A 57,671-nucleotide genomic window follows, 5' to 3' on the forward strand; every position below is an offset into this window, starting at 1 on the left:
CATTTTGGCTGCTTGCTCAATCTCTTCCTGCGAAGCATTGGGTTTACCCAGCGCAATGTTACTCGCCACGCTATCCGAAAACAGGAAGGGCGTTTGGCTCACCACGGCTAAGCGGCTACGCCAGCTATCAATGCGTAATTGCGGGAGCGGCAGATTGTGATAGCGGATATCGCCTTGTTGAATATCGAAGTGGCGCTGAATCAAGCTAAGCAGCGTACTTTTACCGCTGCCGGTTGGACCACATAAGCCCAACATTTCGCCGGGTTTCAGTTGGAAATTGAGATGACTTAATACCGGCCCGGAGCTGGCAGGATAACGAAACTCACGGATCGCCGCCTGCAAAAGACCTGGCTCTGCAGGCAGTGTTTTTTCACCATCTTCTACCGCCGGCGCTTCCGACAACAGGACGCGAATTCGGCTCCAGGCTGCACTACCGCGCTCGACAATATTAAACATCCACGCCAGCGCCAACATGGGCCAAATCATCAGACCGAGATACATTACAAAACTGGTGAGCTGACCTAGCGTCATTTGATCGTGCCACACCAGCCAGCTGCCGCCGCCAATCGCCAGTAGATTGGAAAAGCCAATCGCGATGTAAATGGTGGGATCAAACCGTGCATCAACGCGGGCCACGCGCAGATTTTTTTCACCTGTGTCGCGGGCAATGTCAGAAAATTGCTGCGACTGATGCTGCTCAAGACCAAAAGATTTGATCATGCGGATGCTGGTCAGGCTTTCTTGAGTCTGATCGTTGAGGCTGGAAAAAGCTGCCTGCGCCAGTTTAAAGCGTTGATGTAATTGGTTGCCGTAACGATGGATCACCAGCGCCATAATCGGCATGGGTATCAGTGACAGCAAGGTCAATTGCCAGCTGATTTGCGTGCTCATCACCACTAACACGACGCAACCCATCACCAGTGAATCGACCAGTGTCAACACGCCTTCACCGGCGGCGAAAACCACGCGATCCACATCATTTGTTGCGCGCGCAATTAAGTCGCCAGTACGATGGCGTAAATAAAAGGCGGGATGCTGGCGACTTAGCTGACGATAAAAATCTTCACGTAGCTCTACCGCGAGTTGATAAGAGGCGCCAAACAGCAGCACGCGCCAGACATAGCGCAACAGGTAAACCACTATCGCGGTTGCTAGCATGATGCCAATCCACATCATGATTTGGCCAGTGCTCATACTATGGTGCGTAACGCCATCCACAATAACGCCCACTACATGCGGCGGTAACAACTGCAAAATAGCAATAATGATCAACAGGATGACGGCGCCTACATAGCGTCGCCACTCACGTATAAAATACCAACTTAACTGGCTGAATAATCGCACAACGCTGCTCTCAATCTTTTGCCCTCAAGGGGCGACAGGTAAAGCCGTGGTGTATTTAATTTCTTCCATGGCGAAGCTGGAGGTCACATCAATCAAACCCGGAACGCCGTTAACTAAGCGCTTATAAAAGCCATCGTAGCTTTTCATATCGGCAACCTGCACGCGCAGCAGGTAATCATATTCGCCCGCCATACGGTAAAAGGCCATCACCTCGGGCATACTTCGTACCACCGACACAAACGCCTGATACCAGTCGCTGCTGTGTTGCTGCGTCTTAACAAACATAAACGCCGTCAGCGATAAACCGAGTTTTTCACCGTCCAACAGGGCAACACGTGCGCGAATAATGCCATCTTCTTCCAGCTTTTTCAGGCGTTTCCAGCATGGCGTTGTGGTGAGATTAACCGCATCCGCCAGCGCCTGCAGCGATAACGTACAATCCTGCTGCAGCAGCGCCAGCATTTTAAAGTCTGTTTTATCTGGCATTTGGCTTTTCCGTAGAAATATTTTCTCTATTAACGTGATTTTAACGGCAATATAGCAATCTCTTTTTCCCGCCAGTGCCTTAAAATAGCCGCCATCTACGCTGTCGGATGCTTAACATGCACACTTGCTGGACTCGCCACGCCATTAAAGAAATCAACGCAGATTTTCAACGATCCGCAGAAACCCATTTGATCCGCTTTGATCTGGCCGATTTCCCTGGCATCTGGTTTTACCTGAAAGATGAAAGTACCCATCCGAGCGGCAGCTTAAAACATCGTCTGGCGCGTTCGCTGTTTTTATATGGCCTGGCCAACGGCTGGATAAAGCAAAATACCCCGATCATTGAAGCCTCTTCCGGCAGCACCGCAGTATCTGAAGCCTATTTTGCGCGGCTGCTGGGTTTGCCGTTCATCGCCGTGATGCCCGCCAGCACCGCTAAACGTAAAATAGAGCAAATTACTTTTTATGGCGGGCAATGCCATTTTGTTGAGGATCCTTGCCAGCTTTATACGGAATCGGAGCGGCTGGCGCGTGAAATGGACGGGCATTTTATGGATCAGTTCACCTATGCGGAGCGTGCAACTGACTGGCGCGGTAATAATAATATTGCCGAGAGCATTTTTCGTCAGATGACGCTTGAACCTTATCCTACCCCGCATACCTTGATTATGAGCGCAGGAACGGGCGGCACTTCTGCCACACTAGGGCGTTACATTCGCTATCAAGGCTTCGATACGCATTTATTAGTGGTCGATCCGCAACACTCTGTGTTTTTTGATTACTGGCACAGCCGCGATACGCGTTTGCATAGTACACGTGGCAGCATGATTGAAGGCATTGGCCGGCCACGTGTAGAGCCCTCTTTTATGCCAGATGTCATTGACGAGATTATGAAAGTACCGGATGGCGCGACCATTGCTGCGATGCTGAAGCTGGAAAAATTACTGGGACGCAAACCTGGCGCATCTACCGGCACCAATTTTTGGGGCATGATTCAGGTGGCAAAACGGATGCGTGAAAACAACGAAAAAGGCGCGTTAGTCACTCTGTTGTGTGATAGCGGCGAGCGTTACCTCGACAGCTATTATCAGCCGGAATGGGTAGCAAAAAATATCGGCGATATTCAACCCTGGCTGCGCGAGCTGGAATAAAAAACCGGACTTCCTGTCCGGTTCACTGCAATCCTCAGCATTCGGGGGAATACGCGAGGTCAGGTGTGGAAAGCCAGTGATTTAAATAGTGAGACACCGCCTGTGTCTCGCAATGACCAATAATGGGCAGATGCGGCAGCGCAGCTTTTAACTGGCTCATCGCATTGCCCATCACGAAACCTTTGCCCACTTGCGCCAACATCTCTCGATCGTTCATTGCATCGCCAAATGCCATGCAATCCGCCAAAGTTAATGAAAGATGCTGACAGAGCAGAGTTAATGCGCTGCCTTTGTTACAGTTAAGCGGTAAGACCTCCAAACAATCCCACGCCGAAAAACAGATATTTGTCTGCGCACCTAATGCCGCTTCAAGCTGAGTTTTAAGTTTGCACAAGCGCGTATGTTCATCAATAAAACAGATCTTTGTCACATCGTGTGCAGGGATAGATTTCAGATCGCGCAATTGATAATGAAAACCACTCATCTGATGGGCCGCAAGTAGCGCAGGAACCGCTTTGTCAGTGAACCAGCCTTGATCATTAAACACATGCATGGATGCCGTTGTATCCCAGTGCGTGTGAATGACCTCTTCCGCAACGGAAGGCGGTAAGTCGCTTGCGAACAGCAAATTGCCTTGTCTGTCGTGCACGCGCGTTCCGTTACCTGTGATCAGCCAGGCGGGAAGCGTGATTTTCTGCTGCAGGATTTGCATTTCAAGCAGGTGCCGACCGGTAGCAAACGCAAGCTGCACATCGCGAAGATGTAATGCCTGTAAACTCGCTAACGTCTCGCCGCCCAACTGATGGTTCGGCAGTAATAATGTGCCATCCATATCAAATGCTGCTAAACGTGCCATCACTTATCTCCCGCTGAAAAACTGTTGAGCTACTATCGCCTGTTAATTGCGGAAGTAATAGTGAATACTTTTAGAAAATTGTTCCGGGTTTACTATGCGCCAACTTAATCGTCTTAATCAGTTTCAGCGCTTGTGGCAGCAAAGTCAGGGCGCTCCACAACAAACGTGCGTGGCAGAAATGGCACGCTACTGCATTTGCAGTGAGCGCCATCTGCGCACGCTGCTGTCGCAATGGCAGCAAGCAGGTTGGCTACGCTGGCAAGGCGAACCGGGTCGTGGTAAGCAGGGGCGTTTGGAATTTATTCTTGCACCAGAGCAGCTGCGCCAGCAATTGTTGCATAGCCGTTTAGCATCAGGCGATGCGACAGAAGCCTTACAGGTTATGGAAGTTGCACCGGAGAAGTTAATGAGCCTGCTACAGCCTTTGATGGGCGCACAGTGGCAGAACAATGCGCCGGTACTGCGTATTCCTTATTATCGGCCATTAGAAAGTGTGCAGCCGTTACAGATCAGTGGCCGGGCCGAACAACATTTGGTACATCAACTTTTCTCCGGTTTGACGCGATTTCAGAATGATGATCCTATTGGTGATCTTGCGCACCACTGGCAACATCAGGAACAGGGACGAGTTTGGTTATTCTGGCTTCGTCCGCAGCTTTTCTGGCATAGCGACGAGCCGATTCAGGCCAGTCACCTCGTGGCGCAATTTGAAAAGATCATACAGAACGCGCGCGTACGTCAGTTGCTTGCCGATGTGGTGCATATCGATGCGCCCCATCCACTCGCGCTGCGTTTTCAGCTAAAGCAAAGCGATTACTGGTTGCCGCACAGATTGGCTCACCAACTCTGTTTGCTGCCGCATCCTGTTGATACTCACATTGGCAGCGGTCCCTGGAAGCTAAAGCATTTCACACCTGAACTGGTACGAATCGAAAGCCACGCGCGCTGGCATTTACAGCTTCCACTCCTGCAAGCGATAGAGTATTGGATTACGCCACAGCTATTTGATCGTACGTTGGGCACCAGTTGCCGCCATCCGGTGCAAATCGCTATTGGTGATACTGATGAATTGGACAGCTTACGTCCCGTCAGCCGGAGCATTAGCCTGGGTTTTTGTTATCTGGTTTGTCGCCCACGCAGTGGATTTACACCTGGTCAGGCACGTCGCTTATTTAATCTGGTGCAACAGAGCGACATCATTACTCAGTTACCTTTGGATGAGGGTCTCATTACACCAAGCAGAGAGTTATTGCCCGGCTGGCCGGTACCTCAGCTCAAAGAGGAACAACACCCGTTACCTGCTAACCTGACACTGCACTATCACTTGCCGGTTGAACTGCATGAGATGGCGCGGGCATTACAGCAGCTCCTGTTAGCAAATGGCTGCAAGCTTGAAATCATTTTTCACCAAGTGAAAAGCTGGCGAGATATTCATTCGCTCGCCGATGCTGATTTAGTCATGGGCGATCGTTTGATTGGTGATGCACCGGTTTTTACCTTGGCGACCTGGCTGCAGATAGACCCGCTGTGGCAGCCACTTTGGCATTCTGAGCAAGGCGCGGCAATGTATCAGCAGCTTTGTGAGTTGCAGCAAATTGATAGTCCAGACGATCGCTCCAGGGCTTTGCATCAACTCTATCAACAGCTCATGATCGGTGGTGTATTGCTTCCGCTCTTTAACTACCGTTACCAAATTTCCGCACCGCCGGGGGTGGAAGGGCTTCAGCTTAACACTTTAGGATGGTTCGATTTTAATCGCGCCTGGATACCGCCGCCGATTAGCACCTCACGCAGCTGTTCAGCGACAGACTGAGGCATTACCATAGACACCAATTTTTGATCAGGATAAACACCATGAAACGCGCCGTTGTCGTTTTCAGTGGTGGACAAGATTCCACCACCTGCTTAATTCAGGCACTCCAGCAGTATGATGAAGTGCATTGCGTCACCTTTGATTATGGTCAGCGTCATCGCGAAGAGATTGATGTCGCACGTGAACTTTCGCTCCAGCTAGGGGCGCGTGCGCATAAAGTGCTGGATGTCACGATGCTAAACGAACTCGCAGTAAGCAGTCTGACACGCGATAATATTCCCGTGCCTGCCTACGATCCCGACGCCAGCGGCTTACCCAGCACGTTTGTTCCTGGTCGCAATATTCTGTTTCTGACATTGGCATCCGTTTATGCGTATCAAGTCGAGGCAGAAGCAGTGATTACCGGTGTATGCGAAACCGATTTTTCTGGTTATCCCGATTGCCGTGACGAATTTGTTAAGGCGCTGAATCATGCCGTGAGCCTGGGCATGGCGCGCAATATTCGTTTTGAAACGCCTTTAATGTGGCTGAATAAAGCTGAAACCTGGGCGTTGGCAGATTACTGGCAACACCTGACGTTAGTGCGTGAGCAGACATTAACTTGCTATAACGGCATTAAAGGCGATGGCTGCGGAGAGTGTGCAGCCTGTCATTTGCGCGCCAATGGCTTGCAGCTTTATCTCAACGATCGTTCTGGCATCATGGCAGCGATGAAAAGTAAAACGGGTTTAAACTGATCACAGACGGCGAATGTTTCATTCGCCGCCCTGCCCTGCGATTACATCATTAATCCTTGCAAGCGTTGACGTAATTCTCCTTCAATTGGCACCGCTTTTTGGCTGTGCAAATCGATACAGACAAAGGTCAGCGCTGCGTCTGCCACTACAGTTTCTTCTCCCGCTAATAACACGCGCTGCGCAATAATGCCGCTTTTGCCGTTTAATTGCGTAATCTCACTGTCTATTTCGAGTACATCACCCAGCACCGCTGGGCGACGATAGTTGATGTTGATATTGACCACCACAAAAGCCAGCCTTTGTTCTACCAGCCAGTTAAAAGCGTCGGCTTCTTCTAGCCATTGCCAGCGCGCCTCCTCCAGAAATTCAAGATATCGTGCATTATTAACATGTTGATAAACATCCAGATGATAGCCACGCACTTTAATAGTGGTTCGCATTTAAAAACTCCTGCCGCAAATGAATAACTGGTTGGACCTGTTAAACTTAGCAAAACCCAACCTTTGCGGCAGGCTATCTGTCAGAGATGTGTGTCACTTCACAATTTCAAACGTGAGGCATTTCTTTCGACTAACGCATTACCAATCCCCGGCACCTCTTTTAACTGTTCAATCGCCGTGAAGGCGCCATATTGCTCGCGGTAACTCACAATTGATTGGGCTTTTTTCAAACCGACACCATTCATAACCTTCGATAGCTGTTCAGCAGAAGCCTCATTGATGCTGACTTGATCCTGTTGTGGCAAGAAAGTCTGCGCTGCCTGCGCTTCAGCTGACGCTTCTTCGGCATGCAGTGCGGTTTGATAAAGTGCGCCGCCAAGCGCCAGTGAAAGACAAAGTGCATATAAAGTGGATTTTGCCATGCTGTGTTTCTCCTTGTGGTTAACAGCAGGCACAGCATTTCACGCAGGCAGGATTGACTCAAAAGACAAAAAACAAAAATGGAAAAGGCCGCGAAAGCGGCCTTTGTTTGTTTCAGTGATTACCTGATTATTTGCGAGGCTTACTGCATTTGTGCAGCAGCGCCGTACTTAATTTTTGCTTCTTTACGCAGGTTTTGTAGCAGCGCTTCAAATGCCAGTTGAGCATTGTTCTGCGTTACACCTTTAACCATTTCATCAATCTGCGCCTGCGGCATGCTACCGGTGCTAACTTTATCCACCGCTACCAGAACCACATTGCCCTGCATATCTTCACTTACACCCCATGAAGGTTTGTTGTCTGCTGGCTGTGGCAAATTGAAGGCTGCCTGAGCAACCGGATCTTGCGCGTTACGGTCAACCGTCGTGGCCGCGCTCAGCGTCAAGCCCGCTGCAGTTAAAGCATCTTGCTTGCCGGCCTTCAAATCTGCCAGCAGCTTATCCGCTTGCGCTTTCGCTTGCTGCTGCGCTTTCTCGTGCTTCAATGTATCGCTAATCTGCGCCTTAACCTGTTCCAGCGGTTGCACGGCTTCCGCTTTGTGTTCACTGATACGCAGAACAAAAGCACGATCGCCATCGACGCTGATGATGTCTGAATTATTACCTGGCGCACCGTTCTGACCGACTAAACCACCGTTGAAAATAGCTTGTTTAACCGCATCAAAATCGAGTTCTTTGGGCAGGCTGTCATGACTAAACCAGTTTGTTTCAGTGGCTTTTAATCCCGACGCTTGTTCAGCACCCGCCAGCGATTCATTGTCGTTGCTGGCTGCTTCACTCACTTTCTGCTGAAGTTTGTAGAAAGCATCAACGCCTTTTTCCTGCTTCACTTTATCTGCCACTGCGCTCTGCACTTCGGCAAATGGCTTAACTTGCTCTGGCTGGATATCGTCGAGACGGACAATCAAGAAACCAACAGAAGATTTGATCACTGCTGACATCTGGCCTTTTTCCGTCAGGCCGGCGTTTTTCAGTTCATCAGGTGTTGTCGCGGGTTCTAACCAACCCATGTCGCCCCCTTTGCGTGCCGAAATCGGGTCGATGGATTTGGTTTTTGCCAGCTCAGCAAAGTCCCCACCTGCTTTCAGCTGCGTTAATAACGCCTCTGCATCCGCTTCGGTCTTGGTCTGAATCACGCTATAACGATTACGCTGTGGCTGAGAATATTCAGCTTTGTGTTGGTCGTACCAACTCTGAACCTCAGCTTCGCTGGGATTCTGCTGCATGCTTGCCGCATCAAGTTTGATGTAGCTAACACGGAATTGCTCTGGCGCCATAAAATTGCTTTTATGTTGCTGATAATATTGATTTATTTCATCATCAGTGACGGATTGCTTGGCAACAAGCGCATTGACATCAATCGTCGCCTGGCGAATATCACGCTTCTGTGAAACGAGGTCTACCAGCTTGCTGGTTTCACCTTTCAGCATGAAATCGGTATTGGCTACCGCATTGATCAATTGCTGATTTGATAACTGTTTACGCAGTGCTTCCGCATATTGATCGGCGGAATAGCCCATACTGGAGATCAAACCGTTGTATTTAGCGTTATCAAATTTGCCGTTGGTCTGGAAAGCCCTCTGATTGAAGATGGCTTGTTTGACTTGTTCATCGCTGATATCGATGTGCAGATCTTTGATATAAGCGTCGAGTAGCGCTTGATCAACCAGTTGCGAAAGCGCCTGCTGGCGAATTTGCTGCATATAACCGTCATTACTTGCCAGCTGAGAGAATTGTTCGCCCAACATTTGCTGCTGACGATTACGCTCATTATTGAACGCCTGCTCCAGCTGTGCCCGGCTGATCTCCTGACCATTAACCTTGGCTGCATAATCGCTGTTGCCGCCAATCAGATAGTTGCCAACGCCCGTCAGCACAAAGGAGAGAATGATCAACCCCAAAATAATCTTGAGCACGACATGGTTCGACGCCGCGCGTAAATTGTCCATCATGGTATGACAACACTCCGCTGTAGTGTGAATGTAAAGCTCGGGCGTAATACGCCGTGTTGCTGGCCCATTACGCAGCTGCAAGTTTAGCTGGCAGCATTAATCCTGCTGAGACACGTCTCACGACCTCTTTTCGCCGCTTCAGGATAAAAAAAGGCACATCAAATCGATGTGCCCGTATGTTACATGAGAACGCGTTAACCGTCCCCTAATCCACTGAAGAAAATGCTCCAATGAATGTATTCGTTGTTATTGATTGACTGCGTCTTTCAATGCTTTACCCGCACGGAAGCCGGGTACTTTGCCTGCCGGAATAGTGATTTCTTTACCGGTTTGTGGATTGCGGCCAGTACGTGCAGCACGGTCGCGCACGGAGAAAGTGCCGAAACCCACCAGCGCCACTTCATCGCCGCCTTTCAGCGCGTCAGAAACAGAGCCCATGAATGCATCTAAAACACGTCCCGCTGCTGCTTTAGAAATGTCAGCATCTGCAGCAATTTTGTCGATCAATTGTGACTTATTCACTCTTTTCATCCCCTCTTTTATTATTTCACTTCGTATCCGCGCTTCCCGCCGAACACGAACGCGCAGCAAGTTATATCAAGCCTGTTATGCCGAAACAACGGTAATTCTCTTAGAACGCTGCTTCCACAGCCACCTAAACTAGCGGCACAAAAAAAAGCTGGCAAGCGCCAATTGCCTTGCCAGCTCTGCTTTTTAACGGTTTTTGCCGTTAATCACTATTTTGCTGTCGCGACCTGCATTCCGTATGGTGCATTTTCCAGTGCCAGGTTCAGCACTTCTTCAATACGTTTAACCGGATGAATGTCCAGATCGGCAATAACGTTCTGTGGAATTTCTTCCAAATCACGCTTGTTGTCATCTGGGATCAGCACAGTTTTAATACCACCACGGTGCGCTGCCAGCAGTTTTTCTTTCAAACCACCAATCGGCAAGACTTGTCCACGCAAGGTGATTTCACCTGTCATCGCAACATCTGCGCGCACTGGGTTACCCGTCAGACAAGAAACCAATGCGGTGCACATAGCAATACCGGCACTTGGACCATCTTTAGGTGTGGCGCCTTCAGGTACGTGAACGTGAATATCACGTTTTTCGTAGAAGTCGCCATTGATGCCCAGTTTCTCAGCGCGAGCGCGTACCACAGTTAACGCAGCCTGAATCGATTCCTGCATCACTTCACCCAGTGAACCGGTATAAGTCAATTTACCTTTGCCCGGTACGCAGGCGGTTTCGATAGTCAGCAAATCGCCGCCAACTTCCGTCCATGCCAAACCGGTCACTTGACCTACACGGTTTTCGCTGTCGGCACGACCATAATCGAAACGCTGAACACCAAGGAAGTCCTTGAGGTTCTCACCGTTAATGGTGATGTGTTTCTTGGTCTTATCCATCAACAGCGATTTCACTGCTTTACGGCAAAGCTTCGACAACTCACGCTCAAGGCTACGTACGCCCGCTTCGCGGGTGTAATAACGAATGATGCCGACAATAGCACTGTCTTCGACTGTGATTTCGTGAGCTTTTAATGCGTTACGCTCGATTTGCTTCGGCAATAAATGCTGCAGCGCAATATTCAGTTTTTCGTCTTCGGTATAACCCGAAAGGCGAATCACTTCCATACGGTCTAACAGCGGTGCCGGAATATTCATCGAGTTCGATGTCGCGACAAACATCACGTCGGAAAGATCGTAATCGACTTCAAGGTAGTGATCGTTAAACGCAATGTTCTGTTCTGGATCAAGGACTTCCAGCAGAGCAGACGCCGGATCACCCCGCATATCAGATGACATCTTATCGATTTCATCTAACAGGAACAGCGGGTTTTTCACGCCGACTTTCGCCATTTTCTGGATCAGTTTACCCGGCATTGAGCCGATGTAAGTACGACGGTGACCGCGAATTTCAGCTTCGTCACGCACGCCGCCCAGCGCCATACGCACATATTTACGGCCTGTCGCTTTAGCAATTGATTGGCCCAGTGAAGTTTTACCAACACCCGGCGGTCCAACCAGGCACAAAATAGGCCCTTTGATTTTGCTAACGCGACTTTGCACCGCAAGGTACTCAAGGATGCGATCTTTCACACGCTCAAGGCCGTAATGGTCGATATCCAGCGTTTCCTGAGCTTTGCGCAGATCTTTTTTCACTTTGCTGCGCGCGTTCCATGGCACCTGAACCATCCAGTCGATGTAACCACGTACAACGGTTGCTTCAGCAGACATCGGTGACATCATTTTCAGCTTCTGCAGTTCTGCTTCAGCTTTTTCGCGTGCTTCATCTGGCATTTTTGCCAAATCAATTTTGCGTTTCAGCGCTTCGTATTCATCAGGCGTATCATCCATCTCACCTAACTCTTTCTGAATGGCCTTCATTTGCTCATTCAGATAGTACTCACGCTGACTTTTTTCCATCTGCTTTTTGACGCGGTTGCGAATGCGCTTCTCAACCTGCAGCAGATCGATTTCGGATTCCATCATCGCCATCAGATATTCCAGACGCTCGTTCACGTCTGACATCTCCAGCACTGATTGTTTATCCGCTAATTTCAGTGGCATATGCGCAGCGACGGTGTCGGCAAGACGTGCCGCATCGTCAATATTATTCAGTGAAGTCAGTACTTCTGGTGGGATCTTCTTATTCAGTTTGATATAGCCTTCAAACTGATTGATCGCCGTACGCACCAGCACTTCTTGCTCACGCTCTTCAATCTCTGGAGATTCCAGATATTCAGCCTGAGCAACAAAATGGTCACCGTTGTCTGCCAGCGTCGTGATGTGCGCACGCTGTAAACCTTCGACCAATACTTTAACCGTGCCATCCGGCAGTTTCAGCATTTGCAAAACAGAAGCGACGGTCCCTACCGAGAAGAGATCGTTAATGCCAGGTTCATCCGTTGAAGCCTCTTTCTGTGCGACCAGCATGATCTTCTTATCATGATCCATTGCGGCTTCAAGGCACCGAATCGATTTTTCCCGACCGACAAACAACGGAATTACCATGTGCGGATAAACCACCACGTCGCGCAGCGGCAACACGGGGATTTCAATGCGTTCAGAACGCTCAGGATTCATAGAGCTCTCTCTTAGTTTAATGTCCGCCAGGTGATGGGAACCGCATCATGCATGAATGAAGTATGCAATTACCCACAGGTATCTGAGTATATGGGGATGATCGTCCGACATTCAACGTCACAGAGGCGAGAAAAACAAAAGGGGAAAGAATTTTCCCCTTTTTTAAGATAATAACATGGCTAAATTGATTATTTATTCGCCAGAAGCCTGCGCTTCGTGCTTTCCGTAAATCAACATTGGGTCTGACTGCCCCTCAATAACTGATTCATCAATCACCACTTTTTCAACGTCATCCATTGAAGGTAAGTCGTACATGGTTTCCAGCAAAGCACCTTCAACGATGGAACGCAAACCACGCGCACCCGTTTTACGTGACATTGCTTTTTTCGCGATGGCAGTCAATGCCTCATCACGGAATTCCAGTTCAACGCCTTCCAGGTTGAACAACGCCTGATACTGTTTAGTCAGCGCATTTTTTGGTTCACGCAAGATCTGAATCAGGGCTTCTTCGCTCAGTTCACTCAACGTCGCCACAACAGGGAGACGACCAATAAACTCAGGAATCAGACCAAATTTGATCAAATCTTCCGGCTCACACTGAGCAAGCAGGTCACCTTCAGACGCTTTCTCTGATTTGCCTTTCACTGTCGCGCCAAATCCGATACCAGAACCGGTTTCAACACGCTGCGAAATGACTTTATCCAGGCCAGCAAACGCACCACCACAAATAAACAAGATTTTCGAAGTATCAACCTGCAAAAACTCTTGTTGTGGATGCTTACGTCCCCCTTGCGGTGGAACGGCTGCTACGGTGCCTTCAATCAGTTTCAGCAAGGCTTGCTGTACACCTTCACCGGACACGTCACGCGTGATTGATGGATTGTCTGACTTACGTGAAATCTTATCGATCTCATCAATGTAGACGATGCCACGCTGTGCTTTTTGCACATCATAATCACATTTCTGCAGCAGTTTCTGGATGATATTTTCAACATCCTCACCCACATAACCCGCTTCAGTTAACGTCGTTGCATCTGCCATGGTAAACGGTACATCCAACAGGCGCGCCAGCGTTTCCGCCAACAGCGTTTTACCGCTACCGGTTGGACCGATAAGCAAAATGTTACTTTTACCCAGTTCAATGCCGTTGCTGGTGTCGCCGTTGCGCAAGCGTTTGTAGTGGTTATATACCGCCACAGCCAGCACTTTTTTCGCCTTTTCCTGACCGATAACATAATCGTCGAGGTGATGGCGAATTTCATGCGGCGTAGGCAGGGCACTACGTTCGCGATGCGGGGCAACTTCTTTAATCTCTTCGCGAATGATGTCGTTACACAGATCAACACACTCATCGCAGATATACACTGACGGCCCGGCAATCAGCTTACGCACTTCATGCTGGCTTTTGCCGCAAAAAGAGCAGTACAGCAACTTTCCTGAACCGTCTTTGCGCTTATCTGTCATCAGTTAACCTCTTCTAGTTCTCAGGCCATACCGGCGTACGGCGCTGGCCGTGTCGTCACGGCCGAAATTCATTCAACCCATAATATAACCGATATCCTGATAACTATAGCGTAAGGATAAGGGCAAGTTGGGTCTTATTCGCGATGTGTCAGGATAGAATCGACTAATCCATACTCTACCGCTTCACTCGCAGAGAGGAAACGATCACGCTCAGTATCGCGTTCAATTTCTTCCAGCGTTTTACCTGTATGCTCTGCCATCAGCTCGTTCATGCGCTGTTTTACTTTAAGGATTTCACGCGCGTGAATTTCAATATCACTTGCCTGGCCCTGATAACCGCCTAATGGTTGGTGAATCATGACGCGTGAGTTAGGCAGGCAGAAACGTTTACCTTTGGTGCCTGCGGTCAGCAGGAAAGCGCCCATTGAACAAGCCTGGCCCATACAAATGGTGCTGACATCCGGTTTGATAAACTTCATGGTGTCATAAATAGACATGCCAGCGGTGATAACGCCGCCTGGAGAGTTGATATACAGGTAGATGTCTTTTTCTGGATTCTCTGCTTCCAAAAAGAGCATCTGCGCGACAATCAGGTTCGCCATATGGTCTTCAACCTGCCCGGTCAAAAAGATCACACGCTCTTTGAGCAGACGGGAATAGATGTCGTAGGAACGCTCGCCACGCGAGGTTTGCTCGACCACCATTGGCACCAGCGCATTATGCGGTGCAGTAAATTCACGATCGCCACTGTATGACATTACCGTCTCCTGATTAAATTTCATTGGCAACATTCTGTACCGATTCTACGTAAGACGAGCGGGGAAAACTATGCTCAGTCTCTTTCCGACACCTTCAGGACGGTTAATCAGCCAGCTTAACTGTTTTATTTGCATACTCCCTCTATCTGGGGATGCTGCCCAGTTGTTTCAAGCATAACAATCTTTTCCTTAATCGCTAACCCGGAAAAAGCGATGCGTGAATAATTTGCCGATTAATTAACCGAATAGCGCTAAAGCCTGTGCGCCTGAACGCTAAAAACAAAAAAGCCCGCGACTTTTCAGTTGCGGGCTTAGCACGTCAGGTTAAATCTGGAATCAGGCAGACTGAGTCTGGTTCATCAGATCCTGGAAGTTAGTGGCTTTTTCGGTCACTTTGGCTTTAGCCAGAACCGCTTCAACCGCTTGCTCTTCCAATGCAACGTTACGCATGTTGTTCATCAGCTCATTATTTTTGCTGTAGAACTCGATGACTTCTTTTGGATCTTCGTAGGCAGACGCCATTTCTTCGATCAACGTGCTTACGCGCGCTTCGTCAGCTTTCAGCTCGTGGGTGCGAATCACTTCACCCAGCAGCAGACCTACAACAACACGGCGCTTAGCCTGCTCTTCAAACAGCTCACGTGGTAATTCCAGCGCTTGCTGCTCGTTGCCACCAAAACGCTGTGCAGCCTGACGACGCAGAACGTCGATTTCGCTGTCAATCAACGCAGCAGGTACGTCGATTTCGTTGGCTTCAACTAAACCGTCGATTGCTTGGGTCTTGATGCGGTTACGGATTGCGCCTTTCAGCTCGCGATCCATGTTTTTACGGACTTCAGTACGCAAACCGGCAATTGAACCATCTTCAACGCCGAAACGCTTGATGAACTCTTCAGTAAATTCTGGCAGTTCGCGCGTTTCAACTTTCTTCAGCACGATCTCGAACTTCGCATCTTTGCCTTTCAGGTTTTCAGCGTGGTAATCGTCTGGGAATTTCACGTCGATAGTGAAAGTCTCGCCCGCTTTATGACCCACAACGCCTTCTTCAAAGCCTGGAATCATGCGACCCTGGCCCATTGCCAGCACGAAGTCAGACGCTTTGCCGCCTTCAAACTCTTCGCCATCAACAGAACCGGAGAAATCGATAGTTGCGCGATCTTCCGCTTCGGCAGCTGCTTCAGTTTCGATCCAGTTGGCTTGCTGCTTACGCAGGGTATCCAGCATGGCGTCAACGTCAGCATCAGTCACTTCAACCACTGGTTTTTCAACTTCGATGTTTTCCAGGCCTTTCAGCTCAACTTCTGGATAAACTTCGAAATCGACCGAATAGGTGAAATCCTGGCCTTCTTTATATTCGCCTGGCACGTAGTTAGGTGCGCCAGCCGGATTGATTTTTTCTTTGATGATGGCGTCAACGAAGTTGCGCGTCATCAGATCGCCCAGCACGTCTTGACGTACAGAAGCACCGTAACGCTGTGCCACGATGTTCATTGGCACTTTGCCTTTGCGGAAACCATCGATACGGACTTTTTTCGCCACATCAACCAGTTCTTTTTTTACGGCGCTTTCGATGCTGTCAGCTGCGACAGTGATCGTAATGCGACGGCCCAGGCCTTGAGTGGTTTCTACTGAAACTTGCATCTTGTTACCTCAAAAAATCACGTGCTCGGTCAACTTCAGACACCACACATTGTTAATGCGCCGTATCCAACAACCGGGACGGCTTCCGTGAAGAGAACCTGATCCCTGTTACCAGAAGCGTCCCGAAGACATTCCGGAAAAATAGACGCAGCATTATAGCGGCATCGCTGGAATGAGTCGAGGATGCTAACTCACCACTTTTTAACAGTTTTGTTGATTTTTTGCGCTGGGGATCGCGTTTATGTATAAATCGAAAAGAAAAACGGCCCGCAGGCCGTTTTATTTATAAAGGTTTAAGCGAGGGTTCCGGCACCGCGGCAGTTCGGTGAAGCGAGTACAGTATCCTGTAAGCCTTCCCACTCTTTTACTGTGTAAGTGTGTAACGCCAAGGCATGCACGCTGCCTGCCAGTTCTACAGTCAGTTCTCCGTAAATAGCACGGTGACGAGCCAGAAAACGTTGCCCAGTAAAACAATCACTTACTATCACCACTTTAAAATGGCTTTCAGAACCGGCAGGAACATTGTGTCGATAACTTTCGTCGTGCACTTCCAGATGAGCCGGCTCAAAGGCCAGGCGCAGCTTTTCTTCTATTTGTTCGCGGATCATTGTTTTACTCCTCAATGGCGAGCGCTGTGCCCCATCTGTTTAAATATTAGTAGGTTTTTTGACGCAAAATGTAGCGAAGCGCGGAAATATTCTGATAGCACTTTCCGAACACTGACATCTTAACCCGTCTCGATTGATGCTCAAATGGCTGCAACATCCAAAACGCTGAAAAAAGCCTTTACAATCAATTTCCCCTGATGTGGGGCTTTTTTCACTGCCGCGCAATGCTATGATGACGACAGTTTTTGCAAACCAACCCACTATGCTAACGAGAACAAGTATGTTGAAAAAACTGTTATTCCCGCTGTTGGCTGCGTTTATATTGGCCGGCTGTGCATCCAGCAATAATACATTAACTATCCAACCTAAAATCGAGCTGCCGCAGCAAGATCCAAGCCTGATGGGTGTCACTGTGAGCATTAACGGTGCCGATCAGCGTAGCGATCAGGCATTGGCGAAAGTGAATCGTGATGGACAACTCGTCACGTTGACGCCTTCGCGCGACCTACGTTTCCTGCTTCAGGAAGTGCTTGAGAAGCAAATGACCGCGCGCGGTTATATGGTGGGCCCTAACGGCGCCGTTGATCTGCAAATCGTTGTCAACAATCTCTATGCCGATGTAACGCAAGGTAACGTGCGCTACAGCATTACAACTAAAGCTGATATTTCTATCATCGCCACCGCGAAAAACGGCAACAAGCAAGTTAAAAACTATCGCCAGACTTACAGTGTGGAAGGTGCCTTCAGTGCGAACAATCAGAAGATCACCAACGCTGTAAACTCAACCATGAGCGATGTCATTGCTGATATGGCGCAAGATACCAGCGTGAATAACTTCATCAAGCAAAACGCGCGTTAATTAAACCTGTTTTTCCCCTGCCCGGCACCGCGTCGGGCATCTCCTCAAGGTCAGCATGAATCACTATCTCCGCATCTTTACCCAAAAAAATGCCGCCGTCTTACTGCTGCTCGGTTTTGCGTCCGGTCTGCCGTTAGCATTAACTGCAGGTACGTTACAGGCATGGATGACGGTAGAAAATGTTGACCTGAAAACGATCGGTTTCTTTTCTTTGGTAGGCCAGGCTTACGTCTTTAAATTCCTCTGGTCACCCATGATGGATCGCTATACGCCGCCATTCCTTGGCCGCCGTCGTGGCTGGCTGCTGGTAACGCAAGTCGCGTTAATTGCAGGCATTATCGCGATGGGGTTCATGGAGCCCAGTCGAGATTTAACGTTGATGGCTGCGCTCGCGGTGCTGGTTGCCTTTTGCTCAGCATCACAAGATATTGTTTTTGATGCCTGGAAAACGGATATTTTGCCTGCCGAAGAGCGAGGCAGTGGTGCAGCCATCACTGTTTTGGGTTATCGCCTGGCGATGCTGATTTCGGGTGGGCTGGCGTTGTGGCTCGCAGACCGTTATTTAGGCTGGCAGATGACCTATTGGCTGATGGCGTTGATGATGGTGCCGGGCATTATCGCAACGTTTCTGGCTAAAGAACCCGATACGCTTATCTCAACACCCCACTCCTTGCGTCAGGCCGTTATCGACCCGCTCAGAGATTTCTTTCAGCGAAATAATGCCTGGCTGCTGATCACGCTGATCATCCTGTATAAGCTCGGTGATGCCTTTGCCGCCTCACTGACCACAACGTTCCTGATCCGCGGTGTCGGCTTTAATGCTGGAGATGTTGGCTTAGTGAACAAAACGCTCGGCCTGATTGCGACCATTATTGGAGCATTGTATGGCGGCGTGCTCATGCAGCGCCTGAGCCTGTTCCGGGCGCTGATGCTCTTCGGATTGCTGCAAGCAGTATCCAACTTTGGCTATTGGCTATTAGCCATTACCGATCAGCGTTTGTGGAGCATGGCCAGCGCAGTATTTGTTGAGAATCTGTGCGGCGGCATGGGAACGGCAGCGTTTGTCGCACTGCTAATGACACTGTGTAATCGCTCTTTTTCCGCTACTCAATTTGCGCTGCTCTCTGCATTGTCTGCTGTCGGCCGGGTTTATGTCGGTCCCGCGGCTGGCTGGCTGGTCGAACTTTGGGGCTGGCCAACCTTTTACGCTTTTACCGTGCTAGCCGCTCTGCCAGGATTGCTGCTGTTGACCCTTTGCCGCCAAACTCTGGATGCAATGCAAAATAGCGGTGAGTTTTTACCGCGCACCTTATATCGCAAAGGTTATCGCTGGACGCGCCGTTTGTTTACAGCGGGATGCCTGGTTATCGCACTCTGGTTGTGTACGCTGGCATTAAAAGGAGCAGGTTTTGAACGCTTCCCAGACCTTTTACCTCACCTGTTTGAACTCGGGATCGTACTGGCACTACTGGGCGTAATGGGTGGCGTTATTTTGGATTACTGGTCAATGAAAAAAACGCCAAATCCCGAAACCACTTTTAAGTAAAGTACGCCTAATTTCTGCCGATATTGGCTTATTCCTCATCAAAACCTGCAGGCGTGCTATTTTATCAACGCGTGTTATTTTTTGAAGGAGGAATTCTGGATGAAAATAATATAGCTAAGGGATATTAAAAACCGGGACGCAATTATCTTGTATTAAAGTTATCTCTAAAATGATACAGAATTGTTAAACAGTTGAGTAATTAAAGTAAGGGTTATTCCTTTCCCTGTTTTTTTTACGGTTACTTCCATCGCTTTTTGTTATATTGGAGCCAACTGCTTGTCTGCGTTAATAATTTGTCACCCCAAGCAACATCTGTGACACCCCTAGCAAAAGGTGTCAACACGCATCTGACACATCCTTAAGCTGGTTTACACTGCATAAACCTTCCCGTAAAATGCGCGCACACTTAAACGACAATAGAGCCCTTTGTCATTGAGGTCGTTAAATGAGACTCAGTAAATACAATAAAAGTTTGGGGATTTTGTCATTAATTGCAGGCACTTTATTAATGAGTGGCTGTGATAGTGCATTGTTAAATCCCAAAGGACAGGTTGCACTGGAGCAACGTTCGCTGATACTGACTGCCTTTGGCCTGATGTTGATCGTCGTTATCCCCGCAGTCTTGATGGCAGTGGTGTTTGCCTGGAAATATCGGGCTTCCAACACTAACGCGAAGTACAGCCCTAACTGGTCACACTCTAATAAAGTGGAAGCCGTGGTTTGGACCATTCCGATCCTGATCATTGTTTTCCTGAGCGTGTTGACCTGGAAATCAACCCACGCACTCGAACCAAGCAAACCGCTGAAATCGGATGTGAAACCGGTTGAGATCGATGTGGTTGCGCTGGACTGGAAATGGTTGTTCATTTACCCGGAACAGGGTATTGCGACGGTAAACCAGATTGCCTTCCCGGCAAACACGCCAGTGAACTTTAAAATCACCTCTAATTCCGTCATGAATTCTTTCTTTATTCCGACACTCGGAAGCCAGATTTACGCGATGGCTGGCATGCAGACTAAATTGCATCTGATTGCCAACGAACCGGGAATTTTCGACGGTATCTCTGCGAACTTTAGTGGTCGTGGTTTCTCTGGCATGAAGTTCAAAGCCATTGCAACCAAAGACGATGCGGAATTCCAGCAGTGGGTGGCCAAAGTTAAAGCGGCCCCTAACACGCTGACTACTATGGATGATTTCGAGAAAGTAGCTGTGCCAAGCGAAAATCACCCGGTGGAATATTTCTCTACAGCAAATCCTGAACTGTTCTTGCAGGTTATCGACAAGTTCAAGATGAGCCACGGAAAAATGGACATGCCTAAGCACGAAGGTATGGACATGAGTCATGCCGCTTCCGCGGGAGCCGAGGAATAATACGATGTTCGGAAAATTAACACTGGATGCAGTGCCGTACCATGAACCGATTATCATGGTTACGGTCGCCGGTATCATTTTAGGTGGTCTCGCAGTCGTTGCAGCCCTAACCTATTTTGGTAAATGGCAATATCTGTGGTCTGAATGGCTGACGTCTATCGACCACAAACGACTGGGTATCATGTACATCATCATGGCATTTGTCATGCTGCTGCGTGGTTTTGCTGATGCAATCATGATGCGTACCCAACAGGTGATGGCTTCGGCCGGTGAAGCAGGCATTCTACCGCCGCATCACTACGACCAGATCTTTACCGCGCACGGCGTGATTATGATCTTCTTCGTGGCGATGCCTTTCGTAGTTGGCCTGATGAACATCGCCGTTCCGTTGCAGATTGGTGCACGTGACGTTGCGTTCCCGTTCCTGAACAACCTGAGCTTCTGGTTTACTGCGATCGGTGTGATCCTGGTTAACCTGTCGCTGGGTGTGGGCGAGTTCGCGCAGACCGGTTGGTTGGCTTATCCGCCACTATCCGGCGCGGAGTACAGTCCCGGCGTCGGGGTCGATTACTGGATATGGAGTCTCCAACTCTCTGGTATCGGTACGACCTTAACCGGTATTAACTTCTTCGTAACCATTCTGAAGATGCGCGCACCAGGCATGAGCCTGTTCAAAATGCCGGTATTTACCTGGACCGCACTTTGCACCAACGTCCTGATCATCGCTGCGTTCCCGGTTCTGACCGTTACGCTGGCGCTGTTGACACTTGATCGTTACCTCGGTTTCCATTTCTTCACCAATGAAATGGGCGGGAATATGATGATGTACGTCAACCTGATCTGGGTTTGGGGTCATCCGGAAGTGTACATCCTGGTTCTGCCCGTCTTCGGTGTGTTCGCTGAAATCACGGCGACCTTCTCGAAGAAGCGTCTATTTGGTTACACCTCTCTGGTTTGGGCGACCATCGCCATTACCGTATTGTCGTTCATCGTTTGGCTGCACCACTTCTTCACCATGGGTGCGGGCGCTAACGTAAACGCCTTCTTCGGTATCATGACGATGATTATCGCAATCCCGACCGGGGTTAAAATCTTTAACTGGCTGTTCACCATGTATCAGGGTCGCATCGAGATGCACTCTGCCATGCTGTGGACTGTTGGCTTCCTGGTCACCTTCTCTGTAGGTGGTATGACCGGCGTTCTGCTGGCCGTTCCGGGTGCTGACTTTATTCTGCATAACAGCCTGTTCCTGATTGCACACTTCCATAACGTTATCATCGGTGGTGTGGTGTTCGGTTGTATGGCTGGCGTGACCTACTGGTTCCCGAAAGCTTTCGGCTTTACCCTGAACGAAACCTGGGGCAAACGCGCTTTCTGGTTCTGGATCATCGGCTTCTTTGTTGCCTTTATGCCGCTGTACGCACTGGGCTTCATGGGTATGACTCGTCGTATCAGCCAGGATATCGATCCACAGTTCCATTCACTGCTGGTTGTTGCAGCGTGCGGTGCTGGCCTGATTGCAATGGGTATTATTTGCCAACTGACCATGTTCTACGTCTCTGTACGTGACCGTGAGCAGAACCGCGATCTGACGGGTGACCCATGGGGCGGCCGTACGCTGGAGTGGTCAACCTCTTCTCCACCGCCGTTCTACAACTTTGCTGTTATCCCGCATGTGCATGAACGTGACGCTTTCTGGGAAATGAAAGAGAAAGGCGAAGCGTACAAGCAGCCGGAGAAATATGAAGAAATTCATATGCCGAAAAACAGCGGTGCTGCGATTGTTATCGCCGCCTTCGGTACCATCTTTGGTTTCGCGCTGATCTGGCATATCTGGTGGCTGGTGGGGCTCTCTTTCCTCGGCATGATCGTTTCCTGGATCGTGAAGAGCTTCGACGAAGACGTGGATTACTACGTTCCGGTTGCCGAAGTCGAGAAGATTGAGAAGCAGCACTTTGACGAAATCAGCAAAGCAGGTCTGAAATAATGTCAACTGAAACTCTGACTAAACACCACCACGACGCCCATGCGGAGCATGGGCATCACGATGCAGGAGCCAATAAAGTCTTTGGTTTCTGGATCTACCTGATGAGTGACTGCATTATCTTCGCAACCTTGTTTGCGACCTATGCAGTTATGGTCAATAGCACTGCCGGTGGCCCGGCAGGTAAAGATATCTTTGAACTGCCGTTTGTTCTGGTAGAAACCGCACTGCTGTTGTTGAGCTCCATTACCTACGGCATGGCTGTTATCTCCATGAACAAGGAAAACAAAGGCGCCGTTATCGGTTGGCTGGCGTTGACCTTCCTGTTCGGTCTTGGCTTCATCGGTATGGAAATCTATGAATTCCATCATCTGATTGTTGAAGGTTACGGCCCGGATCGCAGTGGTTTCCTGTCTGGCTTCTTTACGCTGGTGGGGACGCACGGTCTGCACGTGACTTCAGGTTTGATCTGGATGTTGTTGTTGATGTTCCAGATCTCCAAGCGCGGTCTGAGCGCCACTAACCGCACGCGTATCATGTGTCTGAGCCTGTTCTGGCACTTCCTGGACGTGGTTTGGATTTGCGTCTTTACCGTTGTTTATCTGATGGGAGCCATGTAATGAGTCATTCTGTTAACGAACATGGTGCATCACACGGTAGCGTGAAGTCATACATGATCGGTTTCATCCTTTCTATCATCCTGACCGGTATTCCGTTCTGGATGGTAATGGATGGCAGTGCATCTCACGGTACCATTCTCGGTGTAGTTCTGGTGTGTGCGATAATTCAGGTGCTGGTTCACCTGGTTTACTTCCTGCACTTAGACAGCAAATCTGAGGGTGGCTGGAACATGGTGGCCATTGTCTTCTCGGCGATCATTATCCTGATTGTCGTTGTAGGCTCGCTGTGGATTATGTGGAACCTCAACTACAACATGATGGCCCACTAAAGAGTCGCTCGTAATGATTAAGCAATACCTGCAAGTAACAAAACCAGGAATTATTTTCGGGAATTTAATTTCTGTCATTGGCGGATTTCTGCTGGCATCTAAAGGCAGCATTGATTACGCCCTGTTTCTCACCTCGCTGGTTGGCGTGTCATTGGTAGTGGCTTCAGGTTGTGTTTTTAACAACGTGATTGACCGCGACATTGACATCAAGATGGAGAGAACCAGGAATCGAGTGCTGGTTAAAGGCCTCATTTCCGCGAAAGTAAGCCTGTGTTATGCCACTGCGCTGGGTATTGCTGGCTTTGCGTTGCTCTATTTCGGTGCTAACCCGCTGGCCATGTGGCTGGCGGTAATGGGCTTCGTCGTATACGTCGGCATTTACAGCCTCTATATGAAGCGCAATTCGGTCTATGGCACGCTGATTGGTAGTCTTTCTGGCGCAGCGCCGCCGGTGATTGGCTACTGTGCAGTGACCAATGAGTTTGATGCTGGCGCGCTGATCCTTCTGGCAATCTTTAGCCTGTGGCAGATGCCGCACTCGTACGCGATTGCGATCTTCCGCTTCAAAGATTACCAGGCAGCGAACATTCCGGTTTTACCGGTAGTAAAAGGCATCTCCGTGGCAAAAAATCATATTACGCTCTACATTCTGGCGTTCATGATTGCTACCTTGATGCTGACGCTGGGCGGTTATGCTGGCTACAAATATCTGGTGGTTGCTGCGGCAGTAAGCGTGTGGTGGTTGGGCATGGCGTTATCAGGTTACAAAACCTCAAACGATCGCGTTTGGGCACGTAAACTGTTCGTCTTCTCTATCGTTGCCATCACCGCGCTGAGCGTGATGATGTCGGTTGATTCAATGGGACCGGCGTCAAAAGACCTGCTGACTTACGTGTGGTAATCAGCACCGCAACAGTATGACAAGGGCGCGATTTCGCGCCCTTTCTTTTTGTTACCCTTACTTAAAAACTATTGTTTTACCCGCCCTGCCCCGCTCCTTAGAATGATTGCAGCACATTAACAGAGGTTGGAATGAACGATAATAAAATGACTCCAGTGGAGCTGCGCGCCACATGGGGCCTTGGCACTGTCTTTTCCCTGCGTATGCTGGGAATGTTTATGGTCCTGCCGGTACTAACAACGTATGGCATGGCATTACAGGGCGCGAGTGAAACGCTAATTGGCTTGGCGATTGGTATCTATGGTCTGGCTCAGGCTATTTTTCAAATTCCCTTCGGTTTGCTTTCTGATCGTATTGGACGTAAGCCGTTAATCGTTGGCGGTCTGTTGCTGTTTGTTTTAGGCAGCGTTATCGCAGCTTGCAGTGATTCCATTTGGGGCATCATTTTAGGTCGCGCTTTACAAGGTTCCGGTGCGATTGCTGCTGCGGTAATGGCCCTGTTGTCCGACCTAACGCGGGAGCAGAATCGCACGAAGGCTATGGCGTTTATCGGCATTAGCTTCGGCGTTACCTTTGCCATTGCGATGGTGCTAGGTCCCATCATTACTCACGCTTTGGGGCTGCACGCCCTGTTCTGGATGATTGCTATCCTTGCGTCACTTGGCATTGCTATTACGTTACTCGTGGTGCCTTCTACTACCCATCATGTGTTGAATCGCGAATCGGGCATGGTGAAAGGCAGCTTCAGCAAAGTCATGGCTAACTCGCGTCTGCTGAAACTGAATTTTGGCATTTTTTGCCTGCATGTTTTGTTGATGTCGAGTTTTGTCGCGTTACCCGGGCAATTTGAGCAAGCAGGTTTCCCGGCGGCAGAGCATTGGAAAGTCTATCTGGTCACCATGCTCATCGCCTTTGCAGGTGTTATTCCGTTCATCATTTATGCGGAAGTTAAACGTCGCATGAAGCGCGTTTTTGTGGGTTGCGTCGGTATGATTGTGGTGGCTGAAATCGTGCTATGGGGCGCAGAAGGCCACTTCTGGACCCTGGTCATTGGTGTGCAGCTTTTCTTCTTTGCCTTTAACCTGATGGAAGCGATTTTGCCTTCTTTGGTAAGCAAAGAATCGCCCGCAGGTTACAAAGGCACCGCCATGGGACTTTACTCCACCAGCCAGTTCCTCGGTGTCGCCATTGGCGGCAGCATGGGCGGTTGGGTGTTTGGGCATTTTGATGCGCAGACGGTGTTTTTAGTGACCGCCATGCTGGCTACCGTTTGGCTGTTTGTTAGCATGACGATGCAGGAGCCGCCTTATGTCAGCAGCTTGCGAATCGTCTTGAGCGATGCCGTGTTAGCCGCACCGAATCTGGAAAAGCGCCTCAAAGCACAGCCTGGCGTTTCCTCCGTATTTATCGTGCCTGAAGAGAAGAGCGCCTACATCAAGATTGACAGCAAAGTCACCAGTCGAGTTGAGCTTGAAGCGCTCATCGCCAGCAATTAATGCAAAACCCGGCTTTCGCCGGGTTTGTCTTTGACCGCGACAATACACGCTTAAGTTGTGTATACAATCAAAGAGATACGGATATTGACTCGTGGCTCCATTACGATAATTACCTTACCGTTTGCAGCATGTTAAAAAAGTCACGCTGCGCACGCAATCAGATGATTAATCGCGGAAGTTTTTAAACTGGAACGGCTGCCCCAGATTACCACCACGGACTACTGCCATTGCCCCCTGTAAATCATCACGTGACTTACCGGTGACACGCAGCGCTTCACCTTGAATCTGCGTTTGCACCTTCAGCTTGCTGTCTTTGATCAGCTTCACCAATTTTTTCGCTACGTCAGATTCAATGCCTTTTTTCATTTTGGCATCCAGACTCCAGCTTTTTCCGCTGTGCTCAATCTCTTCAGGAACCTCTAACGCTGCTCCCTCAATGCCGCGCTTAAGCATTTTCTCGCGCAAAATGTCTACCAACTGCTTGACCTGAAAATCAGATTCACTGAGCACTTTGATGGTTTCATTCTTTTCGTTGAGCTCGTAGCTGGCGCTCACGTTGCGGAAATCGAAGCGGGTAGACAATTCACGGTTGGCATTATCTACCGCATTGCGAACTTCCTGCATGTCGACTTCTGAAACGATATCGAAAGATGGCATCTCTTCTTCTCCTGACACTAAAGTGGCATGCATAATACCCGTCTAAGGGCGCTAAATAAAATCACGCGACACACAAAGCTATACTTATGTGTGTCAGTAAATAATAAAACGATAAGCCCGCCAGCGGGAGGCAGTATGAAAATTACCGTGTTAGGGTGCGGCGCAATAGGTCAGATTTGGCTCTCCGCGCTTGCACGCCAGGGACACGACGTTCAAGGTTGGCTTCGTGTGCCGCAGCCTTATTGCTCGGCAAATGTCGTCGATCCTCAAGGCAACGTTTCCAACAAAACCTTTATCGCCAACGATCCGCTGTTTCTGGCTGAGAGCCAGTTATTGCTGGTCACGCTCAAGGCAACGCAGGTCTCACCGGCCGTAAAAAATCTTGAAAGCGTGCTGCCAGACGATTGCCCTATTCTATTGTTACATAACGGGATGGGCACGCTGGAAGAGCTAAAAGGAATGACGCAACCGCTGTTGCGCGGCATCACTACTCACGCTGCGATGCGTGATGGCACGGTGATTAAACACGTCGCCAACGGCATAACGCATATCGGCCCAGGCAATCGCAAAAGTGCGCTTTACAGCAACATTGCCGATACCCTGCATCACGCATTACCGGATGTGGCCTGGCATGACAACATCCGCGCCGCCTGTTGGCGCAAGCTGGCGGTTAACTGCATCATTAATCCGCTTACCGTGGAATATGATTGCCAAAACGGTGCGCTGCGTGCGCACGCTGCACAGATCGAAATCTTAAGCGAAGAGATCAGTTGGGTGATGGAGCGCGAAGGTCAAAGCATCCCCAGTGATAATTTAAAAGAGATTGTTTTCGATGTGATTGAAAGCACCGCAGCCAACACGTCCTCCATGTTACAGGATGTGCGTGCCCAGCGGCTGACAGAGATCGATTACATCACCGGATTCCTGCTGCGCCGTGCTCGCGCGCATGGTCTGGCGCTGCCGGAAAATACCCGTTTGTTTGAACTGATTAAACGCAAGGAGTTACATTATGACCGCCAACGCATCGGTGCTGGTTTGCCTGGCACATGGCAGTGAAGAGACCGAAGCGGTCACCACCATCGATTTACTGGTGCGCGGCGGCTTGAAAGTCATCACTGCCAGCGTAGAAAGTGATGGCGCGCTTGAGATTGTTTGTTCGCGTGGCGTGCGCCTGTTAGCAGATGCGCCTTTAGTGGAAGTGGCAGACAACGACTATGCGGCAATTGTGTTGCCCGGCGGTCTCAAAGGTGCTGAAACCTTCCGCGACAGCCCGTTGTTAGTGGAAACCGTGCGCCAGTTTCATCTTTCCGAGCGTATTGTTGCAGCGATTTGTGCAGCAGCTGGCACAGTTTTAGTTCCACATGATCTCTTTCCAGTGGGCAATATGACCGGTTTTCCTGGCCTTAAATCCACCATCCCAGAAGAAAAGTGGATGGAGCGCCGCGTAGTATGGGATCCACGCGTTAACCTACTGACGAGCCAAGGGCCAGGCACGGCAATGGATTTTGCGTTGAAGCTGATTGATTTGTTGGTAGGAAAAGAGAAAGCGCGTGAAGTCGCTTCGCAGCTGGTATTAGCGGCTGGAATCTACAACTATCAGGAATTTGAGTGATTAAAAAGGCGGCATCGCTGCCGCCTTGTTCGCTTAAGGTCGATAAACCTTTACGTTTTTAAAACCTTGCTCATGCAGATAAAGCGCCTGCAATCGACTCATCACACCGCGATCGCAATACAACAGCCAGGTTTTATTCTGATCAAGATTGCCAAACTGCGTGCTGAGCTTGTAGAACGGCATCGACTTCACTTCCGTTGCCGAAAGCTGTAGCGGTTTGTCTTCCTGTTCATCAATGGCGCGGATATCCAACACGATATCGTTAGTGCCTAATGACGCCACAGTTTCAACTTCCACCACCTCTTCTTCCGTTTGCTCCGCAATCTCGCGGATATCAACGTTAGTGGCTTCTTCAATCACCTGGTTCAGAATGTCGAAATTGAAATTGCGCTCTTCTGCTTCAATTTTCGATTTCACTGCTTTAACCGTTGGACTTTTGGAAATCACGCCGCAATATTCTGGCATGGTGCTGGCGAAATCTTCCGTACCGATTTCACGCGCAATTTTGATGATGTGCTCTTTGTCGTGCGAAATCAGCGGACGCAAAATCAAAGTATCTGAAGCGTTGTCAATCAAACGCAGGTTAGTCAGCGTCTGGCTGGAAACTTGTCCCAGCGCTTCTCCGGTCACCAACGCCTGAACGCCGTAGCGTTCAGCAATCTGCGAGGCGGCGCGAACCATCATGCGCTTCAGCACCACGCCCATTTGGCCGTCATCCACTTTTTCCAGAATTTCGCCGACAACGGGTTCAAAGTTGATTGCGACGAAACGCACGCGGTGCGAGCGACCGAAGCGGCTCCACAAGTAATAAGCCACCTGACGAACGCCAATTTCATGCGCTGCGCCGCCAAGGTTAAAGAAGCAATAATGTACGCGACTGCCGCGACGCATCAGCATGTAGCTGGAGACGCCAGAGTCGAAGCCGCCAGAGATCAGTGACAGCACATCTTCTTGCGTGCCGACCGGGAAACCACCCAAACCTTCGTAACGCGCAGTGACCAATGTCAGGCGATTCTCTTCAACTTCAAGATTTACCGTCACTTCAGGCTTGTTGAGCTGTACTTTTGCAGTCTCAATGTGCTGGTTCAGACCGCCACCAACATAACGCTCGACGTCTTGCGAACTGAAACTGTGCTTGCCGCGACGCTTCACGCGCACGCAGAAAGTTTTGTTTTCCAGGCTATCGCGATACTGCACCAGCGTCTGTTCGAAAATATTGTGGATGTCGGTATATTCACGGTCTTCGACTGCCAACACGTGATGAATACCTGGGATGCGCGTTAACTCATCGGCAATCGATGTCCGCAGCGACTCATCTTTTGAGCGCACTTCAATGTGATCCCAGTGACGTACCACCGCGATCTCTTCACTGACGGTTTTCAGAACGTTGCGAATATTACTGGCTAAAATCTTAATAAAGCGCAAGCGCACCGACTGACTTTTGATGGTGATTTCAGGAAATAACTTGATGATAAACTTCATGATGGCGACACAGCTTCGTTGGGCAAATAAGTGCTAAAACAGGCAGCACTTAGCTGGTAAAATCACAAAAATTGCGGGCTACGAGGCGCATCCGCATCCGAGGCGCGAGAGTATATCACCTTTGTCCGATGACTGCTTCTGCAACCGCCGCCACATTGATTATTTTGCTAATCATTTCGTCTCAGCTACCATGTCGGATTGCGAGATGATTCTTAACCGCGAGTCGACACCTAATTATGCCGAAAAAAGCCGAAAAGCCAGCCAGCTTCGAAACGTCATTGCAGCAGCTGGAACAGATTGTCAGCCGCCTGGAAAGTGGTGAGCTGCCGTTGGAAGAGGCGCTGAATGAGTTTGAGCGTGGCGTGCAGTTGGCGCGTACCGGGCAGCAAACGCTGCAGCAAGCAGAACAGCGTGTGCGCATCTTACTGAGCGATGATAAAGACGCCGATCTCACCTCTTTCACGCCGGAAAATGACTAATGGATTTTGCCAACATGCTCAGCGCTTATCACCAACAGGTGAATGCTGCGCTGACGCGCTTATTAGATCCACTCCCTTTTCAGAGTTCTCCTCTGGTGAATGCCATGCAATATGGGGCATTATTAGGCGGTAAACGTCTGCGCCCTTTTTTGGTCTACGCCACCGGCGAAATGCTTAATGCCGATCCAGTAAGCTTGGATATTCCCGCTGCGGCAGTTGAATGTATTCACGCGTACTCCCTGATTCATGACGATCTTCCTGCGATGGACGATGATGCGTTACGCCGTGGCCAACCCACCTGCCACATAAAATATGGTGAAGACACCGCCATCCTTGCAGGTGATGCATTACAAACACTGGCGTTCTCTATCCTGGCGGACCAGCCGATGCCTGGCGTGAGCGCAGAATATCGCCTCGCCATGATATCTGAACTGGCTAAAGCCAGCGGTGTAGCCGGAATGTGTGGTGGACAGGCGCTGGACTTGGCGGCGGAAGGAAAATCCGTTGATTTACCCCAGCTAGAGCAGATTCATCGCCATAAAACGGGCGCGCTGATCCGTGCTGCTGTTCGTCTGGGCGCGCTGGCTGCCGGGGAAAAAGGTCGTCTGGCGCTGCCGGTACTCGATCGCTACGCGGATGCGATTGGCCTCGCATTTCAGGTACAAGACGATATTCTCGATGTGATTGGGGATACCGCCGTGATTGGTAAACGTCAGGGCGCCGATCAAGATTTAGGTAAAAGCACCTATCCTTCATTGATGGGGCTGGATAATGCCCGCATAAAAGCCTGGGATTTGTATCAGGAAGCGCTTAGTGCGCTGGAAATTCTCGCCGCCCAATCCTATGACACCACAGCTTTGCAAGCGTTGGCGAGCTTCATAATTGAACGCGACAAATAACTTCCATAATGAGTCTCTGATGAGTTTTGATATTGCTAAATACCCGACACTGGCGCTAGCGGACACGGTTCAAGAGCTACGCGCTCTGCCGAAAGAGAAATTGCCTGCGCTGTGTGATGAACTGCGTCAGTATCTGTTAGACAGCGTCAGCCGCTCCAGTGGCCACTTCGCTTCAGGTTTGGGCGTCGTCGAGCTGACGGTGGCGCTGCATTACGTCTATAACACGCCGTTTGATCATCTGGTGTGGGATGTAGGACATCAAGCCTATCCACACAAAATTCTGACCGGTCGCCGCGATCGTATTGGCACTATTCGTCAGAAAAATGGCGTGCACCCTTTCCCATGGCGCGGCGAGAGCGAATATGACGTGCTGAGCGTGGGCCACTCGTCTACCTCAATCAGCGCCGGTCTTGGCATGGCTGCTGCAGCCGAGCGAGAAGGCAAAGGTCGCCGCACCGCCTGCATTATCGGTGATGGCGCGATCACCGCAGGCATGGCTTTCGAAGCCATGAACCACGCAGGTGATATCAAGCCGGACATGCTGGTGATCCTTAACGACAACGAAATGTCGATCTCTGAAAACGTTGGTGCATTAAATAATCGCCTGGCGCAAATTCTTTCGGGTAAAACCTATGCGCGCCTGCGCGAAGGTGGAAAGCGCGTTTTAACCGGCCTGCCGCCCATCAAAGAGTTGGTAAGACGTACCGAAGAGCATCTGAAAGGCATGGTGGTACCGGGCACGCTGTTTGAAGAGTTGGGCTTTAACTATATTGGCCCGGTTGATGGCCACGATGTGCTAACCCTGGTGAATACGCTATCCAACATGCGCAGCCTGAAAGGGCCGCAGTTTCTGCACATCATGACCAAGAAAGGCAAAGGCTATGCGCCTGCCGAAGAAGATCCGATTACCTGGCATGCGGTACCTAAATTTGATCTGGCAAACGGTGCACTGCCGAAGAGTGCTGAGGGCTTACCGAGCTACTCAAAAATCTTTGGTAACTGGCTGTGTGAAATGGCAGCTGACGATCCTAAACTGATGGCGATCACGCCCGCTATGCGTGAAGGTTCGGGCATGGTGGGCTTCTCACGTGAATACCCAAATCAATACTTTGACGTAGCAATTGCTGAGCAGCATGCCGTGACGTTCGCAGCAGGTATGGCCATCGGCGGCTATAAGCCGATCGTCGCCATTTACTCCACTTTTTTGCAGCGCGCCTATGATCAGGTGATTCACGATGTGGCTATCCAGAAATTACCGGTGCTGTTTGCTATCGATCGCGGCGGCATTGTCGGTGCCGACGGACAAACGCATCAGGGCGCCTTTGACCTCGCCTATCTGCGCTGCGTCCCTGATATGGTGATCATGACGCCAAGCGATGAGAATGAGTGCCGCCAGATGCTCTATACCGGTTATCACTATCAGGATGGCCCGAGCGCGGTGCGCTACCCACGCGGGACGGGTGTAGGCACCGAATTAACACCGCTGAAAAGTTTGCCGCTCGGCAAAGGTGTTATCAAGCGTGAAGGCGAACAACTCGCCATCCTAAACTTTGGTACCTTGCTGCCTGAAGCTGCTGCTACCGCTGAGGCGCTCAACGCAACGTTGGTGGATATGCGCTTCGTGAAGCCGCTGGATGAAGCCTTAATTACAGAGCTGGCAGGTAAATACGAGGCATTGATTACGCTGGAAGAAGGCGCAATCAAAGGCGGCGCGGGCAGCGGCGTCAATGAGTACGTCATGGCTAAACGTCTGCGTGTACCGGTGTTGAATCTTGGCCTGCCTGATGAATTTATCCCGCAGGGTACGCAGGACGAAGTCCGTCACGATTACCAACTGGATGCAGAAGGTATCCAGCAGCAAATTGAGGCTTGGCTCGCACAGTAATCCCCTCACCTTTCGCTCCCCAACCGGGGGGCGAAACGCCTGCTATGCTTTATGATTCCCTCGAATCATCAGCGACTTTGCGCAGGAGCCATCATGAAAACCATCCAACTGGGTACCACCGATCTGCAGGTTTCGCGTCTTTGTCTGGGTTGCATGACCTTTGGTGAGCCGGATCGCGGCAAACACGCCTGGACGTTGCCAGAAGAGAGTAGCCGCCCGTTAATTCAGCAAGCGTTAGAGGCAGGAATTAATTTTTTCGATACTGCCAACAGCTATTCTGACGGCAGCAGTGAAGAGATCGTCGGCCGCGCTTTAAAAGCGTTTGCCCGCCGCGAAGAGATCGTGGTCGCGACGAAAGTCTATTTTCCAATGAGTAATTTATCCCAAGGCTTGTCGCGCAAAAATATTCTGCAATCCATTGATGACAGCTTGAATCGTCTCGGCATGGAATATGTGGACCTACTGCAAATTCACCGCTGGGATTATGAAACGCCGCTGGAAGAGACGCTTGAGGCGTTAAATGATGTGGTGAAAGCCGGTAAAGCGCGTTACATCGGCGCATCTTCAATGCATGCCAATCAGTTTGCACTAGCGCTTGAGACGCAGGAACGCCATAGCTGGGCGCGTTTCGTTAGCATGCAGGATCAATATAATTTGATTCAGCGTGAAGAAGAAAATGAAATGCATCCATTATGTCTGGATAAAAACATTGCGGTGTTGCCGTGGAGTCCGCTGGCTCGCGGCAAGCTGACGCGTCCGTGGGGTGAAACCACAGCGCGATCGGTTTCTGATGAAGTGAGTAAAACGCTGTACAGCGCAACGGAAGAGAACGATGCTGAAATCGCGAAGCGGGTTGAAACCATTGCAGCGGATAAAGGCGTGAGTCGTGCGCAAGTTGCGCTGGCGTGGCTGTTGCATAAACCCGCCGTAACGGCACCGATTATTGGTGCATCACGTGCGCAGCAGTTGGAAGATTTGGTAAAAGCAGTGGATGTTGAGCTCGATTCAACCGACATTGCTGAGCTTGAAAGTGTTTATCAGCCGCATCCGGCGGTGGGATTTGAGTAACAGCGACCTCAATCTCGATGATTAAGCGGTGTCCAGCACATCGGAGAATTCCCTCTCCTTTCGGAGAGGGAATGCGTCATTAAACAGCCAGCCAGTAATGGCCGACGCCAAACAATATCGCGGCTGAAATGACCCCAGCGATAATGTCATCGACCATAATGCCCATGCCGCCGTGTACATTGCGATCAAACCAGCGAATCGGCCAGGGTTTCCAAATATCGAAAATGCGGAACACGATAAAACCCGCTAAAACCCATTCCCAGCTGTTTACCGGAATGGCCATCAACGTAATCCACATGCCGATAAACTCATCCCAGACAATGCTGCCATGGTCGTGAACGCCCATATCTTTGGCTGTGCGGTGACAGAGATAAACACCGACACTGATTCCTAATAACACCACCAGTGAATAGATATCCTGTGGCAGATAGGTCATCAGAAACCAGAAAGGAATCGCAGCGACCGATCCCACCGTTCCTGGCATATAAGGGCTTAATCCACTGCCAAAACCCGTGGCTAACAGGTGCCACGGATTGCTCATCCGCAAACGGCTTTTTGCTACGTCTTTATCGAGCGTCAAAATGGTCAAATCCTTTATGACTGAATTTCGCTGGCTTGCCGTTATCCAGCAGCGTTAAACCTTCTGATTCTGGCGCAATCTGACCGATGCAGGTAAAAGGTACGCCAAGATGGCCGAGCGCCACATCCAGCGCCCCGCGATGCACTTCCGGCACGGTAAAGCAAAGTTCATAATCTTCGCCTCCGCTTAATGCCCAGCGTAAAACTTCTTCCGGCTCAAAATGATCGCGCAGCGCAGGCGACAAAGGCAATGCGTCCAGATTGATGCGTGCACCGCAGCCGCTGGCTTTTAAAACGTGGCCGAGATCGGAGATCAAACCATCAGAGAGATCGATAGCCGATGATGCCAAAGAACGCAGCGCCTGTCCTTGCAGGATGCGCGGCATTGGGCGCAAGTGACGCTTGATGAGCGCTTCATGAACCGCCGGATCGTTGATACGTTTACGATGCTGTAACAACGCCAGTCCCGCCGCACTGTCGCCCAAGGTGCCGGTAACGAAAATCCAGTCGCCAGGTTTAGCGCCGGAACGTTTCAAGGCGCGGCCTTGCGGCACCAGACCATGAATACCCAGCGTCAGGCTAAGTGGTCCGCGCGTGGTGTCGCCGCCCACAAGCTGCATATCGTAATATTCCAGCAGCTCAAACAGGCTTTCACTGAATGCCGCCAGCCAGGTTTCGTCGACTTCAGGCAAGGTCATTGCCAGCGTCAGCCAGGCGGGATCCGCACCCATTGCGGCGAGATCGCTGAGGTTAACGGCCAGCGCTTTGTAGCCTAAATCGGCGGGATGGATATCACGAAGGAAGTGTATGCCAGCCACCAACGTATCGGTGCTGATCGCCAGCGTCTGTTTTTCTGGCACGCTCAGAAGCGCACAATCATCACCAATGCCGGTTTCGACATCACGGCGGCTGCGCGTTCTGCGATTGAAGTAGCGTGCGATGAGTTCAAATTCACCACAAGACATAGTTGCGTTCCGCTTAACCAATAATGAAAAAAGGCCGGCAAGCCGGCCTTTTTATTTACTTACGATTGGGTCGAATCTGTGGACCCGCTTTATCCAGCACGCCGTTGACAAACTTGTGGCTGTCTTCTGCGCCAAACACTTTCGCCAGCTCAATACCTTCATTGATGGCTACTTTATAAGGCACATCAGCACGCTTGCTCAATTCATACAGCGAGATGCGCAGCACAGCTCTTTCTACCTGGCCCAGCTCTTCCAGCTGACGCGACAGGTAAGGTTTCATCAGACCATCCAGATACGCGCTGTTGGTCGCCACACCGGACAGCAGTTCGCGGAAATAAGAAATATCGACGTCTTTGACGTCTTGTTCCGCCAGAAACTGGTATTCCACATCGGCAATGTCGTTGTTAGACAACTGCCAGGAGTAAAGCGCCTGGACAGCGCACTCACGGGCGCGACGACGAGCAGCAGGTTTCACAAAATTCCCCTTACAAAAATCAGGCTTTGATGGCTTTCAATACGTTAATCATTTCGAGCGCGGTCAAGGCTGCTTCTGCACCCTTATTACCGGCTTTGGTACCAGCACGCTCAATGGCCTGCTCGATATTTTCGGTGGTCAGCACGCCGAACGCGACAGGAATCTCGCTGTTCATTGCAACGCTGGCGATACCGGAGCTGGCTTCACCTGCAACATATTCGAAATGTGCAGTGCCACCACGAATGACAGTGCCCAAGGCGATCACGGCATCATATTTGCCTGTTTTCGTCAACGCACGTGCTGCCAGTGGCAGTTCATAAGCGCCGGGAACCCAAACAACGGTGATGTTCTCATCTTTGACCTGACCGATACGCTTCAGAGCGTCGATCGCGCCATCCAGCAGGCTGTCATTAATGAAGTTGTTAAAACGCGCGATAACGATGGCAACATTGGCCTCAGGCGTAGCAACAGCAGCTTCGATAACTTTCATACTTATCCTTTCAGGGGGTTTGTTTGGCCCCGCGCAGGGGGGCGGATTCTATCATACTCTTCGGCGGCTTGCTCTCGCTTTTCCGCCTGCATTATTGCGGTGTCAAGGTCAGACGCAAATCCGTGCCGACCTGACGGACATCGCTGAATGAAAAGCTTGGTGCATCAGCAAGTTGCTGTAAACCGGGCAGCTGACACAAGCCGCGTCCCTCATCACCTAAAAGCTTAGGCGCGACATACACAATCAACTCATCAACCAAGCCAATTTGCAGCAGCGCACCGGCCAGGGACGCGCCGGCTTCAACCCAAACGCTGTTAATCTGTCGCTTGCCAAGCAGCATCATCATGGCGACCAGATCCAACTGCTGTTCACGCAGCGGCACGCCAATTTGCGTGACGCCTTCGGGCCAGGTTTGCTGATCGGCCGTTTGGCGCATCAGCCACGTTTCGCCCGGCTGCGTAATCAACTTGTGGTGCGGTGTAACGCGATTTTGACTATCCACGATCACGCGTATCGGCTGACGTAGTGTACTTTCATCCAGTAATGACTGGGTATCTGCATTCAGTTCTGACCAACGCACCGTCAGTGACGGATCATCCGCTAACACGGTGGCGCTGCTGCTGAGAATAGCGGAGCTTTGCGCTCGCAGTCTTTGCACATCGCGCCTTGCTGCGGCAGACGTAATCCATTGGCTTTCACCGCTCGCCATCGCGGTGCGGCCATCCAGCGAAGCGCCTAATTTGAGTTGCACCCACGGAAAACCGGTGCGCATGCGTTTCAGGAAACCGCGATTGAGCGCTTCGGCTTCGCTCATCATCAGACCGTGGCTGACGTCAATTCCCGCCTGGCTCAAGCGATGTAAACCGCGCCCTGCCACCTGCGGATTCGGATCTTGCATCGCTGCCACCACGCGGCTGACGCCTGCGGCAATCAGCGCATCGCAACAAGGTGGCGTACGGCCATGATGGCTGCAAGGTTCTAGCGTGACGTAAGCTGTCGCGCCGCGAGCGCGATCACCGGCCATGCGCAACGCATGGACTTCAGCATGGGGTTCACCGGCTCGTTGATGCCAGCCTTCACCCACGACTTCACCATCACGGACAATAACGCATCCTACATTGGGATTCGGTGTCGTGGTAAAACGACCGCGCCGCGCCAGTTCCAGCGCACGCGCCATATAGCGTTCATCGGTCATGGTTTAATCCTGTAAGCGGGCGATCTCTTCGCCAAAATCACGAATATCCTCAAAACTGCGATACACCGAAGCAAAACGAATGTAGGCCACTTTATCGAGCTTTCTCAGCTCATCCATCACTAATGCGCCAATCATTTTGCTGGGGATTTCCCGTTCGCCAGTGGCACGCAGTTGGGTTTTGATATGGTTGACTGCACTCTCGACGGCATCAGCGCTAACGGGCCGTTTTTCCAGCGCCTTCATCATGCCGCTGCTGAGCTTGTCTTCATTAAAGGGTTCACGCACGTCGTTGCTTTTCACTACACGCGGCATGACCAATTCGGCCACTTCAAATGTGGTGAAACGCTCATGGCACACCAAACACTGACGACGGCGACGCACCGACGATCCTTCACTAACCAGACGAGAATCAATCACTTTGGTGTCCACAGCGGAGCAGAATGGGCAATGCATGACGTTACCTGACGCGAGATAAATGGGCCATACAGTGTAGCGCGAACTGCATTTCAACAAAATCTATTCCCGTGCCTTTCCATCGCCTGGCTCACAGCCAGACAACGCGTGCACCTTAGTTATTGAAAAACCACTACGCTTATAAAGCTGCCTTGCAGCACAAGACTACTAACAATCGGAGGTTTTATGGGTTTGTTTAATTTTGTGAAAGAGGCTGGTGAAAAGTTGTGGGATGCGGTGAGCGGCGGTCACGATGACGACCAAAACAAAAAACTTCAGGACCATATCAACAAATTAGGATTACCGGACAGCGATAAAGTCAATGTGCAGGTCAATGGCGATACCGTTACCGTAACCGGTGATGGCATTACTCAGGAGCTGAAAGAAAAAATCCTGGTAGCAGCCGGAAACGTAGCGGGTATCACCAAAGTTGAAGATAAGGTTACCGTAAGCGATAGCGCACCTGAAGCGGAGCTTTATACCGTGAAGAAAGGTGACACCTTGAGCGCGATTTCCAAACAGGTTTACGGAAATCCTAATGAATACAACAAGATTTTCGAAGCGAACAAGCCAATGCTGTCGCATCCTGATAAGATCTATCCAGGCCAGGTTTTACGAATTCCGAAATAACTGACAAGGATAAATTATGATCAGGACGGTTTGGGCGCCGATGGCGATGTCACTGGTATTTCTCAGCGGCTGTAGCAGCACGCCTTCTACGCCTAAAGTGAATAAGCTGCATCAGGAAGTGAGCCAGCTCAATCAGCAGATGCAGCATTTGACCTCACAGGCCAGCGCGCTGGAAATTCAGGGGCAACTCAATAGCCACTCACAGCAAGGCGCATGGTTAGTTCCGCAAGCGAATACGCCGGTAGAACTCCAGACGCAGCTCGGTACGCTCCGCTTGTCGCTGTCTCGGGTTGAAGGTGAAGCGAATGGTTCACGCGCGAATCTGAACATCCGTGCCACCGGCGATCAGCCGATCCCCGCTCTGCGCGCCACGGTTGTCTGGGGTGAATTGGATCCGGCTAGCGGAAAACCGCTCAACGCTGACAGCCTTAATCAAACCATTGACGTGCCAGCCGCGCTGTTGCCGCAAACGTCGGTTAGCGTGCCATTGCGTTTGAGTGGGCTAACGCCTGATCAACTGGGTTATATCCGCGTGCACGATGTGGTGGGAGAAAGCGCCGCCCCAACCGTCTCTGCTGCGCAGTAAGCGCAAAAAAAATGGGCTGCCAGTTGGCAGCCCATTTCATTTTATTTGCCAGAATTACGGCAGAATTGAAGGCTGATCGGCGCCCTCTTTCTCTACTTTCTGTACCAGCATATGTTCGCGTTTCATGCCCAGCTTCAGCGCCAGCGCTGAAGAGACATAAATCGACGAAACGGTACCAATCGTCACACCGATCAACATGGTCAGCGAGAAGCCTTTCAGCAACGCACCACCAAAGATGAACAGGATCAGGATCATCGCCAGCGTCGTCAGCGAGGTGATCAAGGTACGGCTCAGCGTTTGGGTCAGCGACACGTTAGTGATGTCGTAAGAAGAGCCGCGACGAATTTTGCGGAAGTTCTCACGGATACGGTCAGAAACCACGATTTTATCGTTGAGTGAGTAACCAATCACCGACATCAGCGACGCGACAATGGTCAGGTCGATTTCGATGTGGAACAGCGCCAGCAGGCCGCAGGTAATGATCACGTCATGTGCCAGCGCTAGCACGGTGCCCAGCGCCAAACGCCACTCAAAGCGAATACCGATATAGATCAGAATCGCGATCAGAGCCGAAAGCAGCGCCATCGCACCCGCTTGCGCTAAATCGCTGCCCACACTTGGGCCAACGAATTCGATACGCTTCACGGTGGCACTTTGCTGCGTGGTTTGGTTAATTACCGAGACCACTTTGTTACCTAACTCAGTGCCCGCCGGGCCTGAAACGGGCGCCATGCGCACCATCACGTCACGGCTGCTACCGAAGTTCTGCACCAGCGGTTCATCAAAGCCCGCTTTCACCAAATCGCCACGCAGCACCTCGAGATCGGCGGGTTTCTCAAGGCTGATCTCAATAACCGTACCGCCGGTAAAATCGAGACCCCAGTTGAAACCACGCACGCCGACAATGGCAATCGCGGCAACAATCAGTAGCCCCGAAATGATGAAGGCCAGCGTATCCCAGCGCATAAAGTCAACGACTTTACGGCCGTGGTTCAACTGCTCAATAGAATAATCCTGTGCCACGACGCACTCCTCAAATAGACAGCTTGTTGATGCGTTTGCCACCGTAAACCAGGTTAACAATGGCACGGGTTCCAACAATCGCGGTGAACATGGAGGTGGCAATACCAATTGCTGTGGTAATTGCAAAACCTTTGATCGAACCGGTACCGACCGCGTAAAGAATGATAACTTTGATCAGCGTCGTTACGTTGGCATCGACAATACTTGAGAAGGCGCCTTTATAACCTTCATGAATTGCCTGCTGAACGGAACGCCCATTACGCAGCTCTTCTTTAATACGTTCGTTTATCAGAACGTTGGCATCAACGGCCACCGCCAGCGTCAACACGATACCGGCAATACCTGGCATGGTTAACGTTGCACCCGGCAACAGCGACATAATGCCGACAATCAACACCAGGTTAACCAACAGTGCGCTGGTCGCAATCAAGCCGAATTTCTTGTAGAACACCACCATAAACAGAATGGAGGCAAGCAGGCCCCACAAGCAGGCTTCCAGACCCTGGGTAATATTTTGCTGACCCATGGTTGGACCGATAGTGCGCTCTTCAACAATCTGAATCGGCGCGATCAACGCACCGGCGCGCAGCAGCAGCGAGAGCTGACGTGCTTCGTTCGGGTTGTTGATACCCGTGATACGGAAGCTATTACCCAAGCGAGACTGGATATTAGCGACGTTAATCACCTCTTCCTGCTTCACCAGAATGGAACGCCCGTTTGCATCTTTTCTGCCGCTGTCTTTGTACTCCACGAACAAGGTCGCCATCGGTTTACCGATGTTGTCCTTGGTGAAGTTGGACATGATGTTACCGCCCGCGCCATCCAGTGAAATATTCACCTGAGGCTGGTTGTATTCATCCATGCTCGACGTCGAATCAGTGATGTGGTCACCCGTAAGAATCACGCGCTTGTACAGCACGACTGGCTGGCCATCACGCATGTCTTTAACTTCTGAATCACCCGGTACACGTCCGCTAGCCGCCGCACTTGGATCCACGCTGGTGTTCACTACGCGGAATTCCAGCGTTGCGGTTGCACCCAAAATTTCTTTGGCACGCGCAGTGTCCTGAATACCTGGCAGCTCAACCACGATGCGATCAGAACCTTGACGCTGTACCAGCGGCTCGGCAACACCCAGTTGGTTCACACGATTACGCAGGATAGTAATGTTCTGCTGAACAGCATATTCACGGGCTTCGCTGAGACGTGCATCGCTCATGGTGGCGCGCAATGAATCCGCCCCGCTGCTGTTGATCACCAGATCCTGATGACGTGAGCTTAACCAAGAGACGGCAGCATCGCGGCTTGCCGCGTCGCGGAAACGAATTTCCACACCGTAATTAGCGATTTTATTGACAGTGGTATAAGGAATGTTTTTTGTGCGCAGGTCGCTACGCAGCGTGTCGGCGTTCTGCTCTTGCAGTTTGCCTAATGCGGTATCCATATCCACTTCCATCAGGAAGTGCACGCCACCGCGCAGATCAAGGCCAAGTTTCATGGGCTCTGCTGAAAGCAGAGAGAGCCAACGTGGCGTAGCAGGGGCAAGGTTTAACGCAACAACATAGTTTTCGCCAAGCGCTTTCAGGATGGTTTCACGGGCGCGTAACTGCACGTCAGTGTTAGCAAAGCGTGCCGTGATAGCGCCATTTTCCAGCGCAACGGATTTGCTCTGAATATTATCTTGTTTTAATGCGGACTGAATCTGATCCAACGTTTGCTCACTGGCGGCGCTTCCGCGCGCACCAGTGATTTGAACGGCCGGATCCTCACCATACAGGTTGGGAAGTGCGTATAGCAGGCCGACAGCAATGACGACGACCAGCATGATGTACTTCCACAAAGGATAACGATTTAACACGGCAGTTCCCTTAGGGAAATAAAAATTACAGCGCCTTCATAGTACCTTTCGGCAGGACGGCAGCCACGAAATCACGTTTAACAACCACTTCATTCGTTTCATTCAACGCGATAGAAACGTAACCGGTTTCTGATACTTTCGTCACGCGGCCCACTAAACCACCGCTGGTCAGTACTTCATCACCCTTAGAGATAGAATCCATCAGCTTCTTGTGCTCTTTTGCACGTTTCTGCTGAGGACGCAGGATCATGAAATAGAAAATCAGGCCAAATACCACCAGCATGATCACCAGAGAATACGGACTTCCCTGAGACGGTGCGCCTGCTGCGGCCACGGCGTCAGAAATGAAAAAGCTCATTAAATTTCCCTCATTGATGAATTGTCAGACGTTAAAGGCGGAACTTCTTTGCCCGTCCGTTGGTAGAACTCGTTAACAAAGCGCTCTAATTTACCCTCTTCGATGGCTTGGCGTAAACCCGCCATCAGGCGCTGGTAATAACGCAGATTGTGAATAGTATTCAGTCGCGCGCCCAGTATTTCGTTACAACGATCGAGATGATGCAAGTACGCACGGCTGTAATTGCGACAAGTGTAACAATCACACTCTGCATCCAGTGGCGAAACATCATCTTTGTGCTTGGCATTACGAATTTTTACCACGCCGTCGGTCACAAACAGATGACCATTACGCGCATTACGCGTTGGCATGACGCAATCGAACATATCGACACCGCGACGAACGCCTTCCACCAAATCTTCAGGCTTGCCGACGCCCATCAAATAACGCGGCTTATCGTGCGGAATTTGCGGACAAACGTGCTCAAGAATACGGTGCATGTCCTCTTTAGGCTCACCCACCGCCAGGCCGCCCACAGCGTACCCATCAAAGCCAATCTCTACCAGACCTTTCACCGAGACATCTCGTAAATCTTCGTAAACAGATCCCTGAATAATGCCAAACAGCGCATTTTTATTACCCAGGCTGTCGAAGCGGTCGCGGCTGCGTTTTGCCCAGCGCAAAGACATTTCCATTGAACGCTTGGCGTAGTCCCAATCAGCAGGATATGGCGTACATTCATCAAAGATCATCACGACATCAGAACCAAGGTCATGTTGAATCTCCATCGATTTTTCAGGATCGAGGAAAATTGCATCGCCATTGATCGGATTGCGGAAATGAACACCCGCTTCCGTGATTTTACGGATGTCGCCAAGGCTAAAGACCTGGAACCCGCCGGAATCGGTCAGGATTGGGCCTTTCCACTGCATAAAATCGTGCAGATCGCCATGTAGTTTCATGATCTCCTGACCCGGACGCAGCCAGAGATGGAAGGTATTGCCCAGAATGATCTGAGCGCCGGTTTCTTGCACTTCTTCCGGCGTCATTCCTTTTACTGTGCCGTAAGTCCCGACTGGCATAAACGCCGGGGTTTCTACCACACCGCGATCAAAAATCAGACGGCCACGGCGCGCGCGCCCGTCTGTGGTATCAAGTTCAAATTTCACAAAGCCTCCATCGGAGAAACAGTCCGATGCTTATAACCGTCATACTTCAAACTGCCTGCGCGTTAGCTGCTCTTGTCCACCCGAATCACTGACCAGAGTAAGCTCATTGGGATGAACGCGTTTGCCGCTTTCAGGCAATTCGAATTATTTAGGTTATCGCTAATATAATCAGGCGCCGACGATCTCTTGCGGTGCCTGCGGGTTTTTGCTGATAAACATCGCATCGCCATAACTGAAGAAACGATATTGCTCAGCCACAGCAGCTTGATACGCTGCCATGGTGTGCTGATAGCCGGCAAATGCCGAAACCAGCATAATCAGGGTCGATTCGGGCAGATGGAAATTGGTGATCAACGCGTCGATCACCTGATAGTGGTAGCCCGGATAGATAAAAATTTGGGTGTCGTCAAAGAAAGGGGCAATCAATGCCTCCTGGCTGGCTTTCGCCGCACTCTCCAACGAACGCACTGAAGTCGTGCCTACCGCCACAACTCTATTGCCGCGCGCTTTACACGCCAGCACCGCATCTACCACTTCTTGCGGTACTTCGGCGTATTCGGCGTGCATATGATGCTCTTCAATGGTTTCAACGCGCACCGGCTGGAAGGTTCCCGCGCCGACATGTAACGTAACGAAAGCCATTTCAACGCCCTTCTCTTTCAGCGCCTGAAGCAGCGGTTCGTCAAAATGCAAACCGGCGGTTGGCGCGGCTACCGCACCCGGACGTTCGCTGTAAACCGTTTGATAAAGTTCACGGTCTGCCTCTTCATCGGGACGATCGATATAAGGCGGCAGCGGCATATGCCCGACGCTGTTAAGAATGTCCAGCACGGCGCGGTCATCTTCAAAGACGATTTCAAACAGCGCATCATGGCGTGCCACCATAGTGGCTTTTACGCTTTCGTCATCGCCCAGCAGCAACTCTGCGCCCGGTTTAGGCGCTTTTGAGGCGCGTACATGTGCCAGCACGCGCTTGTCGTCGAGCATGCGCTCTACCAGCATTTCGATTTTGCCCCCGCTGGCTTTGCGACCAAAGACACGAGCAGGAATCACGCGGGTATTGTTGAATACCAGCAGATCCCCGGGGTTGAGCTTATCCAGCACATCCGTAAATACGCCGTGCGTTAGTGCGCCACTTTGGCCATCCAGCGACAGCAAACGGCAACCGCTGCGCTGCGCCTGCGGGTAATGGGCGATAAGAGATTCGGGCAATTCAAAAGCAAAATCGGCGACACGCATGCAAGACTTCTTTCTCAGGCAAAAACAGGCGGCACAGTTTAGCGGAAAATCGACCAATTCTGAACAACTGGCTGCGCAAAGGCAGTTCAGCCTATAATGCGCCCATGAACTTTCTTGCTCATCTTCACCTCGCCCAGCTCGCCGACAGCTCGTTACTCGGCAATCTGATGGCTGATTTCGTTCGCGGAAACCCGCATCAGCACTGGCCAACGCCGGTCGCTGACGGCATTCTTATGCACCGTCGTCTAGACGTCATGACCGATTCGCTGCCAGAAGTCCGTGAAGCGCGTCAGCTGTTTCGCCCCGAAACCTATCGCGTTGCGCCAATTACTCTGGACGTGATTTGGGATCATTTTCTGGCGCGTCACTGGACCACGTTTCATACCACGCTGTCGCTGGCGCAATTTTCTGCCATCGCAGAAAAAGAGATTATGCCGCAGCTGGCGTCCACGCCTGATGAGTTTAAATCGCTGAACGCCGTAATGTGGCGTGAACGCTGGTTTGAGCATTATGCGCAGCCCGCAAGGCTTGAACGCGTGCTGCATGGCATGGCGAGCCGGCGTCCACGCTTAGCTGCCCTGCGCCACTCCTATCAGGATTTTGTCGATCACTATCCGGCGCTAGAAAAACTTTTCTTTCAGTTTTACCCGCGCCTGATGGCGCTGGCACACCAGCGGCAACTTTAGAATTCGAGACCAATCCGTATAACGTTCCTGGGCTGAGCACCGTAATCTCTGCGGCGACTTTATTTGCGCTTCACCAGGGAAAATCATGCAGCAACATATTATCAGCTGGCTCAAAGAAGCTGGCCTCCAGCATTACACCGATACCGTCGCACTGTTAATTGTGCTGGCGACAATTATTCTTATCTCTGTTATTACCCACGTCATCCTTCATCGCACGCTGATGCCGTTGCTACGTAACCATGCTGAAAAAAGCAGCCGCCAGTGGCCAAAAGCCATGATTCATAATCGCCTGTTCAGCCGTTTTGTCTGGCTGATGCAAGGCGTGTTATTCAAACTGCAAACTGAACTCTTCTTGCATAACAGCGAGCAGGTTTACACCGCCATTATTGTGGTGGCACAAGTCTGGATGATGATTTTTGCGCTGCTGATGTTCTTCTCGCTGCTGGATATTTTGCAGCAGTTAAGCAGCAACAGCGCGCTAGCGCAGCAGATTCCCGTACGCGGCATTATTCAAACTCTGAAGCTTATCGCCGCTATTTTGATGATTATCATGGTGATTTCGCTGCTGTTAGGCAAATCGCCGGGCGTGCTAATCACGGGTTTAGGTGCCATGACCGCGGTGCTGATGCTGGTGTTTAAAGATCCGATTCTGGGATTAGTGGCGGGCATCCAGCTCTCTGCGAATAACATGCTGAAGCTGAATGACTGGCTGGAGATGCCGAAATATGGTGCTGACGGTGCCGTTATCGACATTAGCCTGACCACGGTGAAAGTGCGTAACTGGGATAACACCATTGTTACCATTCCAACCTACGCGTTGATTTCTGATTCGTTCAAAAACTGGCGCGGTATGTCAGAATCAGGCGGACGCCGCATCAAGCGCAGCATTCACATTGATACCACCAGCATCCGCTTTCTCGAGCAGGATGATGTGCAATCGCTGAAAAGCGCGCTTCTGTTGTCACCTTATCTGGAAAGTAAAACGCAGGAATTGATTTCCTATAACGCACAGCTAGGTTGCGATCTCACCTCACCACTGAATGGTCGTCGTCTGACGAATGTTGGCACCTTCCGAGTCTGGCTTGAAAGCTGGTTGAAAACGCATCCGCAAATTCATAAAGGCATGACGCTAATGGTGCGCCAGCTGGCACCAGGCCAGGACGGTTTGCCGGTGGAAATTTATGTTTTTACCAACACCACGATTTGGCAAGAGTATGAAAATATTCAGTCAGATATTTTTGACCATGTTTTCGCTGTGCTGCCGACCTTCGGTCTGCGCGTTCATCAGGCGCCAACCGGCAATGATATGCGTATGATTGGTAAAGCTAACGCTTAATTGCCTTCTCGAAAAAGTCCGTATGCGGTAAAAAGCGTGCGGACGCACTTCTCCCCTTCTTGCCATCGGTGGCTATCTGCGGCTTAATGAAGCCTTTCTTAACTTTTGTTAAGTCGATCACACAGCCAGACCGCCTGCTCAGGCGTTTCTTCCGTTCGATATGTCTCAAAATCATAAGAGGGAAAGATGTCATCCGCTTCGACTTCTGAAACAGACGCGCGCTACCGTTATGCCTGCGAAATTGCCCGTGCGGCTGCCAGCCGTGCTTATTCCTGGTATCAACAGCGCCAAAAATTAGTGGTGGAACACAAGAGGGATCTCCAGGACGTCGTCAGCGAAGCCGACCGCAACGTGGAAGACCTGATCAAAACGCTGATCGCTGAACGTTACCCGGACGACGCGGTGATCGGCGAAGAAAGTGGCGGTAATACGCAAGGTGCCACCTATGTTTGGGTGGTTGATCCCATTGATGGTACCGCCTGTTTCATTAATGGGCTGCATAACTGGTGCGTTTCGCTGGCCGTGTTATGCGAAGGCGAAGCGGTGATCGGTGTGGTGTGCGATCCCAATCATCAGGAGCTGTTTCATGCCCGTCAGGGACAAGGTGCATGGATGAATGAAACCCGGATTCATGCTCATAACGCCCAGCATTTAAATGAAGGTTTACTCGGTTTAAGTAATTCCAGCCGCGTTCCCTCAGAAAGCGTCACCTCGCTGATTACGGGGTTAACCGCTCAGGGTGGAATGTTTATTCGAATCGGCTCTGGCGCTTTAACCAGTGCCTGGGCGGCTGCAGGACGGCTAATCGGCTATTACGAAGCGCACATGAATCCATGGGATAGCTTGCCAGGTATCGTTTTAATGCGTGAAGCAGGCGGTGTGACCAATGATTATTTGCGCAACGACGGGCTGAAAAAGGGTAATCCAGTATTGTTAGCCAATGCGGCTATTTATCAGCAAATCAAAGCATTGGTCGATAATAGCGCCCTGCTCGACTAAATACGCCAAGCAGACACAGGCGCCTAAGATGGCTGCCCCCTTTTTCCGCTGGCGAGCAGGGGTATTTTGCTCGCGGCGGCGGGTGACTCCCCCGCTACACGCAGAGGAACAGTATCAGTTAGAAAAAGAGGTAAAGCTGAGTCGTCATGGCGTTCGCCCTCCTATGCGGGGTAATCGCCAGGACACAGAAGCGGCCACGGCCCGGACGACGTGGAGTTTCGCCGACGGTGAATTATCCGGGCATGACTATAGCGCGGTGGTGAATAAAGGACGCTGGCAAGGCGAACATTATCGTCATTTAGGGCTGCTCAGCACGGGCCGCCCAACGCCTGATGAGACATATGCGCCCGCCAGCCCACTTCAACGCACCCGCGCCATCGCATAATCATTGGTTGAGGATGCCTTTCCCGGCCACGGCGCAAATCACTCCGTTATTGCGGCTTCTCACAGCCAAAGACGACCTCAGTAATGACGTGTTATACACGACGCAACGACACGGCATCAGACAAACTGTAGAATAACGCCGGCCAGTACGCTTTAACCTTATCAATTCAGCGCAGAGGCATTCTCTAAGGCGCTGTATTATAAATAAATATACCCCATTAATTACGATACTTCGGTTCTGAATGCTAATAAATAACAGGGTAAAATAAATAAATAGTTCACGTACCATGAATAATTAAAAAATCAGCAAATGGCACAATTCTCATTTCATTACAGAGACTGTTCGGCACTATGTTTTTGTATTAGGATAGCGCTGTCAATCATCCCTTTGAATTACTCTCTTTATTTTTTTGATTTTGTTTCGGCGAATAGTTTCGCCGCTTTTATTTATTCACACAGCAATAATTAAATTAATCAAACTATTGAAATTAAAAGATAAATAATATTTAAATATAAAAAAAATACATCAATAAATTTTTTAACGCTTTGCTGAATCCGTTTTAATAATAATCCATCTGTTTTCGCGGATGAGTTGGCCGGGTATTATTCGATTTTTTAAAAGCGATTTAACGCCCGCTAAACTTACACTTCACCGGATTTATTCATTGCCAGCCTAATTACTGACACCCACCTGTTAAGCTATTTAACAGATAGAAAGAGAGCCCCTCATGAAGAGAGGCTCTCTCGCGATCAAGCCTGCTTACGCACCAGTTTATAACCGAGCAGCAGTACAACGATCCACACCATACCGACATACAGCGAGATACGCGTATCCGGGAAATAACCAATCAGGCCGATAATAAACACTAAAAACGCCACGCCCACACCGGCTGTCCAGCTACCACCGGGTAGCGCAAAATTCAGTTTGCTGGCCGCTTCTTTACCGATTTTGCGACGGAAAGCGATCTGCGACAGCAGGATCATGATCCATACCCAAACCGTGGCAAACGTTGCCAGTGAAGCAATCACCAGGAAGACTTTTTCGGGCATCAGGTAATTAAGGTACACCGCAATCAGCATGGCAAACATCATGACCACCACCGTGACCCATGGAATACCACGTGCAGAGACTTTCATAAAGATCTTCGGTGCATGGCCCTGCTGTGCCATGCCATGCAGCATGCGTCCCACGCCAAAGACATCACTATTAATCGCTGACAGCGACGCGGTCAACACCACGAAATTCAAAATTGAAGCCGCTGCTGCAATACCAAGATGCTGGAAGGTTAATACAAATGGGCTCCCGGAAGTGCCGACCTGATTCCAGGGGTAAATCGACATGATGACAAACAGCGTACCGACGTAGAAGACCAGAATACGCATGGGAACAGAGTTAATAGCACGGGGAATTGAAATGGCCGGATCTTTGGCTTCACCCGCTGTAATCCCAATAATTTCAATGCCGCCGTAGGCAAACATCACCATTTGTAGCGACAGCAACATGCCAACAATACCGTGAGCGAAGAAGCCGCCATTGGTCCACAGATTGTGAATGCCGGTGGGCTGTCCGCCGTTGCCAAGCCCCCAGATAATCATGCCAAAACCGGCCAAAATCATCACGATAATGGTGGCGACTTTGAAAAAAGAGAACCAAAACTCGACTTCGCCAAACACCTTAACGCTCATCAGATTCACGGCACCGATAATCAGCACCACACTCAATACCCAAATCCAGTGTGGGACATCGGGAAACCAGACGCCCATGTAGATACCGAAAGCGGTGACATCGGCAATAGCGACGATCAGGATCTCAAAACAGTAGGTCCAGCCGGTGATATACCCGGCTAAAGGGCCAAGGTAATCTTGGGCATAGCGAGAAAAAGAGCTGGCCTGTGGATTGTTCACCGACATCTCACCCAGCGCACGCATGATGATGTAAGCCACTGCGCCACCGATAATGTAAGCGAGCAAAACGCTCGGTCCCGCCATTTTGATAGCATCAGCAGAACCGTAAAACAGCCCGGTTCCAATCGCCGATCCCAGCGCCATAAAACGGATATGGCGCGTGCTCAGTCCGCGTTTGAGCTTATTGGTTTCTTGCATAACAACCTGTACCTGTGAAAATGAAAAAACCACGGGCAAGCCCGTGGTTAGAGAAAAAACTGTTTACCGTTACGAGTGAACGCTAACCTGTTCGCGCCCTTTCACCCGATCGACCACCGCCGCAATCAGCAGCATCACTAACGACGGTGGCAACCAGGAAAGTCCCTGATCTGCCAGCGGCAAGTGTTGGCTGAAGGCAGGCAGTAGCGCTTTGAACTCGGTGGTTTTGATAGCATCAACAATACCGAACAGCAGGCTAACCAACATGATCGGCGCGATGATACGGCTGTTTTTGTTCCACCAGTTCAGGGTGAAGCTCAGCACGACCAGCACGATGCATGGCGGATAAATAGCTGTCAGCACCGGAATCGAAATCTGAATCAAATGGCTAAGACCAAGATTCGACACCACCATTGAGAACAGGCCCAGCACAAACACCAGCGTTTTATACGACAGCGGCAAGTGTTGTGCAAAAAATTCTGCACACGCACAAGTCAGGCCAACGGCTGTCACCATACAGGCAACGAAAATCAGTACAGCCAGGAAGAGGCTACCCATACCGCCGAAAGTCTGCTGGACATAAGCATGCAGAATAGCCGCACCGTTGGCATTTTGATCAACCAGCGCACCGCTTCCTGAACCCAGTTTGAACAGGCTGAGGTAAACCAGCGTCAGGCCAACACCGGCAATCAGGCCAGCCAGGATGGTGTAACGCGTCAGTAAGGCAGCGCTTTCTACGCCACGTGAACGCGCCGCATTGACGATAACAATACCGAACACCAGCGCACCCAGCGTATCCATCGTCAAGTAACCATTAACGAAGCCGCTTGAGAAAGCCGCACGTTGATAATCTACCGTTGCGGGAATGATATCGCCTGCTGGCCACAGCAGCGCAGCCAGGCCCAGCAAGGTCAGCGCTATAATTTTCAGCGGTGCGAGGAAATGGCCAACGGTATCCAGCAATTTACCCGGATAGAGCGAAACGCCGATCACTAAGGCAAAATAGATCAGGCTATAGATAAACAGCGGCAGCGGGCCGTCACCTGTCAGCGGCGCAATGCCGATTTCAAAGGAGACGGTTGCGGTGCGCGGCGTGGCAAACAGCGGGCCAACCGCCAGATAGCACACGGTCGCCAGCACCAGACCCGCCACTTTGCCGATCGGCGAGCTGAGCGCATCAATGCCGCCGCCGACGCGCGCGAGCGCAACAACGGTGATCACCGGCAAACCTACAGCGGTAATAAGGAAACCAAGCGCGGCAATCCAGACATGTTCACCAGACTGAATACCAACCATCGGCGGAAATATAATATTGCCCGCGCCAACAAACAGGGCAAATGTCATGAAGCCCAGCGCGAGAATGTCTTTCGGAGTTAAACGATGTGTCATACGGCCTGTCACTGATGTTGCGGTGGAAGTTGAGTTTGCGTTGTCCCCTCGCTGCGTCAAAACAACGACTTGCTAGCCAATGTCAGCGCATTATGCTCGTCGTGAGGTAAAGCGCAGGTGATTTAAGCGGCTTTTATTCTGTTCACGGAGGGATGGATCGACAACGGCGCTAAGTAAAACGTTTATAGCGGAGAAAGGCAATACGGGATCGGGAAACCAGACGTTAATCATGCAATTTAAGGCAAAGCTAGAGAATAGCTTCGATATTTAGCCTAAGCACATAAGATGATGTGCTTATTTTTTCCTCAAGCCGTGGGAAGTTTCAGCATTAACCGATTCTTAGATGCACAAAAGGCGCGTTTTACGCGCCTGTCTGCACAACTTTACAGCCTTACCACACTTGATTAGCGATTTCGACCACCAGGCGAATCTTCTGCCACTGCTGCTCTTCGCTCAGGCTGTTGCCTTCTTCAGTCGAGGCAAAACCACATTGCGGGCTGAGGCAGATCTGATCAAGGCTGACAAACTTTGCCGCCTCCGACAGACGCGCTTTCACCTGTTCTGGATCTTCCAGCTCGCCGTTTTTAGTGGTGACTAAGCCAAGCACCACTTGTTGATGGCCAGGCTTGATAAAACGCAGCGGCTCGAAACCACCAGAACGCTCGTTATCATATTCCAGGAAAAATTCATCTACATTCACGGAGCCAAATAAGATTTCAGCCACTGGCTCATAGCCGCCTTCTGAGATCCAGGTTGAACGGAAGTTGCCGCGACAGACATGCAGTCCGATCGTTAAATCGTCAGGTTTACCTTCCAACGCTTTGTTCAGGACGCGTGCATAAATACGCGCCAACTCTTCAGGATCATCACCGCGCTCACGGATTTGGCTTTTCTGATCTTCTGAACAGAGATATGCCCAAACGGTATCATCCAACTGCAGAAAACGGCAGCCCGCGTCGTAAAAGGCTTTGATGGCGTCTTTATAAGTCTGTGCAAGATCGTCAAAGTATTCCGCTAAATCGGGATAGACGTTGGCATCAATCATTTTACGGCCACCGCGGAAGTGCAGCACGCTCGGGCTTGGAATGGTCATTTTCGGCACTGCGTCACCGGCTACGCTTTGCAGGAAGCGGAAATGTTCCAGCATCGGATGATGAGCAAAACCCAGTTTGCCGACCACTTTCACACCATGCGCTTTGGTCTGCACGCCGTTGAACTGGATGCCTTGATCCGCTTCATAGCGCTCGACACCTTCCAAACCGTAGAAAAAGTCGAAGTGCCACCATGCACGACGAAACTCGCCGTCAGTGACCACTTTCAGGCCATTTTCGCGCTGCTTAGCCACAACATCGCGAATCGCTTCATCTTCTACACGGCGCAGTTCAACTGCATCAATTTCGCCTGCAGCAAACTGCTCACGCGCCTGTTTAATGGCTGCAGGACGCAGGAAACTACCCACGGTATCGGCACGGAACGGGGCTGTATGTTGTTGCATGATCACCTCTGACTCACCTGACACATAATTGCGGCAGGGAATAATTTCGCTTGGTTATTTTTGGCCATCTGGATGGCTATATGTCTAACCAAAGAGTGACATGCGAACCCTTCATCTGCAATAGAAGAAATTTCAGGTAACGTGAAAGAAATTCATGTTGAGCGATAATCAGGTTAATTATTTTCAAGCGCAGCGCGCGCCTGCGCGATTTGCTTATCTGAAAGGGGAAGATAACCAGCCTCGCTTACACGACGCTGGCCTTGTGGCGACAGCGCCTGTTGTAAAAAAGCCGCGACAAGTGGAGGCAAAGGTTTACCCGGCGCTTTGTTCACATAAAGATAAAGCGGGCGCGCCCACGGATATTGACCGCTGCGAATGGTGTTCGCATCCGGCGCTACCGCGTCACCCTCTGCGTTGACGACCGACAACATTTTTACACCGCTGAGATGAAAGCCGAAGCTGGCATAGCCAATGCTTCGCGGGTTGCCTGCAACGGCTTGCACCACCGCAGCTGAACCGGGAAACTCTGCCACGTCGCTACGGAAATCGCCATTGCACAGCGCCTGCTGTTTAAAGAATCCCCATGTACCGGAAGCGGAATTTCTGCCGTAACGCTGCAAATTTCGCTTTATCCAATCCGCTTGTTGCAGTCCGAGATCGCCCCAGCGAACGGGCGTGGCGGTTGCGCCGCACAGTCGGGTGATAGAGAAAATCGCGTCGAGCTGACGCGGCTCAATCTGCTGCAACGGATTGCGCTGATTCACCACCACCACCAAAGCATCCATGGCTACCGGTACCGCCAGTGGCGGATAACCGTAGTGCGCTTCAAATGCCTGACGTTCATCTACCTGCATTGGGCGGCTCATTGCGCCCAGTTGAGCAGCACCCGCGGCTAAGGCGGTGGGTGCAGTGGAAGAACCGGACGCCTGCACCTGCACATTGACTCCCGGTGCCTGACGGCTAAAGTCCTCGCCCCACAATGTCATCAGGTAGCCCAGCGTGTCCGATCCTACGCTGCTTAAATTGCCGGAAAGCGTAATCGATTGTGCCTGCGTTATGGCAGGCAGCAACAAAAGAAGAGAGTAAAGAAGCGCACGCATGAGGACGTCCATTAACCGTTAATGAACTGCATTCTCCTGCATCCCGATGCTGACAATCAACCTCGGTGCCAGCGTAAAGGTAAAGCAGGTTTCCTGATGAGGAATACTGGTGATCTCCAGCCGCGCGTTTTGGTGGCTCAGCGCATGCTTAACGATAGCTAAGCCCAAGCCGCTGCCGCCTGTTGCTCGCGAGCGGGCTTTATCGACCCGATAAAAACGCTCGGTCAGACGCGGCAAATGTTCTGGCGCGATACCTGGCCCGTTATCGCAGACTTTAAAGATTGCGCCCTGCCGGCTGCGCAGCCAGCTGATATCAATGCGTGTGCCTTCCGGCGTATGATTAACGGCGTTGTAAACCAGATTGGAAATGGCGCTGCGCAGTTGTTCATCGTTGCCAAAGACTTTCAAGTGGGGATCGGTATGGAAATGAATTTCATGCCGCCCGCCGCTCAGCGTTTCAGCCTCATGTTGCAGCAGCTTTAACATCATTGGCACATCGACTTTCTCTTTTAGATCAATGGCGGGTGCGGCTTCAATGCGTGACAAAGTCAGAAGCTGTTTCACTAAACTGTCCATGCGGCGCGTTTGCTCCGACATGGTGTGCAGCGCTTTGCTCCGCGACTTTTCGTTCATCACCGCATCGTTCATCATCTCCAGATACCCTTGCAGCACCGTTAACGGCGTGCGCAGTTCATGGCTGACATTGGCAAAGAAGTTGCGCCTTGCCCCTTCCAACTGGTGCATTTGCGTGACGTCACGCGCCACTAGCAGCCATTGTCCTTCGCTGTAGGGCATGACGCGGAATTCCATGTGATGCTGATTATTCAGCACTTGGGTCAGCGGCTTATCAAAATCGCGCTGGCGAATATAGCGGGAGAATTCAGGATAACGCAGCAGGTTCAGGATGTTCTGACCATTATCTTCTGGCCAGCGTAAGCCAAGATGCTGCTGCGCCAGGCCGTTACACCAGAAAATGGTGCCCTCTTCGGTGGTGAGAATAACGGCGTCCGGTAGCGACTCTGCCCCGCTGCGGAAACGCTTGATCAGATTGCCTAGCTCTCGCCGCCGCCGCCGGTTACGCAGCTGCATTTGATACAAACCGTAGAACAACGGTTCCCAGCTGGCGCGCCCGGTCGGTGGCGTCATGGTGCGATCCAGCCATAACCAATGCGATAAACGCATCAGGTTATGGAAATGCCACAGCAATACGCCCAACACGCTGAGCAGCAGTAGCCACGGCAAGTAGCCGAACAGCAGGCCAAGAATCAGCGCGGGCAAAGACGCCAGCACCAGTTCCGACAATAATCTCTTCCAGGAGAGGCGTTCCAGCACGGGTAAGGCTCCGTTTAGTAGCGGGCAGAGAAACGATAACCTGTTCCGCGAACGGTTTGAACCATGCGATCGTGGCCAGAGAGTTCCAGCGCTTTGCGCAAACGGCGAATATGCACATCAACGGTACGATCTTCGACATACACATTGGTGCCCCAAACGTGGTTCAACAGCTGTTCACGGCTGTAAACGCGTTCCGGGTGCGTCATAAAGAAGTGCAATAATTTATATTCGGTCGGGCCCATTTCCAACGGCGTGCTTTCCGACATTACGCGATGTGAGGAAGGATCCAGACTCAAGCCCTGAATCTCAATCACCTCTTCCACCGCCATCGGTGAAATACGGCGCATCACCGCTTTAATACGTGCCATTAACTCTTTCGGTGAAAACGGCTTGGTGATGTAGTCGTCCGCGCCCACTTCCAGACCGCGCACGCGGTCTTCTTCTTCGCCTCGAGCGGTCAGCATCATCACCGGTATATCACGCGTCATCGCTTCGCGTTTAAGGTGCTTGATAAACTGAATACCGCTGCCGCCGGGTAACATCCAGTCCAACAGAATCAAATCGGGCCAGGGTTCAATCAGTTTACCGACCGCGCTGTCATAATCTTCCGCCTCGATTGGCTGATAATCGTTCTGCTCCAGAACAAAACACAACATTTCACGGATTGGGGCTTCGTCTTCCACAACCAAAATGCGCTTAGCCATTATTACTCCTGCTGATATGACGGCTGTCACTGATGTTCGCGGCGCCATTATGCGTCAGTTTTGTGACACTTTTATGAAAAACATACCCTGTTAAATCAGGCTTTAATACCGAACGTTGACAGCGACATAACATTTTATGATTTGCGTTAAGCGCTGAGGCCAGACGTGAAAATTTATTTAAGCAGGCCGCATTTATAAATTGATAGCCGAAATAATTCGAGCTGCAGGGAGGCGGCAAGCGGATAAGAGCCCGGAGCACGCACGCGCAGCCAACGCATCTGCAGCTTGAAGTATGAGGTATAATCGCCGGGCATTTGGTTTTAGCAGGGAGTTCTATGCGCATCATTCATACCGCGGACTGGCATTTGGGGCAGTTCTTTTACAATAAAAGCCGGGCAGCTGAGCATCAGGCTTTCCTTGAATGGCTACTGGCACAGATTGAGCAACATCAGGTCGATGCCTTGATCGTCGCCGGTGACTTGTTTGATACCGGTACACCGCCAAGCTATGCACGTGAAATGTTTAACCGCTTTGTGGTGGCGCTACAGCCCAGCGGCTGCCAGTTAGTGATATTGGCAGGTAATCACGATTCGGTGGCCACACTGAATGAGTCACGCGAGCTGCTTGCCTGCCTGAATACCCGCGTTATTGCGACACCGATCGACGAAGTGCTGGTGCTGAACAACCGTAAGGGCGAACCGGGCGCGCTGCTGTGCGCCATTCCCTATCTGCGTCCGCGTGACATCATGCGCAGCCGTGCAGGTCAATCAGGCCGCGAAAAACAGGTTAACCTGCTGGACGCTATTTCCGCCCACTATCAGCGCAGTTTTGTCGCCGCCCAGGCGCATGCATTGTCCTTGCCGATTATCGCCACAGGCCATCTCACCACGATTGGCGTGAGCAAAAGCGAGTCAGTGCGCGATATCTATATTGGGACGTTAGATGCATTCCCGGCTTCCGCTTTCCCTGCCGCCGATTACATCGCACTGGGCCACATTCATCGTGCGCAGCGCGTGGCCAACAGTGAACATATTCGCTACAGCGGCTCCCCCATTCCGCTGAGTTTTGATGAATTAGGCACGGAAAAAAGCGTTTTCCTGCTTGAATTTGCCCCCCATGGTCTGCAAAGCGTCA

The 57,671-nt window shown here is 50.8% G+C and carries 54 protein-coding genes and 1 pseudogene (2 of these 55 running past the window's edge); 24 read left to right on the plus strand and 31 right to left on the minus strand.

The features are described 5' to 3' along the window. On the minus strand, positions 1-1,344 hold the 5' portion of the coding sequence (locus SC127_RS04260; RefSeq protein ID WP_243078397.1) for a SmdA family multidrug ABC transporter permease/ATP-binding protein. It extends 426 nt beyond the left edge of the window; only the first 1,344 of its 1,770 coding nucleotides appear in the window; the start codon lies at positions 1,342-1,344; its stop codon lies off the left edge, out of view. A 24-nt stretch (positions 1,345-1,368) separates the two neighbouring features. Next, positions 1,369-1,830 carry an Lrp/AsnC family transcriptional regulator gene (locus SC127_RS04265; RefSeq protein ID WP_243078398.1) on the minus strand — a complete coding sequence of 154 codons (462 nt, stop codon included), beginning with the start codon at positions 1,828-1,830 and terminating at the stop codon, positions 1,369-1,371. 116 nt (positions 1,831-1,946) lie between these two features. Between SC127_RS04265 and SC127_RS04270 the strand changes: the two genes are divergently transcribed. After that, the gene (locus tag SC127_RS04270; RefSeq protein ID WP_332625374.1) at positions 1,947-2,981 is read left to right on the plus strand and encodes a PLP-dependent cysteine synthase family protein; all 1,035 of its coding nucleotides are present in this window, start codon (positions 1,947-1,949) and stop codon (positions 2,979-2,981) included. A gap of 34 nt (positions 2,982-3,015) precedes the next feature. Here SC127_RS04270 and cof read toward each other — a convergent pair whose 3' ends face one another. Further along, positions 3,016-3,837, minus strand: a complete 822-nt coding sequence (gene cof, locus SC127_RS04275; RefSeq protein ID WP_332625376.1) for an HMP-PP phosphatase — start codon at positions 3,835-3,837, stop codon at positions 3,016-3,018. 94 nt (positions 3,838-3,931) lie between these two features. Between cof and SC127_RS04280 the strand changes: the two genes are divergently transcribed. Both SC127_RS04280 and queC read left to right on the plus strand, forming a co-directional pair. Next, on the plus strand, positions 3,932-5,650 hold the full coding sequence (locus SC127_RS04280) for an SgrR family transcriptional regulator (RefSeq protein WP_332625378.1): 1,719 nt from the start codon (positions 3,932-3,934) through the stop codon (positions 5,648-5,650). Between the two features lie 41 nt (positions 5,651-5,691). Then, a complete protein-coding gene (gene queC, locus SC127_RS04285) occupies positions 5,692-6,387 on the plus strand; it encodes a 7-cyano-7-deazaguanine synthase QueC (protein WP_243078401.1) in 696 nt (231 codons plus the stop codon). Between the two features lie 41 nt (positions 6,388-6,428). On the opposite strand, the gene SC127_RS04290 is transcribed toward queC, so the two are convergent. The 9 genes from SC127_RS04290 to bolA all read right to left on the minus strand — a co-directional run bounded on the left by SC127_RS04290 (position 6,429) and on the right by bolA (position 16,821). Further along, entirely contained in the window at positions 6,429-6,827 is a 399-nt protein-coding gene (locus SC127_RS04290) for an acyl-CoA thioesterase (protein WP_243078402.1), read from the minus strand. Between the two features lie 98 nt (positions 6,828-6,925). Further along, a complete protein-coding gene (locus tag SC127_RS04295; RefSeq protein WP_332625380.1) occupies positions 6,926-7,249 on the minus strand; it encodes a helix-hairpin-helix domain-containing protein in 324 nt (107 codons plus the stop codon). 140 nt (positions 7,250-7,389) lie between these two features. Further along, complete coding sequence (gene ppiD, locus SC127_RS04300) at positions 7,390-9,258, minus strand: peptidylprolyl isomerase (RefSeq protein WP_332625382.1); 1,869 nt, start codon at positions 9,256-9,258, stop codon at positions 7,390-7,392. Between the two features lie 246 nt (positions 9,259-9,504). Next, the gene (gene hupB, locus SC127_RS04305) at positions 9,505-9,780 is read right to left on the minus strand and encodes a nucleoid-associated protein HU-beta (RefSeq protein WP_215847436.1); all 276 of its coding nucleotides are present in this window, start codon (positions 9,778-9,780) and stop codon (positions 9,505-9,507) included. A gap of 215 nt (positions 9,781-9,995) precedes the next feature. After that, on the minus strand, positions 9,996-12,350 hold the full coding sequence (gene lon, locus SC127_RS04310; protein ID WP_215847437.1) for an endopeptidase La: 2,355 nt from the start codon (positions 12,348-12,350) through the stop codon (positions 9,996-9,998). A gap of 192 nt (positions 12,351-12,542) precedes the next feature. Then, on the minus strand, positions 12,543-13,814 hold the full coding sequence (clpX, locus tag SC127_RS04315) for an ATP-dependent protease ATP-binding subunit ClpX (protein WP_215847438.1): 1,272 nt from the start codon (positions 13,812-13,814) through the stop codon (positions 12,543-12,545). 134 nt (positions 13,815-13,948) lie between these two features. Next, a complete protein-coding gene (gene clpP / locus SC127_RS04320) occupies positions 13,949-14,572 on the minus strand; it encodes an ATP-dependent Clp endopeptidase proteolytic subunit ClpP (RefSeq protein ID WP_215847439.1) in 624 nt (207 codons plus the stop codon). A gap of 336 nt (positions 14,573-14,908) precedes the next feature. Further along, complete coding sequence (gene tig / locus SC127_RS04325) at positions 14,909-16,213, minus strand: trigger factor (protein ID WP_243078407.1); 1,305 nt, start codon at positions 16,211-16,213, stop codon at positions 14,909-14,911. Positions 16,214-16,506: 293 nt separating this feature from the next. Then, complete coding sequence (gene bolA, locus SC127_RS04330; protein WP_215847440.1) at positions 16,507-16,821, minus strand: transcriptional regulator BolA; 315 nt, start codon at positions 16,819-16,821, stop codon at positions 16,507-16,509. 280 nt (positions 16,822-17,101) lie between these two features. On the opposite strand from bolA, the gene SC127_RS04335 reads away from it, so the two are divergent. The 8 genes from SC127_RS04335 (at position 17,102) to SC127_RS04370 (ending at position 25,928) form a co-directional block, all read left to right on the plus strand. Beyond that, entirely contained in the window at positions 17,102-17,680 is a 579-nt protein-coding gene (locus SC127_RS04335; RefSeq protein ID WP_215847441.1) for a lipoprotein, read from the plus strand. Positions 17,681-17,735: 55 nt separating this feature from the next. Then, entirely contained in the window at positions 17,736-19,226 is a 1,491-nt protein-coding gene (gene ampG / locus SC127_RS04340; protein WP_332625387.1) for a muropeptide MFS transporter AmpG, read from the plus strand. 445 nt (positions 19,227-19,671) lie between these two features. Next, positions 19,672-20,598: a cytochrome o ubiquinol oxidase subunit II gene (gene cyoA, locus SC127_RS04345; protein WP_243078409.1), complete on the plus strand. Its 927-nt coding sequence runs from the start codon at positions 19,672-19,674 to the stop codon at positions 20,596-20,598. Between the two features lie 4 nt (positions 20,599-20,602). Then, on the plus strand, positions 20,603-22,585 hold the full coding sequence (gene cyoB, locus SC127_RS04350; protein WP_215847443.1) for a cytochrome o ubiquinol oxidase subunit I: 1,983 nt from the start codon (positions 20,603-20,605) through the stop codon (positions 22,583-22,585). Then, positions 22,585-23,202, plus strand: coding sequence for a cytochrome o ubiquinol oxidase subunit III (locus tag SC127_RS04355; RefSeq protein WP_243078410.1), 618 nt, complete (start codon positions 22,585-22,587; stop codon positions 23,200-23,202). The genes cyoB and SC127_RS04355 overlap by 1 nt, the downstream gene beginning before the upstream one ends. Further along, positions 23,202-23,531 (plus strand): cytochrome o ubiquinol oxidase subunit IV, encoded by a 330-nt coding sequence (locus SC127_RS04360; RefSeq protein ID WP_215847445.1) that lies wholly within the window; start codon positions 23,202-23,204, stop codon positions 23,529-23,531. Before SC127_RS04355 ends, SC127_RS04360 begins: the two co-directional genes overlap by 1 nt. Before the next feature lie 13 nt (positions 23,532-23,544). After that, positions 23,545-24,432, plus strand: coding sequence for a heme o synthase (cyoE, locus tag SC127_RS04365; RefSeq protein ID WP_243078411.1), 888 nt, complete (start codon positions 23,545-23,547; stop codon positions 24,430-24,432). 131 nt (positions 24,433-24,563) lie between these two features. Continuing rightward, positions 24,564-25,928 (plus strand): MFS transporter, encoded by a 1,365-nt coding sequence (locus SC127_RS04370; RefSeq protein WP_215847447.1) that lies wholly within the window; start codon positions 24,564-24,566, stop codon positions 25,926-25,928. A gap of 165 nt (positions 25,929-26,093) precedes the next feature. Here SC127_RS04370 and SC127_RS04375 read toward each other — a convergent pair whose 3' ends face one another. Next, positions 26,094-26,585, minus strand: a complete 492-nt coding sequence (locus tag SC127_RS04375; protein WP_215847448.1) for a YajQ family cyclic di-GMP-binding protein — start codon at positions 26,583-26,585, stop codon at positions 26,094-26,096. Between the two features lie 135 nt (positions 26,586-26,720). Between SC127_RS04375 and panE the strand changes: the two genes are divergently transcribed. Together panE and yajL are read left to right on the plus strand one after the other, a co-directional pair. Further along, positions 26,721-27,641 carry a 2-dehydropantoate 2-reductase gene (gene panE / locus SC127_RS04380; protein WP_332625390.1) on the plus strand — a complete coding sequence of 307 codons (921 nt, stop codon included), beginning with the start codon at positions 26,721-26,723 and terminating at the stop codon, positions 27,639-27,641. Next, complete coding sequence (yajL, locus tag SC127_RS04385; protein ID WP_215847449.1) at positions 27,595-28,197, plus strand: protein deglycase YajL; 603 nt, start codon at positions 27,595-27,597, stop codon at positions 28,195-28,197. Before panE ends, yajL begins: the two co-directional genes overlap by 47 nt. Positions 28,198-28,230: 33 nt before the next feature. Here yajL and thiI read toward each other — a convergent pair whose 3' ends face one another. Next, complete coding sequence (gene thiI, locus SC127_RS04390; protein ID WP_243078413.1) at positions 28,231-29,679, minus strand: tRNA uracil 4-sulfurtransferase ThiI; 1,449 nt, start codon at positions 29,677-29,679, stop codon at positions 28,231-28,233. A 236-nt stretch (positions 29,680-29,915) separates the two neighbouring features. On the opposite strand from thiI, the gene xseB reads away from it, so the two are divergent. From xseB to SC127_RS04410, 4 genes are all read left to right on the plus strand, one after another. Further along, on the plus strand, positions 29,916-30,158 hold the full coding sequence (gene xseB, locus SC127_RS04395; protein ID WP_215847450.1) for an exodeoxyribonuclease VII small subunit: 243 nt from the start codon (positions 29,916-29,918) through the stop codon (positions 30,156-30,158). Then, the gene (gene ispA, locus SC127_RS04400; RefSeq protein ID WP_243078414.1) at positions 30,158-31,057 is read left to right on the plus strand and encodes a (2E,6E)-farnesyl diphosphate synthase; all 900 of its coding nucleotides are present in this window, start codon (positions 30,158-30,160) and stop codon (positions 31,055-31,057) included. Before xseB ends, ispA begins: the two co-directional genes overlap by 1 nt. Positions 31,058-31,076: 19 nt before the next feature. Further along, positions 31,077-32,942, plus strand: a complete 1,866-nt coding sequence (dxs, locus tag SC127_RS04405) for a 1-deoxy-D-xylulose-5-phosphate synthase (protein WP_243078415.1) — start codon at positions 31,077-31,079, stop codon at positions 32,940-32,942. 93 nt (positions 32,943-33,035) lie between these two features. Further along, the gene (locus tag SC127_RS04410) at positions 33,036-34,010 is read left to right on the plus strand and encodes an aldo/keto reductase (protein WP_332625395.1); all 975 of its coding nucleotides are present in this window, start codon (positions 33,036-33,038) and stop codon (positions 34,008-34,010) included. Between the two features lie 79 nt (positions 34,011-34,089). Here the strand turns inward: SC127_RS04410 and pgpA are convergent, their stop codons facing one another. The 6 genes from pgpA to nrdR all read right to left on the minus strand — a co-directional run bounded on the left by pgpA (position 34,090) and on the right by nrdR (position 38,167). Further along, positions 34,090-34,590: a phosphatidylglycerophosphatase A gene (pgpA, locus tag SC127_RS04415; RefSeq protein ID WP_215847453.1), complete on the minus strand. Its 501-nt coding sequence runs from the start codon at positions 34,588-34,590 to the stop codon at positions 34,090-34,092. Continuing rightward, positions 34,577-35,554 (minus strand): thiamine-phosphate kinase, encoded by a 978-nt coding sequence (gene thiL, locus SC127_RS04420; RefSeq protein WP_215847454.1) that lies wholly within the window; start codon positions 35,552-35,554, stop codon positions 34,577-34,579. The genes pgpA and thiL overlap by 14 nt, the downstream gene beginning before the upstream one ends. A gap of 55 nt (positions 35,555-35,609) precedes the next feature. Further along, the gene (gene nusB, locus SC127_RS04425) at positions 35,610-36,029 is read right to left on the minus strand and encodes a transcription antitermination factor NusB (protein ID WP_215847455.1); all 420 of its coding nucleotides are present in this window, start codon (positions 36,027-36,029) and stop codon (positions 35,610-35,612) included. Positions 36,030-36,048: 19 nt separating this feature from the next. Continuing rightward, positions 36,049-36,519 carry a 6,7-dimethyl-8-ribityllumazine synthase gene (gene ribH / locus SC127_RS04430; protein WP_215847456.1) on the minus strand — a complete coding sequence of 157 codons (471 nt, stop codon included), beginning with the start codon at positions 36,517-36,519 and terminating at the stop codon, positions 36,049-36,051. Between the two features lie 91 nt (positions 36,520-36,610). Then, a complete protein-coding gene (gene ribD / locus SC127_RS04435; RefSeq protein WP_243078417.1) occupies positions 36,611-37,714 on the minus strand; it encodes a bifunctional diaminohydroxyphosphoribosylaminopyrimidine deaminase/5-amino-6-(5-phosphoribosylamino)uracil reductase RibD in 1,104 nt (367 codons plus the stop codon). Between the two features lie 3 nt (positions 37,715-37,717). Beyond that, positions 37,718-38,167, minus strand: a complete 450-nt coding sequence (gene nrdR, locus SC127_RS04440; protein ID WP_215848327.1) for a transcriptional regulator NrdR — start codon at positions 38,165-38,167, stop codon at positions 37,718-37,720. A gap of 186 nt (positions 38,168-38,353) precedes the next feature. Between nrdR and lysM the strand changes: the two genes are divergently transcribed. Both lysM and SC127_RS04450 read left to right on the plus strand, forming a co-directional pair. Beyond that, a complete protein-coding gene (gene lysM / locus SC127_RS04445; RefSeq protein ID WP_215847458.1) occupies positions 38,354-38,797 on the plus strand; it encodes a peptidoglycan-binding protein LysM in 444 nt (147 codons plus the stop codon). A 16-nt stretch (positions 38,798-38,813) separates the two neighbouring features. Beyond that, the gene (locus tag SC127_RS04450) at positions 38,814-39,383 is read left to right on the plus strand and encodes a DUF3251 domain-containing protein (RefSeq protein ID WP_332625400.1); all 570 of its coding nucleotides are present in this window, start codon (positions 38,814-38,816) and stop codon (positions 39,381-39,383) included. A gap of 54 nt (positions 39,384-39,437) precedes the next feature. On the opposite strand, the gene secF is transcribed toward SC127_RS04450, so the two are convergent. From secF to queA, 5 genes are all read right to left on the minus strand, one after another. After that, positions 39,438-40,406, minus strand: a complete 969-nt coding sequence (gene secF / locus SC127_RS04455; RefSeq protein WP_215847459.1) for a protein translocase subunit SecF — start codon at positions 40,404-40,406, stop codon at positions 39,438-39,440. A gap of 10 nt (positions 40,407-40,416) precedes the next feature. After that, a complete protein-coding gene (secD, locus tag SC127_RS04460; RefSeq protein ID WP_215847460.1) occupies positions 40,417-42,264 on the minus strand; it encodes a protein translocase subunit SecD in 1,848 nt (615 codons plus the stop codon). Between the two features lie 25 nt (positions 42,265-42,289). Then, a complete protein-coding gene (gene yajC / locus SC127_RS04465; RefSeq protein WP_215847461.1) occupies positions 42,290-42,622 on the minus strand; it encodes a preprotein translocase subunit YajC in 333 nt (110 codons plus the stop codon). Then, a complete protein-coding gene (tgt, locus tag SC127_RS04470) occupies positions 42,622-43,770 on the minus strand; it encodes a tRNA guanosine(34) transglycosylase Tgt (protein WP_215847462.1) in 1,149 nt (382 codons plus the stop codon). The genes yajC and tgt overlap by 1 nt, the downstream gene beginning before the upstream one ends. Before the next feature lie 168 nt (positions 43,771-43,938). Next, positions 43,939-45,009: a tRNA preQ1(34) S-adenosylmethionine ribosyltransferase-isomerase QueA gene (queA, locus tag SC127_RS04475; protein ID WP_215847463.1), complete on the minus strand. Its 1,071-nt coding sequence runs from the start codon at positions 45,007-45,009 to the stop codon at positions 43,939-43,941. A 104-nt stretch (positions 45,010-45,113) separates the two neighbouring features. Between queA and SC127_RS04480 the strand changes: the two genes are divergently transcribed. The 4 genes and pseudogenes from SC127_RS04480 to SC127_RS04495 form a co-directional block, all read left to right on the plus strand. Further along, positions 45,114-45,695, plus strand: a complete 582-nt coding sequence (locus tag SC127_RS04480; RefSeq protein WP_332625402.1) for an ACP phosphodiesterase — start codon at positions 45,114-45,116, stop codon at positions 45,693-45,695. A gap of 85 nt (positions 45,696-45,780) precedes the next feature. Continuing rightward, positions 45,781-47,031, plus strand: coding sequence for a mechanosensitive ion channel family protein (locus SC127_RS04485; RefSeq protein ID WP_332625404.1), 1,251 nt, complete (start codon positions 45,781-45,783; stop codon positions 47,029-47,031). A gap of 186 nt (positions 47,032-47,217) precedes the next feature. After that, positions 47,218-48,030 carry an inositol monophosphatase family protein gene (locus SC127_RS04490; RefSeq protein ID WP_215847466.1) on the plus strand — a complete coding sequence of 271 codons (813 nt, stop codon included), beginning with the start codon at positions 47,218-47,220 and terminating at the stop codon, positions 48,028-48,030. A 28-nt stretch (positions 48,031-48,058) separates the two neighbouring features. Further along, a pseudogene (locus tag SC127_RS04495) lies at positions 48,059-48,412 on the plus strand (histidine-type phosphatase); the annotation flags it as partial. Positions 48,413-49,164: 752 nt separating this feature from the next. Here SC127_RS04495 and proY read toward each other — a convergent pair. The 6 genes from proY to phoB form a co-directional block, all read right to left on the minus strand. After that, on the minus strand, positions 49,165-50,517 hold the full coding sequence (proY, locus tag SC127_RS04500; protein ID WP_243078421.1) for a proline-specific permease ProY: 1,353 nt from the start codon (positions 50,515-50,517) through the stop codon (positions 49,165-49,167). A gap of 69 nt (positions 50,518-50,586) precedes the next feature. Further along, the gene (gene brnQ / locus SC127_RS04505) at positions 50,587-51,906 is read right to left on the minus strand and encodes a branched-chain amino acid transport system II carrier protein (protein WP_332625406.1); all 1,320 of its coding nucleotides are present in this window, start codon (positions 51,904-51,906) and stop codon (positions 50,587-50,589) included. Positions 51,907-52,297: 391 nt separating this feature from the next. Then, the gene (locus SC127_RS04510; RefSeq protein WP_215847470.1) at positions 52,298-53,401 is read right to left on the minus strand and encodes a cobalamin-independent methionine synthase II family protein; all 1,104 of its coding nucleotides are present in this window, start codon (positions 53,399-53,401) and stop codon (positions 52,298-52,300) included. A 173-nt stretch (positions 53,402-53,574) separates the two neighbouring features. Next, positions 53,575-54,501, minus strand: a complete 927-nt coding sequence (locus SC127_RS04515) for a PstS family phosphate ABC transporter substrate-binding protein (RefSeq protein WP_332625410.1) — start codon at positions 54,499-54,501, stop codon at positions 53,575-53,577. A gap of 18 nt (positions 54,502-54,519) precedes the next feature. Next, the gene (gene phoR, locus SC127_RS04520) at positions 54,520-55,833 is read right to left on the minus strand and encodes a phosphate regulon sensor histidine kinase PhoR (protein WP_215847471.1); all 1,314 of its coding nucleotides are present in this window, start codon (positions 55,831-55,833) and stop codon (positions 54,520-54,522) included. Between the two features lie 14 nt (positions 55,834-55,847). Next, positions 55,848-56,537 (minus strand): phosphate response regulator transcription factor PhoB, encoded by a 690-nt coding sequence (gene phoB / locus SC127_RS04525; RefSeq protein WP_215847472.1) that lies wholly within the window; start codon positions 56,535-56,537, stop codon positions 55,848-55,850. A gap of 335 nt (positions 56,538-56,872) precedes the next feature. Here phoB and sbcD point away from each other — a divergent pair, with 335 nt between their 5' ends. After that, positions 56,873-57,671 carry the 5' portion of an exonuclease subunit SbcD gene (gene sbcD / locus SC127_RS04530; RefSeq protein ID WP_243078423.1) on the plus strand. 395 nt of this gene lie beyond the right edge of the window, so only the first 799 of its 1,194 coding nucleotides appear in the window; it begins with the start codon at positions 56,873-56,875; its stop codon lies beyond the right edge, outside the window.

The sequence above is a fragment of the Pantoea sp. T14 genome (assembly GCF_036663535.1).
GTDB classification, from domain to species: Bacteria; Pseudomonadota; Gammaproteobacteria; order Enterobacterales; family Enterobacteriaceae; genus Pantoea; species Pantoea phytostimulans.

Bases quoted from the DNA above. Each gene is read 5' to 3' on its own strand.
- SC127_RS04265 (WP_243078398.1), bottom strand. From the start codon at position 1,830: ATGCCAGATAAAACAGACTTTAAAATGCTGGCGCTGCTGCAGCAGGAT.
- SC127_RS04270 (WP_332625374.1), top strand. From the start codon at position 1,947: ATGCACACTTGCTGGACTCGCCACGCCATTAAAGAAATCAACGCAGAT.
- cof (WP_332625376.1), bottom strand. From the start codon at position 3,837: ATGGCACGTTTAGCAGCATTTGATATGGATGGCACATTATTACTGCCG.
- SC127_RS04280 (WP_332625378.1), top strand. From the start codon at position 3,932: ATGCGCCAACTTAATCGTCTTAATCAGTTTCAGCGCTTGTGGCAGCAA.
- queC (WP_243078401.1), top strand. From the start codon at position 5,692: ATGAAACGCGCCGTTGTCGTTTTCAGTGGTGGACAAGATTCCACCACC.
- SC127_RS04290 (WP_243078402.1), bottom strand. From the start codon at position 6,827: ATGCGAACCACTATTAAAGTGCGTGGCTATCATCTGGATGTTTATCAA.
- SC127_RS04295 (WP_332625380.1), bottom strand. From the start codon at position 7,249: ATGGCAAAATCCACTTTATATGCACTTTGTCTTTCACTGGCGCTTGGC.
- ppiD (WP_332625382.1), bottom strand. From the start codon at position 9,258: ATGATGGACAATTTACGCGCGGCGTCGAACCATGTCGTGCTCAAGATT.
- lon (WP_215847437.1), bottom strand. From the start codon at position 12,350: ATGAATCCTGAGCGTTCTGAACGCATTGAAATCCCCGTGTTGCCGCTG.
- clpX (WP_215847438.1), bottom strand. From the start codon at position 13,814: ATGACAGATAAGCGCAAAGACGGTTCAGGAAAGTTGCTGTACTGCTCT.
- clpP (WP_215847439.1), bottom strand. From the start codon at position 14,572: ATGTCATACAGTGGCGATCGTGAATTTACTGCACCGCATAATGCGCTG.
- tig (WP_243078407.1), bottom strand. From the start codon at position 16,213: ATGCAAGTTTCAGTAGAAACCACTCAAGGCCTGGGCCGTCGCATTACG.
- bolA (WP_215847440.1), bottom strand. From the start codon at position 16,821: ATGATCCGCGAACAAATAGAAGAAAAGCTGCGCCTGGCCTTTGAGCCG.
- SC127_RS04335 (WP_215847441.1), top strand. From the start codon at position 17,102: ATGTTGAAAAAACTGTTATTCCCGCTGTTGGCTGCGTTTATATTGGCC.
- ampG (WP_332625387.1), top strand. From the start codon at position 17,736: ATGAATCACTATCTCCGCATCTTTACCCAAAAAAATGCCGCCGTCTTA.
- cyoA (WP_243078409.1), top strand. From the start codon at position 19,672: ATGAGACTCAGTAAATACAATAAAAGTTTGGGGATTTTGTCATTAATT.
- cyoB (WP_215847443.1), top strand. From the start codon at position 20,603: ATGTTCGGAAAATTAACACTGGATGCAGTGCCGTACCATGAACCGATT.
- SC127_RS04355 (WP_243078410.1), top strand. From the start codon at position 22,585: ATGTCAACTGAAACTCTGACTAAACACCACCACGACGCCCATGCGGAG.
- SC127_RS04360 (WP_215847445.1), top strand. From the start codon at position 23,202: ATGAGTCATTCTGTTAACGAACATGGTGCATCACACGGTAGCGTGAAG.
- cyoE (WP_243078411.1), top strand. From the start codon at position 23,545: ATGATTAAGCAATACCTGCAAGTAACAAAACCAGGAATTATTTTCGGG.
- SC127_RS04370 (WP_215847447.1), top strand. From the start codon at position 24,564: ATGAACGATAATAAAATGACTCCAGTGGAGCTGCGCGCCACATGGGGC.
- SC127_RS04375 (WP_215847448.1), bottom strand. From the start codon at position 26,585: ATGCCATCTTTCGATATCGTTTCAGAAGTCGACATGCAGGAAGTTCGC.
- panE (WP_332625390.1), top strand. From the start codon at position 26,721: ATGAAAATTACCGTGTTAGGGTGCGGCGCAATAGGTCAGATTTGGCTC.
- yajL (WP_215847449.1), top strand. From the start codon at position 27,595: ATGACCGCCAACGCATCGGTGCTGGTTTGCCTGGCACATGGCAGTGAA.
- thiI (WP_243078413.1), bottom strand. From the start codon at position 29,679: ATGAAGTTTATCATCAAGTTATTTCCTGAAATCACCATCAAAAGTCAG.
- xseB (WP_215847450.1), top strand. From the start codon at position 29,916: ATGCCGAAAAAAGCCGAAAAGCCAGCCAGCTTCGAAACGTCATTGCAG.
- ispA (WP_243078414.1), top strand. From the start codon at position 30,158: ATGGATTTTGCCAACATGCTCAGCGCTTATCACCAACAGGTGAATGCT.
- dxs (WP_243078415.1), top strand. From the start codon at position 31,077: ATGAGTTTTGATATTGCTAAATACCCGACACTGGCGCTAGCGGACACG.
- SC127_RS04410 (WP_332625395.1), top strand. From the start codon at position 33,036: ATGAAAACCATCCAACTGGGTACCACCGATCTGCAGGTTTCGCGTCTT.
- thiL (WP_215847454.1), bottom strand. From the start codon at position 35,554: ATGTCTTGTGGTGAATTTGAACTCATCGCACGCTACTTCAATCGCAGA.
- ribH (WP_215847456.1), bottom strand. From the start codon at position 36,519: ATGAAAGTTATCGAAGCTGCTGTTGCTACGCCTGAGGCCAATGTTGCC.
- ribD (WP_243078417.1), bottom strand. From the start codon at position 37,714: ATGACCGATGAACGCTATATGGCGCGTGCGCTGGAACTGGCGCGGCGC.
- nrdR (WP_215848327.1), bottom strand. From the start codon at position 38,167: ATGCATTGCCCATTCTGCTCCGCTGTGGACACCAAAGTGATTGATTCT.
- lysM (WP_215847458.1), top strand. From the start codon at position 38,354: ATGGGTTTGTTTAATTTTGTGAAAGAGGCTGGTGAAAAGTTGTGGGAT.
- SC127_RS04450 (WP_332625400.1), top strand. From the start codon at position 38,814: ATGATCAGGACGGTTTGGGCGCCGATGGCGATGTCACTGGTATTTCTC.
- yajC (WP_215847461.1), bottom strand. From the start codon at position 42,622: ATGAGCTTTTTCATTTCTGACGCCGTGGCCGCAGCAGGCGCACCGTCT.
- queA (WP_215847463.1), bottom strand. From the start codon at position 45,009: ATGCGTGTCGCCGATTTTGCTTTTGAATTGCCCGAATCTCTTATCGCC.
- SC127_RS04480 (WP_332625402.1), top strand. From the start codon at position 45,114: ATGAACTTTCTTGCTCATCTTCACCTCGCCCAGCTCGCCGACAGCTCG.
- SC127_RS04485 (WP_332625404.1), top strand. From the start codon at position 45,781: ATGCAGCAACATATTATCAGCTGGCTCAAAGAAGCTGGCCTCCAGCAT.
- SC127_RS04490 (WP_215847466.1), top strand. From the start codon at position 47,218: ATGTCATCCGCTTCGACTTCTGAAACAGACGCGCGCTACCGTTATGCC.
- proY (WP_243078421.1), bottom strand. From the start codon at position 50,517: ATGCAAGAAACCAATAAGCTCAAACGCGGACTGAGCACGCGCCATATC.
- brnQ (WP_332625406.1), bottom strand. From the start codon at position 51,906: ATGACACATCGTTTAACTCCGAAAGACATTCTCGCGCTGGGCTTCATG.
- SC127_RS04510 (WP_215847470.1), bottom strand. From the start codon at position 53,401: ATGCAACAACATACAGCCCCGTTCCGTGCCGATACCGTGGGTAGTTTC.
- SC127_RS04515 (WP_332625410.1), bottom strand. From the start codon at position 54,501: ATGCGTGCGCTTCTTTACTCTCTTCTTTTGTTGCTGCCTGCCATAACG.
- phoB (WP_215847472.1), bottom strand. From the start codon at position 56,537: ATGGCTAAGCGCATTTTGGTTGTGGAAGACGAAGCCCCAATCCGTGAA.